This window comes from Streptomyces sp. NBC_00316 (assembly GCF_036158715.1).
Classification (GTDB): domain Bacteria; phylum Actinomycetota; class Actinomycetes; order Streptomycetales; family Streptomycetaceae; genus Streptomyces.
The window spans coordinates 173,015-230,096 of the sequence record NZ_CP108023.1; the positions used below are offsets into that span (position 1 = coordinate 173,015).

At 67.8% G+C, this 57,082-nt stretch carries 48 protein-coding genes and 5 pseudogenes (2 of these 53 cut by a window edge); 28 read left to right on the forward strand and 25 right to left on the reverse strand.

The features are described 5' to 3' along the window. From OG878_RS00845 to OG878_RS00860, 4 genes are all read left to right on the forward strand, one after another. On the forward strand, positions 1–412 hold the 3' portion of the coding sequence (locus tag OG878_RS00845) for a VOC family protein (RefSeq protein WP_328884922.1). Its footprint begins 59 nt before the window's first position; 412 of the gene's 471 nt are visible here — the last part of the coding sequence; the start codon falls outside the window, past its left edge; the stop codon is at positions 410–412. Between the two features lie 244 nt (positions 413–656). After that, positions 657–2,096, forward strand: a complete 1,440-nt coding sequence (locus OG878_RS00850) for a dihydrolipoyl dehydrogenase family protein (protein WP_328884923.1) — start codon at positions 657–659, stop codon at positions 2,094–2,096. 831 nt (positions 2,097–2,927) lie between these two features. After that, positions 2,928–5,003, forward strand: coding sequence for a SpoIIE family protein phosphatase (locus tag OG878_RS00855; RefSeq protein ID WP_328884924.1), 2,076 nt, complete (start codon positions 2,928–2,930; stop codon positions 5,001–5,003). Positions 5,004–5,040: 37 nt separating this feature from the next. Next, a complete protein-coding gene (locus OG878_RS00860) occupies positions 5,041–5,457 on the forward strand; it encodes a class I SAM-dependent methyltransferase (RefSeq protein WP_328884925.1) in 417 nt (138 codons plus the stop codon). Positions 5,458–5,909: 452 nt separating this feature from the next. Here OG878_RS00860 and OG878_RS00865 read toward each other — a convergent pair whose 3' ends face one another. The 3 genes from OG878_RS00865 to OG878_RS00875 are packed head-to-tail and all read right to left on the reverse strand — an operon-like array spanning position 5,910 to position 8,339. Beyond that, positions 5,910–6,695 carry an ABC transporter permease gene (locus tag OG878_RS00865; protein ID WP_328884926.1) on the reverse strand — a complete coding sequence of 262 codons (786 nt, stop codon included), beginning with the start codon at positions 6,693–6,695 and terminating at the stop codon, positions 5,910–5,912. Beyond that, entirely contained in the window at positions 6,692–7,648 is a 957-nt protein-coding gene (locus OG878_RS00870; protein ID WP_328884927.1) for an ATP-binding cassette domain-containing protein, read from the reverse strand. The genes OG878_RS00865 and OG878_RS00870 overlap by 4 nt, the downstream gene beginning before the upstream one ends. A 28-nt stretch (positions 7,649–7,676) precedes the next feature. Beyond that, a complete protein-coding gene (locus tag OG878_RS00875; protein WP_328884928.1) occupies positions 7,677–8,339 on the reverse strand; it encodes a DUF4097 family beta strand repeat-containing protein in 663 nt (220 codons plus the stop codon). Between the two features lie 252 nt (positions 8,340–8,591). Here OG878_RS00875 and OG878_RS00880 point away from each other — a divergent pair, with 252 nt between their 5' ends. Together OG878_RS00880 and OG878_RS00885 are read left to right on the forward strand one after the other, a co-directional pair. Then, positions 8,592–9,347 carry a helix-turn-helix domain-containing protein gene (locus OG878_RS00880; protein ID WP_328891089.1) on the forward strand — a complete coding sequence of 252 codons (756 nt, stop codon included), beginning with the start codon at positions 8,592–8,594 and terminating at the stop codon, positions 9,345–9,347. 312 nt (positions 9,348–9,659) lie between these two features. Continuing rightward, complete coding sequence (locus OG878_RS00885) at positions 9,660–10,232, forward strand: GNAT family N-acetyltransferase (RefSeq protein ID WP_328884929.1); 573 nt, start codon at positions 9,660–9,662, stop codon at positions 10,230–10,232. Here OG878_RS00885 and OG878_RS00890 read toward each other — a convergent pair. The 5 genes from OG878_RS00890 to OG878_RS00910 all read right to left on the reverse strand — a co-directional run bounded on the left by OG878_RS00890 (position 10,222) and on the right by OG878_RS00910 (position 15,129). After that, the gene (locus tag OG878_RS00890; protein WP_443049039.1) at positions 10,222–10,404 is read right to left on the reverse strand and encodes a hypothetical protein; all 183 of its coding nucleotides are present in this window, start codon (positions 10,402–10,404) and stop codon (positions 10,222–10,224) included. The genes OG878_RS00885 and OG878_RS00890 overlap by 11 nt on opposite strands. Before the next feature lie 256 nt (positions 10,405–10,660). Next, the gene (locus OG878_RS00895) at positions 10,661–12,118 is read right to left on the reverse strand and encodes an NF041680 family putative transposase (protein WP_328884930.1); all 1,458 of its coding nucleotides are present in this window, start codon (positions 12,116–12,118) and stop codon (positions 10,661–10,663) included. Between the two features lie 203 nt (positions 12,119–12,321). Next, positions 12,322–13,032, reverse strand: coding sequence for an NADPH-dependent F420 reductase (locus OG878_RS00900; protein ID WP_328884931.1), 711 nt, complete (start codon positions 13,030–13,032; stop codon positions 12,322–12,324). Between the two features lie 23 nt (positions 13,033–13,055). Further along, positions 13,056–14,087: an LLM class flavin-dependent oxidoreductase gene (locus OG878_RS00905; protein WP_328884932.1), complete on the reverse strand. Its 1,032-nt coding sequence runs from the start codon at positions 14,085–14,087 to the stop codon at positions 13,056–13,058. Next, entirely contained in the window at positions 14,080–15,129 is a 1,050-nt protein-coding gene (locus tag OG878_RS00910; protein ID WP_328884933.1) for an LLM class flavin-dependent oxidoreductase, read from the reverse strand. Before OG878_RS00910 ends, OG878_RS00905 begins: the two co-directional genes overlap by 8 nt. Positions 15,130–15,748: 619 nt before the next feature. Between OG878_RS00910 and OG878_RS00915 the strand changes: the two genes are divergently transcribed. After that, the gene (locus tag OG878_RS00915; RefSeq protein ID WP_328884934.1) at positions 15,749–16,150 is read left to right on the forward strand and encodes a VOC family protein; all 402 of its coding nucleotides are present in this window, start codon (positions 15,749–15,751) and stop codon (positions 16,148–16,150) included. Positions 16,151–16,202: 52 nt separating this feature from the next. After that, positions 16,203–16,658: a VOC family protein gene (locus tag OG878_RS00920; RefSeq protein WP_328884935.1), complete on the forward strand. Its 456-nt coding sequence runs from the start codon at positions 16,203–16,205 to the stop codon at positions 16,656–16,658. Positions 16,659–16,956: 298 nt separating this feature from the next. Here OG878_RS00920 and OG878_RS00930 read toward each other — a convergent pair whose 3' ends face one another. Both OG878_RS00930 and OG878_RS00935 read right to left on the reverse strand, forming a co-directional pair. Continuing rightward, positions 16,957–17,484, reverse strand: a complete 528-nt coding sequence (locus tag OG878_RS00930) for a SixA phosphatase family protein (RefSeq protein ID WP_328884936.1) — start codon at positions 17,482–17,484, stop codon at positions 16,957–16,959. Then, the gene (locus OG878_RS00935) at positions 17,481–18,287 is read right to left on the reverse strand and encodes a hypothetical protein (RefSeq protein WP_328884937.1); all 807 of its coding nucleotides are present in this window, start codon (positions 18,285–18,287) and stop codon (positions 17,481–17,483) included. The genes OG878_RS00930 and OG878_RS00935 overlap by 4 nt, the downstream gene beginning before the upstream one ends. Positions 18,288–19,046: 759 nt before the next feature. Here OG878_RS00935 and OG878_RS00940 point away from each other — a divergent pair. Continuing rightward, positions 19,047–20,000: a 5'-nucleotidase gene (locus OG878_RS00940; RefSeq protein WP_328884938.1), complete on the forward strand. Its 954-nt coding sequence runs from the start codon at positions 19,047–19,049 to the stop codon at positions 19,998–20,000. 279 nt (positions 20,001–20,279) lie between these two features. Next, entirely contained in the window at positions 20,280–21,008 is a 729-nt protein-coding gene (locus OG878_RS00945) for a type 1 glutamine amidotransferase (protein WP_328884939.1), read from the forward strand. Here OG878_RS00945 and OG878_RS00950 read toward each other — a convergent pair. Next, positions 20,968–22,221, reverse strand: coding sequence for a benzoate/H(+) symporter BenE family transporter (locus OG878_RS00950; RefSeq protein WP_328884940.1), 1,254 nt, complete (start codon positions 22,219–22,221; stop codon positions 20,968–20,970). The genes OG878_RS00945 and OG878_RS00950 overlap by 41 nt on opposite strands. Before the next feature lie 141 nt (positions 22,222–22,362). On the opposite strand from OG878_RS00950, the gene OG878_RS00955 reads away from it, so the two are divergent. Together OG878_RS00955 and OG878_RS00960 are read left to right on the forward strand one after the other, a co-directional pair. Next, the gene (locus OG878_RS00955; protein WP_328884941.1) at positions 22,363–22,932 is read left to right on the forward strand and encodes a helix-turn-helix domain-containing protein; all 570 of its coding nucleotides are present in this window, start codon (positions 22,363–22,365) and stop codon (positions 22,930–22,932) included. A 279-nt stretch (positions 22,933–23,211) separates the two neighbouring features. After that, entirely contained in the window at positions 23,212–23,802 is a 591-nt protein-coding gene (locus OG878_RS00960; RefSeq protein ID WP_328884942.1) for an SAM-dependent methyltransferase, read from the forward strand. Positions 23,803–24,018: 216 nt separating this feature from the next. Here OG878_RS00960 and OG878_RS00965 read toward each other — a convergent pair whose 3' ends face one another. Then, positions 24,019–25,116 carry a MerR family transcriptional regulator gene (locus OG878_RS00965; RefSeq protein ID WP_328891090.1) on the reverse strand — a complete coding sequence of 366 codons (1,098 nt, stop codon included), beginning with the start codon at positions 25,114–25,116 and terminating at the stop codon, positions 24,019–24,021. Positions 25,117–26,103: 987 nt separating this feature from the next. Between OG878_RS00965 and OG878_RS00970 the strand changes: the two genes are divergently transcribed. Both OG878_RS00970 and OG878_RS00975 read left to right on the forward strand, forming a co-directional pair. Next, positions 26,104–26,262 (forward strand): hypothetical protein, encoded by a 159-nt coding sequence (locus OG878_RS00970; RefSeq protein ID WP_328884943.1) that lies wholly within the window; start codon positions 26,104–26,106, stop codon positions 26,260–26,262. An 812-nt stretch (positions 26,263–27,074) separates the two neighbouring features. Then, positions 27,075–27,563 (forward strand): hypothetical protein, encoded by a 489-nt coding sequence (locus OG878_RS00975; RefSeq protein ID WP_328891091.1) that lies wholly within the window; start codon positions 27,075–27,077, stop codon positions 27,561–27,563. Positions 27,564–27,979: 416 nt separating this feature from the next. On the opposite strand, the gene OG878_RS00980 is transcribed toward OG878_RS00975, so the two are convergent. Further along, positions 27,980–28,522, reverse strand: a complete 543-nt coding sequence (locus tag OG878_RS00980; protein WP_328884944.1) for a GNAT family N-acetyltransferase — start codon at positions 28,520–28,522, stop codon at positions 27,980–27,982. A gap of 110 nt (positions 28,523–28,632) precedes the next feature. Here OG878_RS00980 and OG878_RS42115 point away from each other — a divergent pair, with 110 nt between their 5' ends. Beyond that, complete coding sequence (locus OG878_RS42115) at positions 28,633–29,400, forward strand: helix-turn-helix domain-containing protein (protein ID WP_443049040.1); 768 nt, start codon at positions 28,633–28,635, stop codon at positions 29,398–29,400. A gap of 292 nt (positions 29,401–29,692) precedes the next feature. On the opposite strand, the gene OG878_RS00990 is transcribed toward OG878_RS42115, so the two are convergent. The 5 genes and pseudogenes from OG878_RS00990 to OG878_RS01005 all read right to left on the reverse strand — a co-directional run bounded on the left by OG878_RS00990 (position 29,693) and on the right by OG878_RS01005 (position 32,954). Continuing rightward, on the reverse strand, positions 29,693–30,388 hold the full coding sequence (locus OG878_RS00990) for an alpha/beta hydrolase (protein WP_328884945.1): 696 nt from the start codon (positions 30,386–30,388) through the stop codon (positions 29,693–29,695). Between the two features lie 370 nt (positions 30,389–30,758). Further along, positions 30,759–31,238: pseudogene (locus OG878_RS42120) on the reverse strand (IS5 family transposase); the annotation flags it as partial. A 126-nt stretch (positions 31,239–31,364) separates the two neighbouring features. After that, a complete protein-coding gene (locus OG878_RS00995; RefSeq protein WP_328884946.1) occupies positions 31,365–31,802 on the reverse strand; it encodes a nuclear transport factor 2 family protein in 438 nt (145 codons plus the stop codon). Between the two features lie 14 nt (positions 31,803–31,816). Beyond that, a complete protein-coding gene (locus OG878_RS01000) occupies positions 31,817–32,302 on the reverse strand; it encodes a hypothetical protein (RefSeq protein ID WP_328884947.1) in 486 nt (161 codons plus the stop codon). A gap of 73 nt (positions 32,303–32,375) precedes the next feature. After that, positions 32,376–32,954, reverse strand: coding sequence for an NADPH-dependent FMN reductase (locus tag OG878_RS01005; protein WP_328884948.1), 579 nt, complete (start codon positions 32,952–32,954; stop codon positions 32,376–32,378). Positions 32,955–33,177: 223 nt separating this feature from the next. Between OG878_RS01005 and OG878_RS01010 the strand changes: the two are divergent. From OG878_RS01010 to OG878_RS01035, 6 genes and pseudogenes are all read left to right on the forward strand, one after another. After that, a pseudogene (locus tag OG878_RS01010) lies at positions 33,178–33,977 on the forward strand (sigma factor-like helix-turn-helix DNA-binding protein). 118 nt (positions 33,978–34,095) lie between these two features. Beyond that, entirely contained in the window at positions 34,096–34,542 is a 447-nt protein-coding gene (locus OG878_RS01015) for a VOC family protein (RefSeq protein WP_328884949.1), read from the forward strand. A gap of 292 nt (positions 34,543–34,834) precedes the next feature. Further along, positions 34,835–35,116 carry a hypothetical protein gene (locus OG878_RS01020; protein ID WP_328884950.1) on the forward strand — a complete coding sequence of 94 codons (282 nt, stop codon included), beginning with the start codon at positions 34,835–34,837 and terminating at the stop codon, positions 35,114–35,116. A 156-nt stretch (positions 35,117–35,272) separates the two neighbouring features. After that, positions 35,273–35,878 (forward strand): hypothetical protein, encoded by a 606-nt coding sequence (locus OG878_RS01025; protein ID WP_328884951.1) that lies wholly within the window; start codon positions 35,273–35,275, stop codon positions 35,876–35,878. A 192-nt stretch (positions 35,879–36,070) separates the two neighbouring features. After that, positions 36,071–36,277: pseudogene (locus OG878_RS01030) on the forward strand (transposase); the annotation flags it as partial. After that, positions 36,256–36,483 carry a hypothetical protein gene (locus tag OG878_RS01035; RefSeq protein ID WP_328891534.1) on the forward strand — a complete coding sequence of 76 codons (228 nt, stop codon included), beginning with the start codon at positions 36,256–36,258 and terminating at the stop codon, positions 36,481–36,483. The pseudogene OG878_RS01030 and the gene OG878_RS01035, both read left to right, overlap by 22 nt. 448 nt (positions 36,484–36,931) lie before the next feature. Here OG878_RS01035 and OG878_RS01040 read toward each other — a convergent pair whose 3' ends face one another. Beyond that, positions 36,932–40,651 (reverse strand): S8 family serine peptidase, encoded by a 3,720-nt coding sequence (locus OG878_RS01040; RefSeq protein WP_328884952.1) that lies wholly within the window; start codon positions 40,649–40,651, stop codon positions 36,932–36,934. 329 nt (positions 40,652–40,980) lie between these two features. Here OG878_RS01040 and OG878_RS01045 point away from each other — a divergent pair. Continuing rightward, positions 40,981–41,312: pseudogene (locus OG878_RS01045) on the forward strand (transposase); the annotation flags it as partial. 69 nt (positions 41,313–41,381) lie between these two features. Here OG878_RS01045 and OG878_RS01050 read toward each other — a convergent pair. Beyond that, complete coding sequence (locus OG878_RS01050) at positions 41,382–41,816, reverse strand: VOC family protein (protein ID WP_328884953.1); 435 nt, start codon at positions 41,814–41,816, stop codon at positions 41,382–41,384. Between the two features lie 555 nt (positions 41,817–42,371). Beyond that, entirely contained in the window at positions 42,372–43,679 is a 1,308-nt protein-coding gene (locus OG878_RS01055; RefSeq protein ID WP_328884954.1) for a PP2C family protein-serine/threonine phosphatase, read from the reverse strand. 804 nt (positions 43,680–44,483) lie between these two features. Here OG878_RS01055 and OG878_RS01060 point away from each other — a divergent pair. Further along, the gene (locus tag OG878_RS01060; RefSeq protein ID WP_328891092.1) at positions 44,484–45,380 is read left to right on the forward strand and encodes an RNA polymerase sigma-70 factor; all 897 of its coding nucleotides are present in this window, start codon (positions 44,484–44,486) and stop codon (positions 45,378–45,380) included. Between the two features lie 312 nt (positions 45,381–45,692). Beyond that, entirely contained in the window at positions 45,693–46,190 is a 498-nt protein-coding gene (locus tag OG878_RS01065; RefSeq protein WP_328884955.1) for an Ohr family peroxiredoxin, read from the forward strand. A gap of 169 nt (positions 46,191–46,359) precedes the next feature. On the opposite strand, the gene OG878_RS01070 is transcribed toward OG878_RS01065, so the two are convergent. Continuing rightward, positions 46,360–46,773, reverse strand: coding sequence for a GNAT family N-acetyltransferase (locus tag OG878_RS01070; protein ID WP_328884956.1), 414 nt, complete (start codon positions 46,771–46,773; stop codon positions 46,360–46,362). Between the two features lie 587 nt (positions 46,774–47,360). Between OG878_RS01070 and OG878_RS01075 the strand changes: the two genes are divergently transcribed. From OG878_RS01075 to OG878_RS01085, 3 genes and pseudogenes are all read left to right on the forward strand, one after another. Next, entirely contained in the window at positions 47,361–47,747 is a 387-nt protein-coding gene (locus OG878_RS01075) for a hypothetical protein (protein ID WP_328884957.1), read from the forward strand. After that, a pseudogene (locus tag OG878_RS01080) lies at positions 47,737–48,035 on the forward strand (FAD-binding protein); the annotation flags it as partial. The gene OG878_RS01075 and the pseudogene OG878_RS01080, both read left to right, overlap by 11 nt. 351 nt (positions 48,036–48,386) lie before the next feature. Beyond that, positions 48,387–49,133, forward strand: coding sequence for an SDR family oxidoreductase (locus OG878_RS01085; RefSeq protein ID WP_328891093.1), 747 nt, complete (start codon positions 48,387–48,389; stop codon positions 49,131–49,133). A gap of 426 nt (positions 49,134–49,559) precedes the next feature. Here the strand turns inward: OG878_RS01085 and OG878_RS01090 are convergent, their stop codons facing one another. Beyond that, positions 49,560–51,803 carry a M4 family metallopeptidase gene (locus OG878_RS01090; RefSeq protein ID WP_328884958.1) on the reverse strand — a complete coding sequence of 748 codons (2,244 nt, stop codon included), beginning with the start codon at positions 51,801–51,803 and terminating at the stop codon, positions 49,560–49,562. Between the two features lie 1,348 nt (positions 51,804–53,151). Between OG878_RS01090 and OG878_RS01095 the strand changes: the two genes are divergently transcribed. After that, positions 53,152–54,126 carry a pirin family protein gene (locus OG878_RS01095; RefSeq protein ID WP_443049041.1) on the forward strand — a complete coding sequence of 325 codons (975 nt, stop codon included), beginning with the start codon at positions 53,152–53,154 and terminating at the stop codon, positions 54,124–54,126. Positions 54,127–54,741: 615 nt separating this feature from the next. Here OG878_RS01095 and OG878_RS01100 read toward each other — a convergent pair. After that, positions 54,742–55,677, reverse strand: a complete 936-nt coding sequence (locus OG878_RS01100; protein WP_328884959.1) for an RNA polymerase sigma-70 factor — start codon at positions 55,675–55,677, stop codon at positions 54,742–54,744. A gap of 860 nt (positions 55,678–56,537) precedes the next feature. After that, positions 56,538–57,082 carry the final stretch of an N-acetylmuramoyl-L-alanine amidase gene (locus OG878_RS01105; protein WP_328884960.1) on the reverse strand. It continues 1,348 nt past the right edge of the window, so 545 of the gene's 1,893 nt are visible here — the last part of the coding sequence; its start codon lies beyond the right edge, outside the window — the gene reads right to left on this strand; its stop codon occupies positions 56,538–56,540.

Below are 57,082 nucleotides of genomic sequence, written 5' to 3' on the forward strand. Positions count from 1 at the left end.
CTTCTACGAGAAGGTCGGATTCCGCCTGGACGTGGACTACACGGCCAACGAGGACTTCCGGGTCGTGCACTTCACGCCGCCCGGCTCCGAGTGCTCGATCATCCTCGGCGAGGGGCTGACGCCCACCTCGCCCGGCTCGTCCCAGGGCCTGTATCTCATCGTCTCCGACATCGAGGAGGCCCGCGCGGAGCTCGTCGGCCGGGGCATCGAGGTCAGCGAGATCTTCCACGACGCCAACGGCCTCTTCCACGGCCACGAAGGCGGGGACGTCACCCACCGCGGCCCCGGCCAGGAACGACTGGCCGGCCTGCACCCGGAGCGCGCCTCCTACGGCTCCTTCCTCACCTTCAGCGACCCGGACGGCAACGGCTGGGTGCTCCAGGAGATCTCGCAGCGCCTCCCCGGCCGCTGACAACCCCACAGGCCACCGCCCACGGGCTGCAACAGGCCGTGTCCGGGCGGGATGGCAGCCGGTCCGGCCCATCGGTTCTCACGGTCCGGGCCGAGGGCCGGCACCGGACCGCCGGGCGAGCGCAAGGGTGCTCCCCGTCGCCGGGCGGTCCGGCAGCCACGGGGCCGCCGGATTGTCCGACCGAGCCACGCAAGCAATGAGGAACGAAACAGTGAAGAACGAATCAGTGAGGAACGCAGCAGTGATGAATGAGACAACCCGCACCTACGACGTGATCGTCATCGGCGCAGGCCCGGTCGGCGAGAACGTGGCCGAACGCGCCCGCGCCGCAGGACTCAGCACCGTGATCGTGGAGCGCGAACTCCTCGGCGGCGAGTGCTCGTTCTGGGCCTGCGACCCCAGCAAGGCGCTGCTGCGCCCGGTGGTGACACGTGCCGACGCGCGCCGCGTACCCGGGCTCAACCCGGCGGTGGCCGGCCCGCTGGACGTCGAGGCGGTCCTCGCACACCGCGACAAGATGTCCTCGTACTGGAAGGACGAGGACCAGGTCGACTGGCTGAACTCGGTCTCCGTCGACCTCATACGCGGCCACGGCCGCCTCACCGGCCCCAAGCAGGTGGCCGTGCAGACCCCTGAGGGCGACAACATCGCCCTGACCGCCCGGCATGCCGTCGCCGTCTCCACCGGCACCCGCGCCGCCCTTCCCCCCATCCCCGGACTCGACACCGTCCGCCCGTGGACCAGCCGAGAAGCCACCAGCGCCGACAAGGTGCCCGGCCGCCTCGCCGTCGTCGGAGGCGGTGTGGTCGCCGTCGAGATGGCCACCGCCTGGCAGGCCCTCGGCTCCCAGGTGACCATGCTGGTCCTGGAGGACGGGCTGCTGCAGCGGATGGAGCCGTTCGCCGGCGAACTGGTCACCGACGGACTGCGCGAAGCAGGCGTCGACATCCGCTTCAACACCACCGTCACGTCCCTGGCCCGCGCGGGCGGCGAACACGGCGAGGTACGGATCACGCTCTCCGACGGCGGGCCGCTGGCCGCGGACGAGATCCTGCTGGCGACCGGCCGCGCCCCGCAGACCCGCGACGTCGGCCTGGAGACCGTCGGTCTCACCCCCGGCGACTGGCTGACCGTCGACGACACCTTCCGTGTCACCGGCGTCGACGGCGGCTGGCTCTACGCCGTCGGCGACGTCAACCGCCGCGCTCTGATGACACATCAGGGCAAGTACCAGGCCCGGATCGCCGGCGCCGTCATCGGTACCCGCGCCAAGGAAGAGCCCATCGACGACGCCCCCTGGGGCGCTCACGTCGCCACCGCCGACCACGCAGCCGTCCCCCAGGTCGTCTTCACCACCCCCGAGGTCGCCTCCGTCGGCCTGACCAGCCGCGAGGCCGAGCAGAGCGAGCGCCGCATCGAGGTCGTCGACTACGACCTCGCCCGCGTCGCCGGCGCCCACCAGTACGGCGAGGATTACCGCGGCCGGGCCCGCATGCTCATCGACACCGACCGCAACACCGTGGTGGGCGTCACTTTCGCCGGCCCCGGCGTCGGGGAACTGGTGCACTCGGCCACCATCGCGGTCGCCGGCGAGGTGCCCCTCGACCGGCTCTGGCACGCCGTCCCCGCCTTCCCCACCCTCGGCGAAGTCTGGCTGCGGCTGCTGGAGACCTACCGCGGCTGAGCACGCGCCGGCCGGCATGCGAGGCGGTCCTGGCCTCCGCCGGTGACTCGCTCGCCTGCGGGTGAGGAGCCATCCTCCTGTCCCGGTGGCCGGCAGTGGCGTGCCCGCAAACGCGGATCGGACCGAGGGCTCCGGATGACCGCAAGGTGCTGTACGGAACCCTCTTCGCCGGCGTCGGGTGCAACAGTTGCCCACTGAACGGGGCTCCGGCATGGCCTGCTGGTGGCGCTGCGGGGCTGCGAAGCCCCGCAGCCCCGCATCCGGGCCTGAAAGCACTCCACACGTGGGAGCTGTCGATGGCACCAGCCAGGATGCCGGCCGGCGGCAACCGCGTCGGGCGACCCAGGAAAACGATATGACCACAGGCTGCGGGCCTGAACCCGCGCGAGGAAGGGCGATACCTGTCGGACCGTCGCAGCGCGATCAAGTCGCGGTCGTCGGCATCGAGGAAGAAGAACCGCTCCAGCTCGGGACGCGTGGGCGTCTCTCCGAAGGCCCATGGGCCTCGTAGGCAGAGGCTTGCTCATCAGTCAGAAATTCCACCGGCACGGCCGGACCGTAGCCGCGCTCCGTGCCCGCTCAGCGATCTTTCCTGGAAGTTCCCCACCCGGGGAGGCTGCTGCGGTAACCGACCATGATCAATCTCGGCGCTACTTCCTGTGCCGTGACGACTCACACCTGGTGACCACGCATCCTCGCCGGCGCTGTGCGTCGCCGGTCGTCTCAGGAGACTATGGAAGCACCAGAAAGGCACGAAAAACATCCCAGCGCTGCAGCTCCAGGGCTTGCGCTGGGCGCGCGTCGCCCTGGCAGGTGGAAGGAGCACCTGGGATGAGTGAAGCGGGATCTTTCAGTGTCGACAGCGGCTCGTCCGACCTCCGGCTGGAGTTGCCGAGCGGGGTGCTGGATGCGCTCGGTGTGGCGGTGGTGGCGCTGGATACGGCCGGGCGGTTCGTGTTGTGGGGCCCGCAGGCCGAGGAGCTGTTCGGCTACTCCGCGCAGGAAGTGCTGGGCCGGCACGCGGCTCAGCTGTTGGTCCATGACCCGTACGTGGACCTGGTAGCCGGTAAGTGCGAGCAGATGATGGAGACCGGCCAGAGCTGGGCCGGGCTCATTCCCGTCCGGAACAAGAACGGCAGTACGCGGCTGGTGGAATTCCGCTGCAGCCGTCTGCCGGACAAGCAGGGCGACTTCTACGCTCTGGGTATCGCCACCGATGCGTCGACGCTGCGTAAGTTGGAGCAGGACCTGGCGCTGTCCACGCAGCTGATCGCCCAGTCACCGGTCGCACTGGAGGTTCTCGACACCGATCTGCGTTATGTGGCCGTCAATCCGGCGATGGAACGGATACACGGCCTGTCTGCCGAGGACCACCTCGGCCGGGGCTTCCGCGAGGTCCTGCCCTCCGCCAGTGTCGACGCGTCCGAGGCGGCGGTCAGAGAAGTGCTCGAGACCGGACGCCCTCTTGTTGACAAGTACACCATTGGCCGCACCCCGGCCGACCCTGACAACGATCATGCCTGGTCTGTCTCCGTCTACCGCTTGGAGGATCACAACGGTCAGGTTCTCGGTGTCGCCACGTCGGTGGTGGATGTCACCGATCGGCACGGCGCGATCACAGCGGCGGCCCAGGCCCGGCAGCGCCTGGCCCAGATCGCCGAGGGCTCCGCCCGTATCGGTACCACCTTGGACATGAGACAGACCGCCCACGAGCTGGCTGACGTCGCAGTGCCCGAGCTCGCCGACGTCGCGGTCGTAGACGTACTCGACTCCGCCCTGGACGATCGCCGCCCCGCGACACCCGACAGCGGCCCGGCGCTCTTTCGCACCCTCGCTGTGAAGGCCGCTTACCTCGCCGAGGCGACCGGCGCCGCTGGCACGGCCGACCAACTGGTCAGCTATGACGCCGACCGACTGCCCACCCAATGCGTCCGGACCGGCCAGCCGATCATGGTGACTCGCGTGCACGAGTGGGACCTGGCGCGCATCGCCCGTGACGCCGGAGCCGCCGCTGTCCTGGCCAGTGTCGGCATCCACTCCTATCTCGCGATACCGCTGGCCGCTCAGGGCCGGGCACTCGGCGTCCTGGGGCTGATGCGCGGCCGCAATCAACTCCCCTTCACCGCGGACGACGTCACCCTGGCTGGTGAGCTCGCCGGCCGAACCGCAGTGTCCCTCGACAACGCGCGCCTGTACCAAAGCGTCCGCAACACTGCGGTAACGCTCCAGCGCAGCCTGCTGCCGCAGCCGACGTCACCCGAGAGTCTCGAGGTCGCCACCCGCTACCAACCCGCCGGAACCTCCACCGAGGTCGGTGGCGACTGGTTCGACGTCATTCCCCTCGCGGAGGACAAGACCGCGCTCGTGGTGGGCGACGTGATGGGCAGCGGCATCGATGCGGCCGCCACGATGGGCCGCCTGCGCACCGCCACCGCGACCCTGGCCGACCTCGACCTCCCGCCCGCCCAGGTACTGCAACGCCTCGACAAGATCACCGCCGGTCTGGATCCCTACATCGCCACCTGCATCTACGCCGAATACGACCCGCACAGCGACCGGTGCCGAATCGCCGTAGCCGGACACCTGCCCCCCGCGCTGACACCTGCAGGTGGGCCCCCCGAACTGCTCGACCTACCGTCTGGTGCACCCCTCGGGGTCGGCGGCGTCCCCTTCGAAACGACCACCGTACCCTTGCGCCCCGGCGATCAACTGGTCCTCTACACCGACGGCTTGGTCGAAACACGCCGCGACGCCATCGACGTACGCCTCGACCTCCTCCTCCGCGTACTCGACGGCCACGACCCTTCCCTGGAAGTAACCTGCGACCGGCTCCTGGAAGCACTGTGTGATCCGGACGACCACGACGATGTGTCCGTACTCATCGCCCGACCCGGACCGCGGCCCTGACGCACTGCAGACGTCGGCCGGCCGGGGACAGTTCTCGGTGCGCTCCCCCGCTCACTTGACGGCGTGCACCGACCGTTGCTCGGGTCGGCACTGGCACCGGTTCCCGATCAACGCCGCAATCCAGCAGGCCGAACAGAAACACCCCGGAATTCCCTTCAAGTGCGCCGACATCAGCGACCTGACCGGCGCGTACGACCTCATCACCGCCCGGCTCGTCCACCCCGTCGTCAAAGACCAGGCCGGACTCCTCGCCGCGGCATCCCGACTGCTGCGACCCGGCGGGCGGCTCGCGATCATCGCACCTCTCGCCGCCGAACTTACGAAACGGCAGCACGTCGGGCTCACCGACGAACACCTGCAACAGCTCGCCAACTGGTCGGACCGAATGGAGCGGTACGAACACGAAGGGCTGCACGCACTCCTCTGCCGCCGCAAACCCGAGGTGGCCCGATGACCGGCCATCCACATGTGTTCAAGCCGGTACAGAACGTCCTCAGCGACGTTTGAGCCCGTGTCCTTGGACCGCTGCCCGGCTGGGTGAGGGCTGGTCGGTCTGCTGTGACGACGAAGGGGACGGAGAGCGGGATGCGACGATCCCTCCGTGTCCGAGGATCTCTGGCGTTGGTATCGGGGTCGCCTGGTGGCCGACGGCCGCGACGCCGTCAGGACGCCTTCGTTTTTCTGCGTCGACTCCATCAGCGTTTCCCCACCCCGCGCCTGACGTGACGTCATGTCTGGGTCTATCGCGACGGATGAGGAGAGGTTATCCGACAGCCGGGCGGTGCAGGGGTGCGCGCCTGGCAGGTGGCTGGGGATGCCGGTGGGCGGCGTACGCCGACGGGGTGTCGGTGTGCGCCGCCCTTGGGTGGGACGGGGTGCGGGGGGTGGCCCGCGTGTTCATGGTGGTTACTTCGGGTCGCGGTTGAACGAGGCTGCCGACCAGCGGTAGCCGAGTGCTGCGAGTACCAGGCACCAGGCGAGGGCGAGCCATCCGTTGTGGCCGATCTCGGTGCCGAGGAGGAGGCCGCGCAGGGTTTCGATGGCGGGGGTGAAGGGCTGGTATTCGGCGATCGGCTGGAACCAGCCGGGCATTGTGTCGATCGGGGTGAAGGTGCTGGAGATGAGCGGCAGGAGGATCAGGGGCATGGCGTTGTTGCTGGCTGCCTCGGCGTTGGGGCTGGCCATGCCCATGCCGACTGCGATCCAGGTGAGTGCCAGGGCGAAGAGTGTGAGCAGTGCGAATGCGGCGAGCCATTCCAGGGCGGTGGCGCCGGTGGAGCGGAAGCCGATGGCGACGGCGACGGCGCCGACGAGGATCACGCTGGCGATCGATTGCAGGACGCTGCCGATGACGTGTCCGATGAGGACGGAGCCGCGGTGGATGGCCATGGTGCGGAAGCGGGCGATGATGCCTTCGGACATGTCGGTGGAGACGGACACGGCGGCTCCGATGACGGTGCTGCCGATGGTCATCAGCACGATGCCCGGGACGATGTAGGCGATGTACGCGGAGCGGTCGGCGCCGCCGATGCCGGCGCTCATGGTGTTGCCGAAGATGTAGACGAAGAGCAGCAGCAGCATGACCGGGGTGAGCAGCAGGTTCAGGGTCAGGGACGGGTAGCGCCGGGCGTGCAGGAGGTTGCGGCGCAGCATTGTGGAGGAGTCGCGCACGGCGAGGGAGAGGGAGCTCATCGGACTGTCTCCTTGGGCTGGTTGGGCACGGTGGTGTTGGCGGTGAGGGCGAAGAACACGTCGTCGAGGTCGGGGGTGTGCACGGTCAGTTCGTCCGCCTCGATGCCGGCCGAGTCCAGCCGGTCGAGGATCGAGCGCAGTTCGCGCTGGCTGCCGTCGCTGGGGATCTGCAGGGTGAGGGCTTCGTCGTCCGGGGAGGCATCGCTCAGGGCCGTGGCGGCGCTCTGGTAGGCGGTCGGGTCGGTGAAGCGGAGCTGGATGTGTCCGCCGGGGATGAGCCGCTTGAGTTCCTCGGCGCTGCCCTCGGCGGCGATCTTGCCGTCATGAAGTACTGCGATGTGGTCGGCGAGTTCGTCGGCCTCGTCGAGGTACTGGGTGGTGAGGAAGACGGTGACACCGCCCGTGACGAGTTCGCGGATGATGCCCCACATGTTGTGGCGGGCGCGTGGGTCGAGTCCGGTGGTGGGCTCGTCGAGGAAGATGATCCGGGGGTTGCCGACCAGGGTCATGGCGATGTCGAGGCGGCGCTTCATGCCGCCGGAGTAGGTGGAGGCGGGCTTCTTCGCCGCGTCGACGAGGTCGAAGCGCTCCAGGAGTTCGGCGGCGACCTGCCGGCCCTCGCGTTTGGACAGGTGGTGCAGGTCCGCCATGAGGAGCATGTTCTCCTCGCCGGTGATCAGCCCGTCGACGGCGGAGAACTGGCCGGTGACACCGATCGCGGTCCGCACGGCCTGCGGGTCGGCGCTCAGGTCGTGGCCCGCGACCTGGGCCTGGCCGCCGTCGGCGGAGATGAGCGTGGACAGGATCTTCACGGCGGTGGTCTTGCCGGCGCCGTTCGGGCCGAGCAGCGCGAACACGGTCCCGGCCGGGACGGCCAGGTCGATGCCGTCGAGCACGGTCTTGTCGCCGTACGACTTACGCAGCCCGTTCGCCGCGATGGCCAAGCTGGTCATGAGGGGTGCTCCTTCTGGAAGCTGCGGGTCAGAGACTGCGGGCGGTGATGTCGCCCTGGGAGGTGGCCGCGTGGATGCTCAGGCCGGCGGTGCCATCGTTCTTGAGGTCGTTACTGATGCGGCCGTACGTGGTGCCGGCGTCCAGGGAGGCCGAGACTCCGGCGGCGGCGGTGACCGAGATATCTCCGGACTGAGTGCGGAGCACGACCTTGCCGTGCACGGCCTCGGCAATCCGGATGTCACCCCTCGCGGTGCTGATCTCCGCAGGACCGTTGAGCCGGCCGACTTCGACGTCGCCGTCGACCGCGGTGAGGCGGATGCTCGCGGCCTCGTCGATCTTGATCTGGTGGTACGCGCCGTCAAAGGCGATGTCGCCGAGGCGGCCGACGGCCCGGAACTCGGCGCTGGCCGCCTTCGCCTCGATGCGGGAACCGGCGGGCAGTTGGATGGTCACCTCGATGGATCCGGAGGGACCGAGGTACTGGTTCGTCGCCGGGACCTCGATCCGCAGGACTCCGTCTGCATATGCGGTCGTGGTCTGCTCTGCTGCCTTCACGTCGCGGCTCTTCGAGGCGTTCGCGGGCCGGACCTCGACCGCAGTGTCGGCCCGGTCGGCGGCGATGATCTGAATGCGCCCCGCGGGGATGTCGAGGACGGCGGAGATCGGGGCGGGGCTGTCGAACTTCTGCATCACGCACTCCTTTGTCTGCAGCGCGCCCTCCGTCGGACCGCTGTTTCCGATGAAGGAAAAGCTACGTTGCGTTCACAGAAGCAGCAATAGCAATATTGCATGCGATCGGCATCATTGCAGGTAACGGGCAAGAATTTGTTGCAATGTCTCTGACGGATAATGCAACAGGCTCACACTTTTCGTTGCAACGTATTGAAGGTGAACGCTATGCTCAGGCGTCAAGGATCACCACGGGCCATGAAGGAGACCGCGATGCCAGGAGGCAGGCTCACCCAGAAGGACCGCCAGCAGATCGCGCTGGGGCTGGCCGACGGGCTCGCTTACGCGGAGATCGCCAGAGCTCTCGAACGGCCGACCTCGACGATCACGCGTGAGGTGATGCGCAACGGCGGCCCCACCGGCTACCGCGCGGACCTGGCTCACCGCGCCACGGAACGGCGAGCCCACCGGCGCAAGCCTGGCTCGTCCCGAGGGGTGGAGCCGCTCCCCCAGCCACACGGACGCGACGCCGAGGCCGTGCGTGAGTACGAGGAGCTGTTCACCACCGTCATGATGCAATCGGGCCTGTCCCAGATGATGTCGCGGGTGATGGTCTGCCTCCTCACCACCGATTCCGGCAGCCTGACGGCATCCGAACTCGTCCAGCGCCTTCAGGTAAGCCCGGCGACCATCTCCAAATCGATCACCTTCCTGGAGAGCCAGTCGCTCGTCCGCAGGGAACGCGATGAAGGTCGTCGCGAGCGCTACGTCATCGACGAAGACCTCTGGTACCAGTCGATGGTCGCCAGTGCCCGCTCCCTCATCCAGCAGGTCGAGATCTCACGGCAGGGCGTCAGCGTCCTCGGCCCCGGCACTCCGGCCGCCGTCCGCTTGGAAAACGTCGCCCGCTTCCTCGACTTCGTCGCCGAGAGCCTCACCCGCGCCGCGGAACAGGCCCGCGAGATCCTCTTCACGAAAGCCGAAACAGCCTCAGCCAGCACGGCCACGCCGAGTCCAGACCGCGGATAGACAGCCTCGGCCGCCACCACCGGGACATCGGCCGCCCTCGGGGAACACCCCAACCGCTGGTACGCCTTCAACCACACCAACAGCGCCGGCAGACCTGCATCGCTGCGGCGAACAACGACCTGCCGAGGCGCCAGGTTCGGGCAGGTCGCTGAGCAGGCGCACCTGAACAGAAGCTCGACACCGGGCTGGGTGGCTAGCTGGCTATGGGCGCATCGCATCATGTACTGCGCGGGATTTGAGTCCGACGAGCCGCCCGGGTTGCCGACGTAAAAGCCGTTGCAGGGGCTCTGTCAACATAGTAAGGATCCCGGGATGAAGAACAGTACGCTCGCCGACTTCGCTCACAAGCCGACTCTCACAGGTGAGAGGGTTGTGTTGCGCCCCTTCACAGAGGACGACGCAGCCGCCATCGCCGACGTCATCGAAGATCCTGAGGTGATCCGCTACACCTTCGAGCCTTCAACGGAGCTCACCTTGCAACGGCTGCGTGCCTGGTACGGATCGCGCAGTGAGCAGGCCGACCGCCTTGACCTCGCAGTAACAGACCGTGCCACGGGAGAAGTTGTTGGCGAGGTTGTCCTCTACGACTGGAATCCGGCCAACCAGAACTGCACCTTCCGGACCCTGGTCGGCCCTCGCGGGCGAGGCAGGGGTCTGGGCACTGAGGCTACTCGTCTCATCGTGGGGTACGGCTTCGAGCGCATTGGACTGCACAGAATCCAACTGGACGTGTACACCGACAACCACAGGGCCCGCCGGGTGTACGAGAAGGTGGGCTTCATTGCTGAGGGCGTGCGGCGGCAGGTCCAGTTGCGTGACGGGGTGTGGCGGGACGAACTGGTGATGTCGGTCCTCTCCCACGAGTGGAAAGCCATCAGGGACTGAGGTCTTCCTTCTCGGATCGGCGGGCGGACCAGATAAAGATGCCGGCGCGGTGGACGGTGGCGGCCTTCTCGTAGCGGCTGGCCAGACCGCGCCGGCTCTTCAAACGGTTGATGCAGCGTTCGACAGTGCTGCGCCGCTTGTACGCCTCACGGTCGAAGGCCTGTGGGGCCACCGTAAGCCGATCTGTTCGTCCGCACCGCCGTGGACCCGACAGTGTCTGCCCGCAGGGCGATGTCACCTGAGTCGGAGAACCTAAGGGCTGTCCCGTAATCCCTGGTGGATCAGCGCGCGGCGTCAGATGCGGTGCATCGCAAGGCGGAGGGGCGTCCTCATACTCGGTGTATTCGGGTGTTCCGGCAACGCGGCGAGGTGCCGTAGCTGTCGTCGTGCGCCCGCCAGGGATTACGGGACAGTCCTTAGCTTGATCTTTAACCTGTGCGGCGTGGACGTGGGGTCGTTGGCTTCTTCGTTCGTCGTTTTGCTGGGTCCGTTTTGCCAACTGTGTGCACGTCGTGGCGTGGGGTCGGCCGGGTGTTTTTGCGACCGGGCGGCCGTCCGGGGCCGGGGCGGGAGAATTTTGGTGCTCCGGCTGGACAGGCGGCCTTCGGGCGGAGGTGCCGGAAATCGCGGCGGACGCGGGCGGGGGTGAGTCTGTCGGGCGGGGTTGGTTTCTCCCACGGCCGTCGGAGGTCGGCTGCCAGTGGGCGGGCCAGACGTAGTTGGGTGAAGACTGCGAGGATCAGCCAGGTCCAGCGGTCGGCCGCTTCAGGGGTGCGGATCTTCGGGCAGGTCCAGCCCAGGGTCTGCTTGAACAGCCGGAAGGTGTGTTCGATGTCGAAGCGCCGCAGAAACGCCTGCCACAAACGATCGGCGTCGGCTGGGGTGGCGTCGGTGCCCGACCACCACAGCCAGACCGGCTTGGGTGTCGCGCCGCTGGGCAGGTGCTCGACCTGCAGGCGGATCACGGTGCCCTCGATCACCGGCAGGGTGCCGAGCTGGGCGGTCCAGGCGGAGCGGTGGGTCAGCCTTGGATGGAGGCGGTTCCAGGCCCGGGCGGTGGCGGTGCCATAGAGACGGGTCTGGGTCACCGTCTGCGCGTCGGGTGTGCCCCAGGTGGCCGGGTCACCGAAGACGAACTCGCCGCCGTGGCACGGCGGACGGCCCCGGACACCGGGCTCTCGGGACGGTGCTGTCCGGTGCAGGACGCGGTCCGAGCGCATCCGTCCCAGCACCTGCACCGGCAGGTCCTTCAGCAGGAAGGCCAGACGCGGCACCTCGTAGCCGGCGTCCACCACGATCAGGATGTCCGGGTCGCCGTCCTTCCACTGCCCGGCTGTGATGAGCCGTTCGACCAGTTCACGCATCTGCCCGGCGGTGACGGTGGCGGCATCGTCGCCCGGCTCCAGACGCAGTGCGTCCAGCGGTGCGGTCCAGGAAGTGCGTCCCGTCTCCAGCGCGCAGATCACTGAATAGGGCCAGCCGGGAACGGGAATGTGCTGGTCCTTGCCCCGGCCGTAGGTGTGGCACAGGATCCGCTGCGGTGAGGTGTGGGCGCTGGGCCGCAGCCAGCAGGTCAGATCGGCGGCCAGGACCAGCCGGCCGTCCGCCGCCCGGGGCAGCGGCACCGTGGCCAGGGCTCGTCTCAGCCGGGCGACATCGACCCGGCCCGCGGCCAGGGCGTCGTAGAGCCCGCCGTGCCCGCGCCGGTGTTCGCCGACCAGCGACAATTCGACCAGCGACCGGACCGGACCGTCTGCACACAGCACCGCGTCCGCGAGTTCGAACAATGCGTCCGCACGTCTGGTCAGACAGGAGCAGAACTCACCCCGGAAGTGTGACAGTTCCGCAAACGGATCCTGCCGGACGACGTGATGCAGCAGACTCATCCCCACGGCCTTCGTGCTGGGCGTTGTGTGTTCCTTGGTCGGATCACATGCTCAGCCGAAGGCCGCCTGCATGTACGGCAGTTACCACTCCGAGTGATCAAGTACGAGGAGTCGTTCGACCCTCGAGGTTAAAGATCAAGTTAGGTGACATGTCAACCGTGTGAGCGGTCGGAGGCGCCGGCGGCCGAGCACAGGGTCGACGGTCAGGCTGCTTGATCGTTCGGGGCCGAGGCGGCGGTTCTTGCGCTGATCACGGCCCGTCCGCGCTGCGACTCCGGGAAACGGATGAGCATCGCGCGCAACTCCTCGGCGCTGACGTCGGCACCGAAAGGCTCGGTGCCCGGTTCGAGCCGGACTCCTTCAGCGAGGGGACCTGCCATGACGGGGTCGAAGCCGAAAGCGGTGACGAGGCGCGCGACGGTGGCGAGGTCGTACGGGTCACCGGCGATCGCGATCGCCTTGCGTCCGGGCGTTCCCGCGGGCTGAGCTTCGTCCTCGAGATCGTGGTAGCCCATATGGTTGAACGCCTTGACCACCCGCGCTCCGGAAAGATACGCCTGCACGATCTCACTCGAGGAAGTGAGTGGGTCGGTGAGGTCGTCGCGGATGCCGTCGACCTCCCACCAGTAGTTCATGGCGTCGATGACGAGTTTGCCCCGCAGGGCCTCGGCCGGAATCGTGCGGTACTTGCCGAGCGGGAGCGCGAGGATGACGACATCTGCCTCCGCAGCGGCCGCCGCGGTGACCGGGACGGCGCCGGGGGTGAGGACTTCGATGGTGAGTGCGATCTTGGCGGGGTCGCCCGATCCGGCGATGAGCACCCGGTACCCGGCTGCCAGGGCCAGGCGCGCCAGCACGGTGCCGACCTTCCCGGCACCCAGGATGCCGACCGTGCGCACGGTGGTGGTGTGCATTTCTGCTCCGTTCATGGCGGGCGTCAGCCTGCGAGGATGTCGCGGACCATCGGGAGCACCTTGCTGCCGTACAGCTCGACTGCGCGCAGGCGGGCGCTGATCGGCTGTGCCCCCGCGGTGTAGATGAGGTCGAAGCGGCCGACTCCGAGCGCCTTGATGGCGTGGGCCATCTTGCGGGCGACCGTCTCGGGCGAGCCGATGTACAACGAGCCGTGCTTGATCTCGGCCTCGTACTCCTCCTTGCGGAGCGGCGGCCAGCCCCGCAGCGCGCCGATGCGGTCACGGATGACCTTGTAGTGCGGCCAGTGCAGCTCCCGGGCCTCCTCGTCCGTGTCGGCGATGAAGCCGGGCGAGTGCATTCCGACCGGGTGAGCGGTCGTGCCGAACGTGCCGGTGGCTCGCTGGTAGAGGTCGATGTAGGGCGCGAAGCGCTCCGGGCTGCCGCCGATGATGGCGATCATGAGAGGGAACCCGTACTGCGCGGTGCGGATGACCGACTGGGGTGAACCGCCGACACCGACCCAGGTGCTCAGGTGCCCGGACTCGGTCTTGGGGAAGACGTCAGCGCCTTCCAGCGGAGCCCGCTTGCTGCCGCTCCAGGTGACGGGCTTCTCCTCCAACAGCTTGGCGAAGAGCTCGATCTTCTCCTCGAACAGCGCGTCGTAGTCGGCGAGGTCGTATCCGAAGAGCGGGAACGACTCGGTGAAGGAGCCGCGCCCGAGGATGACCTCGGCCCGGCCGTTCGAGAGCGCGTCGACGGTCGAGAACCGCTGGAACACGCGGACCGGATCATCCGAGCTCAGCACCGTCACGCCGGACGAGAGGCGGATACGACTGGTACGTGTGGCAATGCCCGCGAGCACGGTCTCCGGAGTGGAGATCGCGAACTCCGGACGGTGGTGTTCACCGAGTGCGAGGACGTCGACGCCGGTCTGCTCCGCGAGGACGGCCTCATCGAGGACCTGCCGGATGGCTCGCGCGTCGGAGACCGGGGTGCCCAAGTCGTCCTCCGGTACATCGCCGAACGTGTCCAGACCGAAGGTGAGATCAGACATGGCTGGGCTCCTTCGCGAGCAGTTCCCTCACCCGGGGGGCGACTTCGCGGCCCAGCAGCTCGATCGTGCGGGCCCGGGCTTCGCGGGGGAGGTGCATGACGTCGTATTTGAGATCGAAACGGCTGAGGTGCAGATCGCGGGCCGTCGTGGCGATCTTGCGTGCGACGGTCTCTGGGGAGCCGACGAAGAGCGCGCCCGAGCCCATTTCCGACAGGTAGCGCTCGCGGGTCGGCTTGTAGAACCCGCGCACCTCCGCGAGGGCGGCGACGACCGGTTGCCAGTACTGCCACCAGGTCTCGACCGCCTCTTCGTCGCTGTCGGCGATGAGCCCCAGCGAGTGCTGGGCGACGGGTTGCCTGGTGTGCCCGAACTGTTCGAGCGTCCGATGGTAAAGCTCGACGTGGCCGGCGAAGCGCTGAGGGCGTCCACCGATCACGGCCAGCATGAGCGGCAGGCCGTAGCGGGCCGCGCGGACCACGGAGTTCGGGCTGCCGCCCACGCCGATCCAGGTGGGAATGCCACCGGGCGGCATCCGGGGACGCAGTTGCTGCTCGACGAGCGGCGGCCGGAACCGGCCCGACCAGGTCACCGTCTCCTCACGCTGGAGGCGCATGAACAGGTCGAGCTTCTCCTCGAACAGTTCTTCGTAGTCGGCGAGGTCGAAGCCGAACAGAGGGAACGACTCGGTGGCCGATGCCCGCCCCAGTACGAGCTGGGCTCGGCCGTTCGATGCGGCGTCCAGAGTGGAGAACTCCTGGTAGAGCCGCACGGGGTCGTTGGTGCTCAGTACGGTCACCGAGGTGCCCAGCCGGATGCGCTCGGTCGCGGTGGCGATCGCGGCGAGCAGGACGGGGGTGGCACTGTCGTTGTGGCCTGCGCGGTAGTGCTCGCCGACACTGAACGCGTCGATCCCCACGGCTTCGGCGAGCCGGGCCTCCTCGATCAACAGGCGAACGGTCTCGGCATCGCTCAGCGGCCGGTCGCCGTCGGTGGCCACCTCTCCGAACGAGTTCAGCCCCAATTCGAACGTTGTGGCCGTCATGGACTCCTCCTACTGGCACCCGGGACATCCGGTGTCACGCGGCAGCCGATTGATTGACGCGTCAATCATTAAACAATATGCTTGACGCGTCAATCAAAGTGGCAGGCCTCAGCGGGAGGGCGCGCGGGGTGTTCCCCACCGCAGATGATCCGCGGCTCCGGCCCTGGCACCCAGACATGCCGGGCCACGCCGTCCTCGACCCGGCACTCATCGTTCTCGGCGGCGGCCTGGCCGGCCACCCCGACCTCCTACCACCGCTGCGCAAGGCCCTCGCCGCCCTCGGCCCGCACGTTCCGGCCCTGGCGACCTCCACCCTGGGTACGGACGCGGTGCTGCGCGGCGCAGAGGCAGTGGCGGCGGGACGGGTGCGAGAGGAACTCTTCCGACGAATCACGGGGCCTGATACCCCAGCCATAGTTCGTGATCTTGTTGATCGGGGCTGGCCCGGGAACGGGTGCGGCCACCGGTGTCCACCCTGATTTTGGGCAGCGGGTGGTCACCTGCGAGCCGCAGCTTCCTTCCTGCGGTGCGTTCGCCAGTAGTCAGGAAGATCCCGGACTTGTCGGACGGGTGGCACGAGCCAATACCCTTAGCCCCGTCCGCACTATCTGAGAGAGGCATGACAAGTAGGTTCACTGAGTTGGCCGTTGACTGCCACGATCCGGAGAGCCTTGCGGCCTTCTGGCGCGAGGTCCTGGACTTCAAAGTGATCGACCGGAATGAGGTCAAGGTCGAGATCGGCTCCTGGGTACCGACCGTCGAGGATGTTCGGGCCCGCCAGATGTCGCCCACCCTGCTGTTCATCCGGGTGCCCGAGGCCAGGACCGTGAAGAACCGGCTTCACCTCGGCGTCAGCCCGATCGACGGCAGCACCGACGACGAGGTGACCAGACTGCTCGGCCTCGGCGCCACCAAGACTGATGCGGGTCAAGACCCAGACCGAAGCTGGGTGGTCATGGCCGACCCCGAGGGCAACGAGTTCTGCGTCCTGCGTACCCTGGCACCGCAGAGCACGCTTTAAGGCCTGTTGCGAAAGTGGATCGTCTGTCAGACCTCCCTGGGATGCTCCGAGCATGGAGATGACAGTGCAGCTGACGATCGACTGCTCCGATCCGCAGAGAATGGTGAGTTTCTGGGCCGAGGCCCTGAGCTACGTGCCTGAGCCTCCGCCGGGCGGGCACGCCACGTGGCGTGCTTACTGGGCAGCTGTGGGGGTGCCCGAGGAAGAATTGCCGGCCGGTGCCGGGGATGTTCCGGAGTCGATCATCGATCCCGCAGGACGTGGACCGAGAGTGTGGTTCCAGCAGGTTCCGGAGCCGAAGGTCGCCAAGAACCGGTGGCACTTCGACCTGAACATCGGTGGGGGCCGTGACGTTCCACTGGACGTCCGCACGCAGCGGGTCAAGGCTACGGTGGAACGGCTGGTCAAAGCTGGTGCCACCGTGCTGCGGATCAAGGATGAGCCGGGCACGGGGCTCTACGCTGCCGCCATGCAGGACCCCGAGGGCAACGAATTCGACGTCGTCTGAGGGCCGTTGCGACGGTGCTGGTCACAGCCACTCGTTCACGACTGCGACCAGCACCGTCGCCTCGTAGCGGACGGAGAGCTTGTCGTAGCCCGTGGCCACTGCCCTGTGCCTTTTAAGTCGGTTGATCCCGCACTCAACCGCATGGCGCTCGCGGTAATCCACCGCGTCGAAATGCGGCGGTCGGCCGCCACGGGAGCCGAGCTTCCTGCGGCCGCACCACCGCCACCACCCGGCGGGCCAACCCGGCACGGACCGTGTCCACCGGCCATACGCACCTCTGCACGTCGGCGCCGTGCCGTCATGGCTTCGCGCCGCGGGGCACGATCATCCCGGTCAGCCGGGCAGCACCCGGATCCAGGTCCGGCCACGGACCGGGCAGGCACAGCACGGCGATCGCGGACGTCGGGAACTTCGCACGCGTCCGCTCCAGGGCGGAGCCGTCCGCCTCACCGGCGAGCATCAGGACCAGGTCCTGCACGCCGGGGTTGTGCCCGACCAGCATCAGCGTCCGCACACGCGCCGGGATGTCCCGTACGACGCCGAGCAACTCCCCGGCGCTCGCCTGATAGACACGTGCGTCATGGATCACCGGCGTGATGGCGTCGAGCTCGTCCGAGACGAGGTCCCATGTCTGGCGAGTACGGCTGGCGGTCGAACACACGACGAGGTCGGGAACGCAGTCGGACTCGCGCAGCCAGCGGCCGGCCGCCGGGGCGTCACGACGGCCGCGCGGGGCGAGAGGCCGCTCGTGGTCGGGCACGTCGTCGGGCCAAGCGGATTTGGCATGCCGCAGCACGACGAGGCGTCGGGAGCCGCCCGAGGTCATGGTGTCACCTGGTACTGGTGGCCTACCTCGCGCGCGAGGTCCAACCCGAGGACGCGGTCGAGGTAGGCGAACGTCTCGAACTTCGCGCCGGCCGGCACGCTCGTGTCCCCCTCCACGCTGCGCAACATGTCCAGGAGGGCGGGCAAGTCGAGATTGTCGGCGAGCGCGGCATGAGCCTGTCGCAGTAGGTCGGCGGGGATCGGCCTGGATGGCTCCTGCGCCCAATCGGCCACCGATTGCCGCCAGTGCCGCAGCGTCCGCCGGGCCTCGACGAGCACGGCACCGGTGACCATGACCGGCGTGCGGTAGGCATGGCCGAGCAACAACATCCTGACAGCCAGCGGATCCGGTCCCTCTGGGACGGCCGCGTCCGGGGAGCCTGGGCCGCCCTCTTCCGGGGGTGCCGTGCCGACCTGGCCCACGTCGATCAGTACCCCGCCGACACTGTCCGGCTGCTCGGCACCGTGCGCGATCACGTGCACGTCGGCAGCGGCACTCGGTGCCTCACCCGGATCGTGAGCACGGACAGTGGCAGGCGGGTGGATGCCGAGTACAGCCATGACCCGGTCGAGCGCCTGAACCTGCTCCTGCGGCAGGTCCGGCGCGGTGAGCGCTGTGAGGCTCTGCAGGCCGCGCAGCTCGGCGGTGCGCGCCAGTACGTCGCCGAGCAGCAGCACACGCAGGTGCAACGCGCCGATCCCGTTGTCGATGGCCGGTAGATGGACGCAGATGCGCAGGAGGTGGCGGTGCGCGGAGGGAATCTCCACGAGGCGGCCGGTGTGGGCGTCGGCGATACGCAGCATGCTGCGGAGGCTAGTCGTGAAAACCTCCGGTACGCAGGAAGCCGGCAGATGAAGCCTCGGGACCGTGGAACCCCGGGTTCGGTCGGTGCGGCCTCATCGCAGCCGTTTGCGGCCGGACCTGGGGCGTCCGACGTCGAAAGGGGCGAGCCGGCCGGTACCGAGGAGCCGGTTCCGGCCACGTCGGAGAGCCAATGGACGCGCAAGAACGGCTGACGCGGTCCGACGCGTGCGCGGCGCTGCCAACCCGGCCGACGGCCACGCTCATAGGCTGCATGCCGCGTAGCCCGTTACGAGGACGGCCAGAGGCCACCCTGCGGGCGCACCCGTACCCGGACGCGGCGGTCGCCCGGTCGCCGTGACGGCCGGCCACGCCCACACAGCAGATCTGCTGCTCCCCGTCATCGACTTCGGCCAGCAGGAAGCGTTCACACCCACCCGCGTACACCCATGGTCAACCTCCCCTCTGATCACCTCGTGGTAAATCTTCGCCACGACGGCCGCAGCCGGCATCACGAGGAGCGTCAGGCGACAGTGACCGCAGGGCTTCCCGAGGTTCAGTGCAGATACACGACCGCACCGCAATAGCCGGGGCCACAGACGTGGCTATGGGGAAGTGGGTCGCCGCCCGAGGCACAGGCGCGCCCCCGTTCCCCACCGCCGGCCAAACCGACGAAAAACACCGGCGTCACAGCCCGCGAAGATAAAGTGGCCGCCACACTCGAGGGAGGTACTCCCTCCGGGATACGACAGGGAGGGACTGTGGCGCGCTACAGCCTCGAAAACCGGCTGGTCATCGGAATCGCCTCCAGTGCCCTTTTCGACCTGAAGGAATCAGATGCTGTTTTCCGGAAGAAGGGAGAGGAGAGCTACCGCCGTTATCAGCGGGCGAAACTCGACGAGACGTTGCAGCCGGGAGTCGCCTTCCCATTCATCCGCAGGCTCCTGTCGCTGAATGATCTGAACCCCGAAGGCGACCCCCTGGTCGAGGTCATCATTCTCTCCCGCAACGACCCCGATACTGGGCTTCGGGTCATGCGATCCATCAAGTCGCACGACCTGCCCATAACCCGCGCCATTTTCATGCAGGGGCGGTCGCCGTACAAGTTCATGCGCGCGCTGCGCATGTCGCTGTTTCTGTCCGCGGACAACGGCGACGTCCGCGAGGCCACCGACGCGGGGTTGCCGGCAGGCCGCGTCCTTGGCTCTGCCGTCGCCGACGATCCTGATGACAAGGACCTGCGCATCGCCTTCGACTTCGACGGGGTTCTCGCCAGTGATGCGTCGGAGCGCGTGTTCCAACAGGACGGCATAGAAGGCTTCCGCAGTCATGAGACCCTGAACGTTGCCACGCCGCACGACGCAGGTCCGCTACGGGAGTTCCTGCGAAAAGTGAACACGCTCCAGCGTCGAGAGGAAGAACGACGCAAGGAGGATCCGGACTACGCGATCCGCGTCCACGTGTCCATCGTCACGGCCCGCAATGCGCCCACGCACGAGCGGGCGGTCATGAGCCTGAACCAGTGGGGTGTCACGGTCAACGATGCCTTCTTCCTCGGCGGAATCGACAAGAGTTCGATCATGGAAGTGCTCAGGCCGCACATCTTCTTCGACGACCAGGACAGTCACCTTCAAGGCACGTCGCGGACGACGCCGAGTGTCCATATCCCGTTCGGGGTGGTGAACCAGGAGGCTCCGCAAACTGCCGCCGAGTAGCCTTCCCTGCGCGACTGTGTCTGCTGGCCGGGGCGGCGTCACCCCGGCGGCAGTGGGCACCCGGGCCAGGACACCTCCGTGTACGGACGCCTTCGCAGCGGCGCTCAGCGGGGCCGGGCAGCCGGTGAAGCGGGGCGCGGCGGCTGCGAGGTGGGACATGCCTCTCAGCGCAGGGCGGCCAACGGACCGTTGACGTCGCCCGTCGCACCTGATCTGCTGCCTTGATCAACGTAGAGATCAACGCAGCGAACGCAGATGCCGAACAGGGGAGCTGAGACGATGACGCCCTCGCACGCAACGGACCCGCCGACCGCCGTGGTCGTACAGAACACCAGGAGCGGCGGTCCCGGCCGGGTCGGGGCCTGGCTGCGCGAGGCGGGAATCGGCCTCGAAATGCTGCGTCCCTACGAGGGTGAGGCCCTGCCCCAGGCGCTCGACGGCAGGCCACTCCTCGTGCTCGGCGGCGGCTTCCTGCCGGACGACGACGAGCGCGCGCCCTGGCTCCCGGCAACCCGCCGCCTCGTCGCGCAGGCGCTGGACGACGGCACGCCCGTCCTCGGCATCTGCCTCGGTGGCCAGTTGCTCGCACAGGTCGCGGGCGGCAGCGTGCGGGCGCATCACGGGCAGCCCGAGTTCGGCAGCACACAGATCCGGCTGCGCCCCGAAGCCGCCGACGATCCGCTGCTGTACGGGCTCGGCGCGACGGTTCCCGCGATCGAGCGGCACGTCGACGCGATCACCGAACTCCCACCGGGTGCCTCCTGGTTGGCGTCCAGCACGGCCTGCCCCCACCAGGCGTTCCGGGTCGGGGCACGGGCCTGGGGCGTGCAGTTCCACCCGGAGGCCGAGGCCGGGCGGATCGCCGGTTGGGACCGGGAGCGGCTGGCCCGGCAGGGCTTCGACCGGGACCGGCTGCACACCGAGGCCGTGGCCGACGAGGGCGCGGCAGTCGCGGCGTGGTCGGTGTTCACGCGGAGGTTCGCTCAGGTGTGCGCGAGGCTGCCGTGACCGGCTGCGGGGCGGGCGCGGATGCGGCGGTTCGGCGCCGCCGTCCCACCGCCGCGATGACGCTGGTGAGCAGGCCCGCGAGCAGCCCCCAGAACGCGGACCCGATGCCGAGCAGCGTCACACCGGAGGCCGTGGCGAGGAAGGTGACGACGGCCGCCTCCCTGGACGCGGGGTCCGACAAGGCACTGGCCAGGGACGCCTCGATCGTGGCGAGCAGACCGACCCCGGCGACGGCCAGGACGAGCGCGTGAGGCATCGCGGTGAGCAGCGAGGCGACGGTCGCGCCGAGCAGGCCCACGCACAGGTAGAAGAAGCCCGCCCACACGGCCGCCAGGTAGCGCCGCTGCCGGTCGGGGTGGGCCCCGTCGCCGGTGCAGATCGCGGCGGTCATCGCCGCCAGATTGATACCGAACGCCCCGAACGGCGCGAGCACCGCCTGCACGGCACCCGTCCACGTCAGGACGGGCGAGACGGGCACCTCGTAGCCGGACCCGCGCAACACGGCGACCCCCGGCAGATTCTGCGAGGCCATGGTGACGACGAACAGCGGCACGCCGACGCTGATCAGCACCTTCCAGTCGAACTCGGGAGCCGTGAACACCGGCTGCGCGAGCGACAGTCGGACGCGTTCCAGGTGCCAGCCCCCGGTGAGAACGGAGGCGACGACGCCGCCGCCGAGCGCGATGAGGACCGCGTAGCGGGGCAGCAGCCGACGCGCAAGGAGATACAGCACGAACACCGGAAACGCGATCGCGAAACTGCCGCCCATCTGGGAGAAGAGCCCCGTCCCGAACTCGAGCAGCACACCGCCGAGCAGAGCCGATGCCAGCGGTACCGGGATCCGGCCCATGATCCGCGCGAACCATCCCGTCAGACCGCTCACCATGATCAGTGCGGCGCTGGACACGAACGCGCCCACGGCCTTCCCCATGGACACCCCGCTCAGGCTCGTGGCGAGGAGGGCGGCTCCCGGCGTCGACCAGGAGGTGACGATCGGGGCCTTGTACCGCAGCGACAGGCCCGCGCAGGTCACGGCGATCCCGACGCCGAGTGCCAGCATCCATGAAGAGACCTCCCGCGTGTCCGCCCCAGCGGCCCGCGCCGCGGTGAACACGAGGGCAGCGGCACTGGTCACGCCGACGGTGACCGCGATGAGCCCCGCCGCCACGGCCGAGGGCGGTGCTATGGCGCGTATGCGGGCGAGCGGGGACATGGGGGAATCACTTCCGAAAAGGGGTACGGGAGAGCAGGTTCCGAGCGTTCCGAACGGAGCGTTCTGTTTATGGAACACTAAGGACGCAGGTGGCGGCGCGTCAAAGTGCCGGTGGGCGCGGAAACGGACGGAACCGGGCGGATGGGTCTGAACGACGAGGTGGGACGCAGGGTGAAACGGCTGCGGCAGGACGGCGGCTTCTCTCTGTCGGAGCTCTCACGCCGCTCGGGCGTCGGCAAGGGCACGCTCTCGGAACTCGAGACGGGCCGGCGCAACCCCACGCTGGAAACGCTGTACGCCCTGACCACCGCGCTCGGCCGCCCGCTCAGCGCAGTCCTCGACGACCCGCCGCCCGGCGTCGCGGCGGGCGCGGGCGGAGTCTCCGGGAGCGCCGTCACCGCGGTCCTCCTGGAGCGGTACGAGGACGAGGGCGCGGCCACCGACGTCTTCCGCGTCACCATCGCCGAGGGCGCGACCCAGGAGTCAGCCGCGCATGTCCCGCACACCACGGAGAGCCTGATGGTGCTCTCCGGAACGGCGGTCGTCGGCCTGCTGGACGCGCCGCAGACGGCCGGGCCCGGCAGCCACGCCCACTGGCCGGCCGACGCCCCGCACTTCTACAGCGCACCGGACGGCGAGGTCCAGGGTGTCCTCTTCGTCCGGTACCCGAAGGGCGCGTCTTCGAAGGATGCTTCCTCGGAAGGGGCTTAGAGGTCCCGACAAAGGCGTCGGACGTGGCGCAGGGTGGTCAGGCAGACGGCCAGGCCGAGGAAGACACCTCACGCTACGAAGGTGGCAGGCTGCGGCAGCGTCCGGGTGCCGAGGGAAAGCCTCTTCCACCGCCTGGTCGAGGTCGTCCGCGGCGGTGCAGGCGACCTGTAGCCGGACCAACAGGACGAGCATCTGCTTGCCGAACGCGTCCTCCACGAGGGTGGGTTGGTGTGCCAGCCGTCGCGGAAGAACCGACGGAGTCGTTCGGCTTCGGCTTCGATGCCGCGTTGGCGGCCGGCTCGCTTCAGGGCGACTCGGGGCTGCGTGCGGGTCAGCCGCGCCCCTGTCCGAGAATTCCAATTTCCTCTGGGCACAACGCTGACCGAAGAGATAGAACCTTGCCATGCCAAGCTTCGAGGTCACACCGATAGGTACGGTCCGGAACAACCGAACGGACGTCCAGCACACGGACAACTAAGGGCTGTCCGCAGCACGATCACCATCGACGAGCGCTTCGGCGAGACGTGCCTGCAGGGTCTGGAGGGCTTCTCCCACGTGGAGGTTCTCTTCATCTTCGACCAGTTCCCGGAACACGACGACTACCGCGAGCCCCGCCCCTACCGCGGCCGCTCCGACCTCCCGCCCGTTGGTGTCTTCGCCGGCCGCGGCCCCCGCAGGCCGAACCGCATCGGTGTAACGTGCTGCGCCATCGAATCCGTCCACGGCCGCGAACTGACGGTGGTGGGCCTCGACGCGGTCTCGGGCACCCCGGTCATTGACCTGAAGCCGACGATGGCAGAGTTCAGCGCGGTCAATATCAAGCAGCCCGAGTGGGTCAGCCGCCTGATGTCGGAGTATTTCCAGCCGTAAACGGCCTCGTGACGCCTGGGCTACGTCGGTCTGCGAATCAGCCTCGCCGGAGCAGAGGACAAGTTTGCGCGGATCGACCAGCGGAGCTCGCAGGCGATCGACCTGGGTATGCCGGGTCGCGCCGCCGGTCGTGTCCACAGCGCCATGCCCGCTCAGCACCGCACATGACCGGCGGGCCGTCCAGGAGCCGCCATGACGTTGACCCTGCAACGTGGTTCAAGCTACGAGCAGACGGAGGCCGAGATCTGCAGCGTCGAGGTCGGCGAGGTCGCTGTTGCGCTCGGCCCACCGGCCGGAGTCGAGGTCGTCGCTGAGGCTTCGTACCGCCCGCTGCTCGGCCTCCGGTCCGACCCTCGTCCACACCGACATCGCACGGCGCACGTGATCCTCCAGATACGCCCCCGGTCGGCGCCAGTACGCCTCGAACAGGCCGTCAGCGCAGTCCCACGGAATGGGCACCGGCTCAGCGCGGGCGCCGATCGCGTCGGTCATCCCAGCAAGCGAGGGAAACTCTGCGAGGATGCCGGTGAACTCGTGCAGGTAGTCACGGGTAAGCCAGAACCGGTCCTGCCATCCGGGCTCGTCGGTGTCGAACGTGAGCACCACCACGCGGCGGGCCACGCGCCGCATCTCGCGCAGCCCTGCTATCGGGTCCCCCCAGTGGTGAACGGTGGAGACGGCCATCGCGACGTCGAAGGACTGGTCCTCGAACGGCAGGCTCTCCGCGGCGGCGGCCACGCACGGCGCCGAGCCGGCAGGCCGCTGCCCCCGCATGACCGCCGATGGCTCCACTGCGGTCACGTAGCGATCAGCCGGCTCGTAGGAGCCGGTGCCGGCCCCGACGTTCAGCACCGTCCGCGCGTCCCCGAGCGCGCCCCAGATCTGCGCGGCGATCCGCGGATCGGTACGCCGTGTCGCGGTGTAAGCGCCGCCGATCGCGTCGTACAGCCGTGCACCGAGCATCTCCAATTGCTCCTCCGGTGTCACCTTCAGTCCCTTCGCCCGTGCCTCAAGTTCCCTGTCGATGGCCGCCACCATGGCGTCAGCGCGATCACGCCGCTCCAGCAGCAGGCCGCGCAGTCGGCGCAGGTGAGCGACGGCGTCGGAGGTCGGGTCGCCGACCAGTTCCGCAACCTCCCGCAGCCCGAAGCCCAACCGCCGATAGGCCAGCACCTCCCGCAGCCGCTCCACGTCGCCCGGCGAATAGGCCCGGTACCCGGCCGCGGTCCGCGCCGACGGCCGAACAAGCCTGATCTCGTCATAGTGATGCAGCGTGCGGACACTCACGCCGGCCAGCTCGGCCACATGTCCCACGGTCCAGTGATCCTCCACGGCACCGACTATGCAGCCTGACGCCACGTGAGGGTCAAGAGCCTCACTCACGGCAACAAGAGACGAACGCGAAGCAGCGGTCCGAGGCGGCTCCTGCGAGCCAGAGCGATGGCCTGGTTCAGAGAAGCAGGCATATTCACCGACAAGGGGTGCCACAGGGGCGTCCGCCAGAACCGAACTCGACCTTGCGGCGGCGGAAGTGCTCCTCGACTCGGTCCAGTCCTGCGTGGCGGCGTCCCGGTATTCGTCCGACTCACTGACCGGGCAGGTCACCCGCCACGCGCGAGCGCCCACGGCTACGAGCTCGGGCGGACGGCAGAATTGTCCGCCCGAGCAGCTTTGAACTCACCGCCGGATCACCCCCTGTCCTCAGCTCCGGGGCTTGCCAATACTTCATCGATGGTCATGTGTCGACACACCCCAGTGGCGAGGTCCACAAGGACCGGCAGGTTCCCCAGGAGCCACTCGTTTTCGGGCCCTCGTCCAAGAAGGCCCGGGAGTTGTAGGGAACGACTGCGTGGCCGTCCTCGACGTAGGCATGCTCCTGCACGAGCCCCATCTTCTCGGAGTCCCCCTTCGCCCTCCCGCACCAAGGACGTAGCGGCGGCGTCCAGTGCTTCCGTCATTGACAGCACGTCAGTCCGTCCTCATGAGGTAGTACTCTCCCCAAAGATCGGCAAGTGCCGTGGTGCTCTTGTCGAGGCCGAACGAGCCCACGTCCTGCTGTCCGCCGCTCCCGGTGATGAGGTCGAGTTCTGGGCCCTGACCTGTGGCCCGCCTGCGGCCTGCGAGTACTCCCGCACAACCAAGGTCCATGAGACCCAGGACGATCACGGGCCGCAGCCGAGCAGTGCGCCCTCGCCGCCACCGCCGCCCAGCCGGAACCTATGCCCGGATCGTCGCTCTCGACCTGGTCGCAGGCGCCGAGATGCACCTCAAGCGCGGCAGCATGGAGCAGGCGTGCGCCACATGGCACGGGCGATTGACCACGTGCCCGGCGTCCGTTCCATGCGCACCCGCAAGGCGGTCAGCCGCATGAAGGGCGACCTCGCCCGCTTCCGGGCCCGCGGCCTGCGGTGCGCTGCCGAACTCGACGAACGCGCCCGCGGCTTCCTCGCCGGCAACTGATTCAGGCGTCGTCTCGAAGCGGCGCCCGCGTGTACCGGCTTACGACCGGCTCCAGGAAGACATCGAGCCGTCGCCACCCGATACCACAAGCGCGGCTACGTCTACCTCGGAACCGCAACCGCCGCAGCCCTCATTATCCGGCTCCGCGCATGATCGACCCGGCAGCGGCTACTCGGCGGAGTGCGGGCCCGTCTTGCCCGTGAACGGGAAGAGTGGATAGCCCTCCACACACTGGCCCCCGGGTGGGTGGTACGGCCAACCCATCCCAAACCGATACAGCAAAGTCAGTGCGACGACAACCGCGAGCGGTGCGAGCCACATGGCTGCCCGCCCGCCCCGAAGAGGCCACCTCCGCAGTGCGAGTTGGAGCAGAAGCAGCAGCAGAGTCATGCAGAGCCACACGACAGGCAGCATCATCTGCAGCCCAATGTTGTTGCTGGCGTCGTTCCCGAGTGGGCAACTCGCCCACGACCGAATGGTCCACACTGTGCCGCCATACACACCGAAGGCGGAGAGGGCGGGAGCCAGCAAGTACCAGCCGCACCCCGGCGCAGAAGCGGGCGCCCCACCTTCCATCCTCGGGACGTGCATCCCTGTGCCCCCCCTGAAGACCGCGCCGCAGAGTGACCGAGCAAGCGGACTGACCGACATCCCCCGAGGCGACCGAGCTACTTCACCCACACTGACCAAAGAAGGATCAATTCGGTTCCCACTTGAGCCGCCTTACCGTGATCGGCCGGACAGATCCTGGTTGGCCGGGTGCGGAGCGAGGAACGGGCTGAGGCGTACGGCAGAATCACGCTGTGACGTTCATGGGGGTCCTGGCCGAGCTGGAAGCCGGCATGGCAGAGCTGTCCACGCCAATGCGGGTGTATGTGGCAGCCGGGCGGTTCACCGAGCCGGAACCCGGCCTGCCAGAGCTGGCAGTCCGGATCCGCACGCTGTTGGCCGCGATCGCGGCGGACGATGCCTGGCGGCGCTTCCTGCCCGGGTACGCCCCACCGTCCGTCGCGGAGATCTGCGCCGCTCTGGAAGCGGTGGAGACGCACGGAGCCGCATCCTTCCTGGCCCGGGTCGCGGCCGTCGATCTGGTCTGGCCGAGCTACCGGCACCTGCCCGTCGAGACTGCCGAGCGCGCGGCGACCCGGGTGGTGTCCCTGCTCGGACCGGCGGCCAGATGGTGGACCAACCACGACGCCGGATGCGGCGCAGTGAATGGACTCACCCCACTGTTCGACAGTCTGCTCGCAGGGACGGATGGTGAGCACTTCACGCTGGCCCTGCAGATCGCCGACGACTGAGCGCCCCGCCTCACAGGAGTGATCATCAGGATCTCTGCGTGTGGGCGCATGGCGTCTCCGCAAACGATGCCCGCATTCCTGCTCATCGACGCTGCGGCGCACTCCAGCCCCGCTCGTCGCGCTCTGCTTGCCGCCACCATCACCGCTGCCGACTCGTGAGAGCCGTGCGGCTAGCCCCCGATGCCCACCCGCCCTTCAGGGCCTGCTCAGCGCCTACTTGGCCAGACGGGCCAACTACGGCGCTCCTCACCTTGTCGGCGGGTTGATTCCGGTCCTTCGCACAATCGGAAGACCCAGGCACTGGCGGAGGCAGCAGTCGCTGCGGCGCAGGCCCAGCACACCGCTGCCGTCGGGGAGACCACGGAGGGGCATCAAACTCGCGGTCCGCTACGAGGCGACCGTCCTCGTTGCCGCCATCAACGAGTGGTTGTGACGTGCTGGTCCGACGACAACTCGAACACCCGTACTCGCCGACGGCCGGTGGGATTGACGGTCTCACGGACCGGATGCATCCCCAGCTTGGTCATGATCCGTTCGGAGGCGTCGTTGCCCACTTGAGTGATGCTGACGATCCGCTCCAGCCCTCGCTCTTGGAACCCGAACCGTACAGCGGCCGCAGCGGCCTCGGTGGCCAGGCCCTGCCCCCAGTGGGGACGTCCCAGCCGCCAGCCGACCTCAACCGCCGGCAGTACCTCCGGCAAGAAGTCGGGCACCGAAAGGCCGGTGAATCCGGCCAGTTCGCCAGTGGACCGGATCTCCACGGCGAACAGGCCGAAGCCCCGTGAATCCCACTCGCTCTCCCATGCTTGGATCCGGCCGCGAGTCTGCTGTTCGTCAAGGACGCTGCCGTCACGGATCCACCGCATGACCTCGGGGTCGGCATTGACGGCAGCCATGGGTGCAACGTCTTCCTCGCGCCAGCGACGCAGGATCAAACGGGGAGTCTCGAGCGTGACCATCCAAGCATTCTGGATCACAAATGGGCTCTCCGTCATCTTCACCAGTCACTTTCAATACACGCCCCAGTCTTCTGAGTCAGGAATATTGTTCAGATGTATAGGCTTGCGCTATGGCGCGGACCGGGCGGCCGAAGGCCGAGTTAAGACTGTCGGACGAGGAGCGGGCTGCACTTGAGGGGTGGGTGCGGCGTCGTTCCACGCCGCAGGCGTGGGCACTTCGGTGCCGGATCATCCTGGCCTGTGCTGAGGGGGCCTCGAACAAGGATGTGGCGGCCCAACTCGGTTCCACACCTCATGCGGTGGGCCGTTGGCGGTCCCGGTTCGTGCAGTACCGGATGGCCGGCCTGGGTGACATGCCGCGTCCGGGTGGGCCCAGGACGGTGACGGACGAGCAGGTCGCCGCGGTGGTCGCCAAGACGCTGGAGTCGACACCGAAGAACGCAACACACTGGTCGACACGGTCGATGGCCAAGGAGATGGGCCTGTCACAGTCGTCGGTGTCTCGGATCTGGCGAGCGTTCGGCCTGCAGCCGCACCGGTCGGAGACCTTCAAGCTGTCGACCGATCCGTACTTCATCGACAAGGTCCACGATGTGGTAGGGCTCGGCGGGGCGCAGCAACGTCACCGCGCAACTGCGGGCCCTGAAGAGCCGGGACCAGGCTCGATCACCCCGGTGTTCGGAAGATGGGCCGACCAGGGCTTTGGCGGCCGCCTGCCGCCGGTAGCGGACCGCCTCCCGCAGCGCCTTTGTCAGCCCCTTGCGCGGACCCGGCCCGGTCGGCTCGACATGCAGGTCGAACCCCGGAGTGGCCCAAGGTCTCCCCGTAGAAATGGACTACACTCCTGGGCCGCTCCGCTTCTAAGGTCGGAGACATGACGATGAGCGAATAGCAGTACGGTCGGCGCCGCACACCGCACACACGAAAACGAACAAATGTCCTCCGCTTGGGAAACAGGGGCGTCGTCGCAGTTCGTCGGCGGTCGGCCAACGTGTTTGTCGTCCGCTGCGGGGCCCGAGCGCCGCCACGGCGTGAGGCATCGGCTCCTCGTCGCGCCCGCCGGTGCGCAGCCCGCTCCAGTGCGGAGTACTGGTCGAGAGGCCGGAAGCAGCTGCGGGGTGACGCCCGCCCCACCCGAATTTGAGTCTTGAGGCGCGTATCGGAAGTAGATCAAGTCATAGTGCCGAATTCGACGAGGTGCCGTGCAGTGCCAGCAGGATCGATGATCTGATGGAGGTGTGCGCCGGGCAGGTGTGCCACACGCCAGCCACGTTCGCGCGCCTCGTTGGCAAAGTCGCCATACGGAGGGCCGAACAGCAAGTAGGAGCAGGGATGGTCGTCCCAGCCGTCGGGGACCGGGATGTGCTGTTCGTAGTAGGACAGCGGCAGGGTGGGCTGCTCCTCAATGACTGTCTGCCGCACCATCGGATCAGAGAACATGGGTGCGACGTCTGCTTCGTCCCACCAATCGGTCCAGCGTGGCAGCCAGCCGTTCACTGCCAGCGGGCCGAGGAACTCCAACAACTCGGGTGGCGCGACAGGCGTCGGTCCGATCCGGGCTGGTAGCACGGCATCGACGAAAATCGAGCTGGTCACCGGATGGTCGATACCTGCGCGAATCGCCGGCAGGAACAAGCCCGCGTTGCTGTGCGCCACCAACGTGACGGGACTGTCGGCCGCGACCTGTCGGAGGTCGTCGCGGACGGCGTTGACGATGCAGGGCCAAAAGGGCGGAGCACCTGCGCCGATGTGCAGCAGGGACGGCACCCGTACCTGGTACCCCGCCGCCTTGAGGTGTTCCGCTACAGGGTGCCAGGTCGAGGGACCTACGGACGGACTGTGCACGAGAACAAAGATCGGCTGCATGTGACCATCCTGTCGCCCATGCCTTCGAAGGCGCGACAGTCTTGGCTGACAGCAGAATGGCTGCGTAGCCTCGGACGTTATGTCGCCCATCCTTGGCTTGTCGGGAGTCAGCGGTGGCGCCAGAGCTCTCGTAGGCGGAGGACCTCCGTCGCCCGATGAGCCTCAAGTTCCGCGTCGGGCAGGCGTCCGAGGCTGAAGCAGACGTGTCGGTAGAGCCAGTGCAGTGAGGTGTCGGCGCTGCGACCAGCGTGGACAGCAGCGGTTCGTCGGCGGGAGTTCCCTGGTCCACGGCGACGAGCAGTTCGCCTCGGTCGTCGGGGGCAAGGTGGGGCAGCGCACCACCCACGCGGTGGCGGAGTTGGGAAACACGCAAGCGGGCCATCACGTGCGCGAAGACGGGCGCGTCACCAGCCTGTCCGGCGGTGAGAACAAGGGCGGGGGGACGGCAGTGGGCGTCGGCCACAAGATGAATCTTCGTGGTCAGGCCGCCGCGGGACCGGCCGACGGCATGGTCATCCAGCTCGCCGGCCGGGCCCCTCTTTGGGGGCCCGGCCGCATGCTGGTGGGCACGAACGATCGTGGAGTCCACCGAGACCGCCCAGTTCAGGTCCTCGTCGCTGTCAGCCTGGGTCATGAGTGTGGTGAACACGCGCTCCCAGGTGTCATCGAAGGCCCACATGCGAAGCCGGTTGTAGACGCCTCTCCAGTTGCCGTACTTCTCGGGCAGGTGGAGCCACCGCGATCCGGTCCGGAACTTCCCGGCAATCGCGGCGATCACTTCACGGTGCTCCCGGCACCGACCACCCTGCTTCGGCGTCCGTCCGGAAGTGACGGCTCGATCCGGGCCCACTGCGCGTGGGTCAACGGCACACCCGGACCAACGGTCAGATGATCCGAACGCGAAGGTCCAGAGCGGTCGTTCAGATCACCGTACGGATCGGGGGCAGGCGCCCGCGATGCGCAGCACTGAGCAGCATCACCTGACGGGGCCTCCAGCGAGTGGTGTCGTGTCCACATAGCGAATCTCATACACGCGCTCAGTGAAGCGCCAGCCGTCTGGAGTGCGCTGGTAGCGGTCGTGGTAGATCGCGTAGTTGAGGTGTGATGCGCCATCGCTCATCCGGATCAGCTCGGAAAGATAGGCGCGGCCGGTCGCAGTGTCCCCGGAGACGGCGACGACCCCGGGATGAGTCGTCTGGACGAAGACCTCGAAGCGTTCCTCACGCTGTTGCGCAAGGGCCAGGATGCTGTCGCGGCCGGCGACCTCGACGCCGGCATCCGGAATCCTCACGGACCCTTCCGGAACGAAGAGAGAAGCCAGTCGGACGTGGTCATTCATCATCGCCGCGTCCGTGAATTCCGCTCGTAGAGCTTCGATTTCGACCCGGTCCCTGAGTCCTTCCCATTCTTTCATCGTGATCTCGCTCCTCAGTTGTAGTGCTGACTGGTTTGTGCCGTGAACGCCGAACTTGGCCGCGTGCACGTGATCGGCCGACGTGTGCAGGGGCGGCGGCTTCTACGGCTGATCGATCTCGCTGCGAGGTGTCCGCCTACGGCGGTGCGGTCTTCGGGTGCGGCGACCATGTCGACGACGATCTCGGCGCGGTGCCTCTCACCGAGCGTCACGGCGACTGCGTCAGTCACTGCCGCGGCGAGCCGGGCGGCCGTCTGCTGACCGCCGGGACGCGTGAGCGCCCTCTCACCCATGGGAAAGGTCACCGTCGGCGCCACATCATCCCTCGCAACTCCGCCGACGGCCCAGCGGCCGACCGGGAACCCGGCGAGCTGCACGACCACAAGGTCGCGCGCCCACTCCCCGTAGACGGAAACGACGGCATCGGTGTGCCCGAGGATGAGTTTGCTCTCGTGACCGGCGAGCTGAGGCTCAAGAGCGTGAACGGTGACATGCGGCATGATCGGTCCCCTCTGGTCGCTGGTCTCCCGTGCTCTGTGGCATGTTGCATTTCGATCATGGAGAAACGTCAGCTCAGGCCATGGACGCCGCACGCCGCCTGCGTACAGGTGCAAGTGCCTCGGTCCACTCCACGACGCGATCGAGCAGCCCGCTCAAGGCGTCTGTACTGAACTCACTCGGCGCGAACACGGAGAAGTTCTCGAAGTCCGAAGCCAGGTGAAGCGAGACCTGTGCCGGGACGTCGGCGAGTCCGAGCAGGCCGCACATCTGCCGCAACTGGGCTGCCGAACCCGCGCCCCCGGCGACGCCGTAGGAGACGATCCCGGCAGCCTTGTCGGCCCACTCGGCGAAGACGAAGTCGATGGCGGTTTTGAGCACGCCCGGCATCTGGTGGTTGTACTCGGGCGTGACGAAGACGAATCCGTCGAAGCCGTCGATCGCCCGCACCCACGCCTGCGCCTCGGGCCCACCCTCCCCACCCCTGGCCGGAGGAACCGCCTGGTCGAAGTGAGGAAGGCGGAAGTCCGCGAGGTCCACCAGTTCGAAGTCGGCGTCGCCGCGCCGCCCCGCGATGTCGTGGACCCACCCGGCGACCTGTGCTCCGAGCCGACCTGGGCGCGTGCTGCCGAGAATGATGCCGATCCTGTTCACTGTGCCGTCTCCTGTCGCGAAAGGTGTGGCGACCCGTGAAGTGCCATGGAGCACTCAGTCACCGCCGAGGTGTTCGGCATTCCGCCGTCACCGCAGACCGACGGGGCAGCGCCCGCGATTGTCAGGACGATGGCCGGCCCGTGTCGACGGCTGACATCCATGGGCGCTGTTTCGTCGAATGAACGAGGTGGCACGTACTCGGTGAGTGAAGGGGACTGGACCGATGAAGATCACAGGCGGACGCGACGAACCCACGGCGCGGCCGGACGACCATCTGCTCGAGCCCGAACGCCGCGCCCTGTCCAATGTCGCCTACCGCCTCCTCGGCTCGCTGACCGAGGCGGAGGACGCGGTCCAGGAGGCCTCGGCGAATGGATTCCCGAGCCGCTGCCGGTGCGTGCGGAGTGGAGCGAGCTCTCGCTCGGATCGACGGCGAGAGATCCGGCCGACCACATCACCTTGGACGAGTCCGTCGAGATGGCGTTCTTGGTCGTCCTCGACTCGATGACGCCGGCAGAGCGCGTCGCCTTCATGTTGCACGACGTGTTCCGGGTGCCGTTCAGCGAGGTGGCCGAGATCGTCGGCCGTACCCCCGGGGCCTGCCGCGAACTGGCCTCCGCGGGGCGCCGCCGAGTGGCTGCTGCCCGTAACCGCGGTGCGGCGGCGCCGCGACGTGCCGCGATCGTCCGTGACTTCCGGCAGGCTTGGCAGGCCAAGGACGTGGATGCGCTCGTCAGAGTGCTCGACCCGTCGGTCGTCGCGGTCGCGGACGGTGGTGGTCGCGCAATGGCGTCGCCGGTTCCGGTCCAGGGCCGGGAGGCGGTCGCGGAGTTCCTGGTGCGCCTGGCGGTTCTCGCCGATCGGCTCGACCTTCACGAACGGACCGTCAACGGCCAGCCGGGCCTCGTCGCAATGAAGGACCGCGACGTACTGACCGTCTATGCCTTCGACATCGACGACGACCGCATCCAACGGATCTGGGCGATCCGCAACCCCGACAAGCTGCGGCCCTGGGCCGGCTGACCCACCCGGCCCGATGGACGCTGACAACTCGCCCTGCTACGCCGTCGATTCGGCAGGCCGGTTGCGCGCCGGTGCGGTGCCTGACCCGGCCTGATCCAGATCTCTGAAAGGGACCAACATGGCGTTCACTGCCTACACCTTGCATCTCACCGCTCGCGGCACGGACGAGGCATCCGGCTGGTATCAGAAGGCGTTCGGAGCCGAGGAGCTCACCAGGCTGGTGGTGCCCGGCGGCCGGCTGATCCACGTCCAGCTCCGCATCGGGACACTCACCCTGATGCTGGCCGACGAGTTCCCTGAACTGGAGTCCTTCGGTCCGCAGCACTTCGGCGGTACCTACGGTGCCGTCTACCTGCATGTCGACGATGTCGACGCTGCCTGGCAGCAGGCCCTCCATGCCGGTGCCACCGTGATCCGTCCGGTGAACGACACCTTCTGGGGCGAGCGCGAGGGGCAGCTGCTCGACCCGTTCGGTCATCGCTGGGGGCTGACGCAGCACCTCCGCGACGTCCCGCTCGCTGATCTCCAGGAGCTCACCACCGAAGCGTTTTCAGGGCTCAGTTGACGGTGGGCCTCGGCCTGGCCGGGGCCGGTTGCCCCGGTCAGGGTCTGCGGAACGCCGCAACAACCCCCCACGGACGCGCCGCTCTTGGTAACCAGGATGGACTCGTGGACGGCACCGTGCGCCTGCTCCTGCAGGCGAAAGCAACCCATGGCCCGGGCGCTCCCGTGCAACATAGGGGCTGCCACGCCGAGCTTCGAGGGGCTCTGACCTGGTAGAGGAGGTCGTTGCGGAGACACGGCGCGATGCGGGCGGCCAGACGGTCCCTCTGTATGTGGCCGCCTGCGGCGAGGGCATGGTGCCGCTGTTTTCGGGACTGCAAGTCGGTGAAGCAGACCGGGAGGCAGGCATGGGTCTCTTCGTGGAGTCCGTATGCGACAGTCGCCGCGAGTACGCCGCTGATCTGTGGGTTTCTCATATCGTCCCGCTCGGGTGCGCGAACCAGGTGGTCGCGGTGACAGGCACCGGGGCGCAGAGCGGCGCCGATGCCGTGCCGCTGGCGGTGGCGGTGGCCCACGGTCTGGCTCACCGAGTGGCCCACATGGATCAGATGAGGCTCGCGAACGGGTGTGATTGACGGTGCCGTCCGCCTTCGCACGAAAATGCAGCGGGGCCTGGTCTATCTCTGAAGGCCCACGGGCCGACGGTGGGCACGGCGTCCCGCCCTCCCGATCGGGGTAGCCGTACGGGCAGCCGCCGTCCGCCGATGCCTTACCGGACAAGGAGCACGCCCATGCGCCTCTACGCCCAGACTCCGTCACGTCGGACCCGCCAGATCCTCGCAGATCTGATCGCGGCGGCTCTGATCTACGCTGCGGTGAAGCTGGCCCTGGCCGTGCACGACGCGATCGGGCGACTGGCCGGACCGGGCCGCAAGGCGGAAAGCGCCGGCAACAGCCTCTCCGACGGACTCATCGACGCGGGCGACGCCGCTGCGAAGGTACCGTTCGTCGGGGGCCAGTTGAAGAAGCCGCTCAGGTCCGCCGCCGAGGCCGGCACCGGGCTGGCCGACGCAGGTCGTTCGCTCCAGGACACGGTGGGCCACGTGGCGACGCTGACCGCAGTCGCCCTGATCGTCATCCCGGTGGTGTTCGTGCTGCTGCTGTGGCTGCCCCCGCGCCTGCGCTGGATCCGCCGAAGCGCCGTCACCCGGCGACTCGCCGCCGGTCCGGGCGGCGCCGACATCCTCGCGCTACGCGTCCTCACCGGCTCGGAGCGCGAACTCGCTGCGCTGCCTACGCCACCCGGCGGCTTCGCAGAGGCGTGGCGGCGCGGCGACCAACAGGTCATCGCCGACCTGGCGGCGATCGGCCTGCGGCGAGCGGGTCTACGCGCCTGACGGGTGAGCAGCGGGCGGGATCCCGCCAGGCCGTCCCCCTCCGAGGACATGCATGCCCGTGGGCAACGGTGGCGTTTCCTTCGGTGTCGGATGGGGCGCTGCAGTTGCCCCGTCCGGCCAGATCCGGCTCGTGGGGGTGGGCCATTCGAACCAGACGACGGGGCCTCGTCTGACGTCTGGGCCCACCCTGCCGATCCGCAGCGCTCGGCGGCGCGGCAGGCCCTCGGCCGGTCCCGCGGCGGGCGGACGACGAAGGTGCACCTGGCGGTGGACGGCCGTGGTCTACCCCTGTCGTTCGTCGTGACGGCCGGGAACGTGAACGACTCCGCGATGTTCGAGGCGCTTCTGGACGCCATCAAGGTGCCAGTGCTTCGCACGTGCAGGGCGCGTCACACGCCGGGGCGATCCGCACGGTGTCGGTGGAGGTGTCGTACGACGACGGGGCCACCTGGCACAGGACAGCGCTGCGCTCGTCGGACAACGACTGGAAGGCGCAGCTCGACGCGCCCTCCCGGGCCCGCTACGCGAGCCTGCACACGACGGCGCGGGACACCAAAGGCAACAGCGTGAGCCAGACACTGATCCGCGCCTTCGGCCTCAAGTAGCCACGGGAGGCCGGTGACGCGGGGCAGCCACGGAAGGCCGGTCGACCCGCAGGGTCCGTGTCCTCGACGTTCACGCGGACACGGACCCTCTGCTGCGCGCAGGCGCCGAACCGGTTGCTGAGCGGCTTCGATCACATCGGCTGCCGCCCCCAACCCTGATCCGCGTGCCGCTGCCCGACCGGGCGACCGGGCAGGCGAGCGCGCCCGCTACCCGCCCCGATACGGGCTCCCGTCCCTTTGGGGCGCGTGGCCGTCCGGCGCACCGGGCAGACTCGATGTCCGCCTGTGCTGGAGGACGGACGCACGGAACGTCTCGGCCTCACGCGAGTCCGGCGGTCCGCTACTGCGAGAGGTTCGGCGGGTGGTATGCCGGTCACGGTCAAGGGCACAGCGTGCCGGAGGGGGGTACGTCCCGGTGCAGGACGTACCCCCCTCCGACGCACGCCGGTCAGCGCAGGCCGGCCGCCCTGATGACGGTCTGGGTCACCGTGTCGCCCCGGGAGTCTGAGGCGTGGACCCGCACGGACAGGAAAGCGGCGCGGCGCGGTGCGTCCAGTTTCGCCCGGGCGGAGCCGTCACCGGCGTCGCTGAGCGTGGCGCGCTGCCAGGTACGGCCGTCGTCGTAGGACAGCTCCACTTCGTCGGTCCGGGTCTTCGCGGTCGGCACACCCTTCAGCTGCGAGGCAGTCACGACGAGTTCGGCGTCGCGCCGTGCCGCGCCGTCGGCTGAGGTCGCCAGCGCGTAGTCCAGTTGCACCAGAGGAAGTACCTGCTGCTCGCCCTGAGGCCGTGCGGTGGAGGAGAAGCTCCACTCGGTGCGGGTGGCCACGGAGTAGGGGTGTCCCCCGGTGCGTTCGGTGGTGGTCACCAGCCGGTAGCGGCTGGTGACGGCGGGCAGTTCGGCGTCCAGCCAGGCGCCTTCGGCGCTGCTGAGCAGTGTGCCGCCCCGGTGGAGTTCGACGGTCTGCGTGGTGGTTCCCGGGCCGGAGGTCGCGGCGTGGTCGCGTCCTCCGTCACCGAAGCCGGCGAGGAGCCCGGAGACCGAGTTGCCTGTGCGGCGGGGTGGTTGCTGGGACTCGTTGAGCCGCGGATGTTCGATGGGGCCGAACCATGTCACGTCGGTGGTGCGACCCGCCGGGTAGCTGACCTGACCGGAGTACTGGGAGGTGACGGTCTCTTCGTAAGCCTCCTCCGTCCACGTGGCGTCGGGGGACGCAGTCACCCAGTCGGTGCGTCGTGCTCCCGCGGTGGACAGCCGCTGGCTGTTGAAACGGAAGGGCAGGTAGGACTGGACGTCGAAGCGGTTCTCCATGACGTCGTGGGCGGGGCTGTTGCGGAACTCGACGTCGACCTTGGCGAGTTCGTGCGGCCGAGGCGCGTAGCGTGCCGTCTCCGGGATGCCGCCGCGCCAGGTGTGGACCAGGTCGTAGAGGTAGCCTGTCTCGGCGTGGCCGACGGTCCGCATGGGCACCGAGTGTGAACTGCTGTCCTGGATGCGGTCGATCAGCGACTCGCCCTCGGTCCGGGAGATGCCCGCTGTGACGAGGCTCGTACGGTTCCCCGCCTCGAACAGCCGCCCGTCCACGTCGTTGACCAGGACCAGCATGGCGACGCCCGCCTTCTCGGCGGCCGCGGCCTGGTCCTCGCCGGCGTAGCGGACGACGGCGATCTTGCCCCGGGCGCCGGCGGCCTCGTACGCGTTCGCGGTACCCGCACCGGCGAACACCGCCGGCAGGGTCCGGGCGCGTTCGGTGGGGCGGGCCGACCAGGGCTGCAGCCATAGGTCGTCGAACTTCTGCGGGCCCGAGGACAGGCTCAGCAGCGGCTGCTCCATCCGCGAGCGGACGGTGTACAGCAGGTCGCCTCCGGTGGGCTTGGCGGTCGGTAGTGTCCACATGCTGTCGAACGCCAGACCGACGCTCTCGCTGTCGGTGATGGCGGGGGAGCCGTCCTTGAAGGACTGACTGAGGTCGGTGCGGATGTCGACGGCCGTGGCCTCCTGCGGAGTGATGAACTCGGTCTCGCGCAGCCGGGTGCCGTCGAGGGTCACCGCCTTGTCGGTGCCGCTGATCTGGATGCCGGTCTTGACCAGCAGTGCCCGGCCCAGGGAGGACGCCCCGTGGGTGCCTCGGACGGTGCCCCACATCCACACCGTGTACGTGCCGTCGGGCACCACCATGTCGATGTCGCCGTCCACGTCGCTCGCGCCCAGCGCGGGGTAGACATCGCCCTTGCGCTGGAACCTGACGATGTCGGAGAGCGGTTCTCCGTCGCGGCCCTGGACGTGCACCCGCAGGTGGTGCATCTCCTCGCGGGTGCTGACGGCGAGCAGAGTCCGGGTGACCTCGTGGCCGTCGACGAGAGCGGTGACGTGTCCGGTGAACCGGGAGCCGGCCGGGGCGCGGTCCAGGTCGGTGGTGACGGTCGTGGCGGCACTGCCGTGGGCGGGGACGGTGACCTGGTGGTCGGCGACGGTGAAGAGGCCCGCGGGCGCGTCGGGCGCGTCGGTCCGGACCGTGACGGTGATCGCCTGGTTGCCGCTGTTGAGCCACTCGATCCCGCGGGTCACCGTCTCCCCTGGCTTGCCGCCGAGGGAGTGGATGCCGCTGTCGGCGACACCGGTGGAGACCAGGTTGGCCGCGGCGGCCGCTGCGACGTCCACGCGGCCGTTGCCGCCCGTGTCAGCGGGGGTACCGGGGGTGGGGTGGGCGGTGCTGACGAGGGCGTCCTTGATGCGCTGTCCGGTCCAGTCCGGGTGGCGGGCGGCCACCAGGGCGGCGGCACCGGCGACATGCGGGGTGGCCATCGACGTGCCGTTCAGCAAGGCATAGGAGCCGCTGCCGAAGGTGGCGTACTGCGAGCGGGCGGCGAGGATGCCGACGCCGGGCGCGGTGATCTCGGGCTTGAGGGCGTCGTCACGGAAACGCGGGCCGCGGCCGGAGAAGGAAGCCATGGCGTCCGAGGAGTCGACCGCGCCGACGGTCAGGGCGGCGTCGGCCGCGCCAGGGGCGGAGACGGTGGACTCGTCGGGGCCGGCGTTGCCGGCGGCGACGGTGAACAGGGCACCGCTCTCGGCGCTGAGGGTGTTGACGGCCTGACTCAGCGGATCGGTGCCGTCGGAGGGGCTGTAGCCGCCCAGGCTCATGCTGATCACCCGGGCGTGGGCGTCGCGTGCGGCCCATTCCATGCCTTCGATGATCCAGGAGGTGGAGCCGGAACCGTTGTTGCCGAGGACCTTGCCGACGTGGAGGCGGGCTCCGGGTGCGACGCCCTTCTCCGCTCCGTCGGAGGCGGCGCCGTTGCCGGCGATGGTGGAGGCGACGTGGGTGCCGTGGCCGTTGCGGTCGACGACCTCCTCGTCGGGCACGAAGCTGCGGGAGGAGGCGACGACGCCGTCCAGGTCGGGGTGGCCGGTGTCATAGCCGGTGTCCAGGACGGCGACGTCGACGCCGCTGCCGGTGTTGCCTCGCGCCCACTCCTTCGGGGCGCCGATCTGCGCGACGCTGTCGGCGAGGTCGGCGCTGACCTTGCTGTCCAGCCACACCTTGGTGACCCCGCCGTTCAGCTCCGGCAGCGCTGCCGCGGCGCGGGACTTGGCCGCGGGCCGGGTGAGGTCGGCCCAGAAGTCGGCGGCCTCGTCCCGGTTCTCGGTCACCGCGGTGCCGTTGACGCTGGTCAGCGCTCGCGCACCGGTGGCTCCGTCCGGCAGCGAGGGAAGGTCCTTCCTGCGCAGTGAGTCCGAGGCGTAGCTGAGGATGACCGGGAGCCCGCGTGAGCGGGAGTCGTCGTAGCCGTCGGCGACGAGGCGGGTGACATCGAACAGCGCCTCGTCGAGTTGCCCGGCGGCGATGTGCCGTTCGACTGCCGCGGGGAAGACGTAGACGTCGCCGTCCCGGGTCGTGACACGGGCGTTTGCCCGGCCTCCGTCCGGGCCGGCCACGGCGACCGTGACGGGACCGGATCCGCCGGGGGTGACTGTGACACGGTCACCCGTGATCAGGGTCACGGTGCGCACGGCGGCATCGGCAGAACCGGCGCCGGGGACCACCACCACGCCGGGCGCGGCGGGGCCGCCGTCATCGGCGGCCGCCGACGGAATGACCGTCAGCAGGGCCGTGACCGCGGCGAGGAGAGGCAGGCCCTTGCGGGCAGCTATATGGGGTCTCACTTGAGTCCTAGGTCGGTCAACAAGTTGGTGGCATCACATGGTGAAGAAGAATGCCGACGCCATCTACCCATGTTTCACTCGCTTCTGACCAGGCCTGCACACCATGTGGTCAGGATTGTTTCCGGCATCCCCACCCAAAGGGGATGTCGACAAGTGCGGGAGCATCACGATGACGCCGCCGTGTGACACCGTGTGGTCGGAGCCGGCCTTGCACCACGGTGAACACGCTCCGGTCCCCGGGGCGTTCACGTCGCGCATGGCGCCTGTCTCTCCGGGACAGCCGGTGCGGGTGAGAACGTGCGGGGGGCGGTCCCCGGCGCGCGGCAACCGGCCGACCGGTCACGGGCAACCGCAACGATTGCAAGGCGTGGGAACTTTCTGGTGCGAGACTGCCGTCGGCCGGGCCACGGTCATCGCGGACGGCGGCTATCGGGGCACCGGCCTACTCATCCCGCACCGCCATGAACGCGGCCAGACCGAACTGCCGGCCTGGAAAGAGGAGCACAACACCTCCCACCGCAAGGTCCGGGCCCGCGTCGAGCACGCCTTCGCGCGGATGAAGGCATGGAAGATCCCTCGTGACTGCCGTCTGAAAGGCGACGGCGTTCACACCGCCATGCTCGGCATCGCCCGGCTGCACAACCTCGCCCTCACGGGGTAACTCCCGCTCCATACGAGACCAGAGGGGCCCAGGGGAGGCGGCTCTCCGCCTCCCCGGCTCGGAGAGTGCTCAGTCGATACAGAATTCGTTGCCCTCGATGTCCAGCATCGGGATGCACGACTCGTTTTCCTCATCGGCATACAGCGTTTGCACGTGGGTGGCGCCGAGCGCGACCAGTCGTGCGCACTCGGCTTCGAGCGTGGCAAGGCGCTCGTCCCCCACGAGCCCGGTGCCGACCCGCACGTCGAGATGCACCCGATTCTTGACGACCTTGCCCTCGGGAACGCGCTGAAAGAACAGGCGCGGGCCCACACCTGAGGGATCACTGCAGGCGAACCATGAACCCCGATCCTCAGGCGGCCGCGAGCTCTCGAAATCGTCCCAAGTGCCGAACCCCTTCGGTGGCGGCGATACGACGTACCCCAACACCTCGCACCAAAAACGAGCGACGCGCTCAGGCTCTGCGCAGTCGAAGGTGACTTGGAACTGCTTGATCGATGACATCGGCGCACCATAGCAGGGGGACTCTGTTGCTCATCTCCCGGTAGCCATATGCACGTTGCGGGGGGATGGTCCTTGAGAGCCGCTGTTGTGTCGTGCGGTCGCAGGTGGTGACGTCACAGCTGCCGGCGCTGCTCCTACTGAAGACCTCATCCGCCCAGGTGGGAGCCGATGCGCGAAATGGGCGGGGTCGGGATGCGGGCCGCTCGCATTGGCTGGTCTCACCGTACCGGGCGCGATGGCCGCATGCTGTTGACTCGGCAGCAGACCGCCGGAACCCGAGGCCGAACGACTGCGGCACCCGCTACAGGAGAAAGCGGTCGACGGTGCCATCGCGGCACCGCTCCGGCCGCACCAACAGTGGCGCCCCTGCGCAGCGCCTCCCTCGGCAGCCGATGCAACTACGCCGCCAAGAACGACGCAATCGACCAGGTCGAACCGCCCTCTTCCGTTGCCCAGCGCGCCGCCACGCCGCGGGCTCTCAACCCAAGCGCTCGGGAAGGCCGCGGACCGTGCACTCCATCCGGGTCCTGGTGTTGCGGCTCACCCAGGAGGGAATCACGCTTCACGCGGAGCATTCGGCGGATTCCAGCCCACTTGGAGGACGGCCACGTCGTCTGCCAGCCCCCCGAAGGGAGCAGCCATGGACGCAGTATCCGCAACCAATGCATCAATGAATTCCTGAGGCGGCAAGTGCGAGTACTGGGTCGCCAGTCGCAGGAGGCCTTCCTCGCCGAGCCGTGCGGAGGAGTCGGTCTTTCCTTCGAACAACCCATCGGTGAAGAGAACCACACTGTCCCGGGGAGAGAGTTCTATACAGGTCTCCGCCCAGTCCATGCATCCTGGAAAGAAGCCCAGTGCTATACCCGTCCGCGGCTCCACCCAGTGGATTTCCCCCGACCTTCGAAGGAGGAGACCGGCATGCCCCGCACTCACCACCCTCACAGAGATTCCTTCAGGGGGAAACACCAACGAAACGACCGTGGCGTACGTGTCGTCGTCCGTCCTTTCGTCGATCAGGATCCTTTCAAGAATGCACAACTGCTCGAGTTGAGTCTTGCCGCAGTGAACGGATGTCCGCCAGGCCATACGCAACTGAACTGCCAGAGCGGCCTCGGCCGCTCCATGTCCGGAAACGTCCCCCAAGATGACGTGGACGGTCGCATCTTCAGTCTGCACCACATCATAGAAGTCGCCGCTCAGAATTGCATGGGAACGCCTCGGCTCGTAACGTGATACCGCCGTGAAGTCGTCTCCACGCAGTGCCGGAGCAGGAAACAGACCACGCTCCAATGAAAAATTCTCGCGAGCGATCAGTGCGTTGGCTTCTACCGTGGCCATGACCGTATTCACATGCTTCCCCTGCAGGGCAAGCCAAATAGCACGGCCAAGTTCCTCTGGGCTGGTTCTTTCCCGGAACACGTAGCCCTGCACCATGTCATCAGGAAGCCCGACTCCCTCGAATGATGCCGCGTCAGTGATGACGACAACAGCTGCATGCGGCGCTCGATCACGTATCCGGCTGACAACTTCTGTGGGCTTGAGACCGGAAGCGGGGCGCCCGACGAGGACGCACACCTGCCCTCTGCGCAGTCCGAGCAGAGCTCCCGCGTCACTGACTGTCCTACGCCACACCAGCATGTGGGTGAGCCCGCTCGGCGAGAGCACGTGCCGAACAGTGGAAGCCTCTCGCTCGTCGTCCGATATCAAAAGCAGAGTGAATTCATGGCAAGGAGAGATTCCCTCGATGCCCACACCCCTGTCGAAGCCAGTTCTGTGCAGATGACGATCACGCGCACCTGACTGTGGGAACATGCTGGTCATATCAAAGCTTTCGTACAGAAAATAGGCACTGTCCGGCACCACTCAGAAACGACCCAAGCCGGCCCTTGGCGGATCCCGAGAAAGAGTCTGAATCACTTCACGGCTGCGATCGTGGCGAACAAATCTCTCCGGCGCCTGCCGCACGGCTGTGCACGGAAAGTTAAATCTACTGGGCGTTGGACTGGAAAGGTGGAACCGCACTCGAAATCAGGTGACTCTTGCACCGGAACAACCGATACACGGACGGAACGGATAAGAAACCTGAACCGATTGCCAAGGCTGCGCTGCCGGCACAGATCTCATTTGCACGAAAAGGAATTCCGTTCCCGCCCGTGAAGCACTCTGCCGCGGAAGGTGCGTCCACGTGCGTCACCGGTCGCGAGTGAGCTTCACCGCTCTCGCTCGGTGCCATTCGCCGTCCTCAATCCCATTTCTCGCCCTTCGTCGTTCGTACATCAGACAGGACAGACACCGGATGTGTGACACGAGGGAAGAATGGGGCGCCTGCGACGGCAGGATCTCTGCAGACTCTCCGTGCTGTCTCAACCCCGGAGCTTCTGCCGCTGTCCTCGGACGTCCCAGGTCAAGATCGGCCCCGAGGGCTGGCGGACGGTGGCATCGAAAGCGCTGTGCCTCGGGCAGCGCATACGCCTACTGCGCCACGCCCGGCCGTTCGGCCTCGTCCTCCCCTGACTGGACCGTGCTCGGACACCATGCCGATCGGCAGGTCCGGTCCCGGCCGTCGAATGGGACCCCGGAGGCCGGCACGCACCACGCGAGCGCGTGCCCACGAGCACACATTGAGCAGCGGCTTATAGCATGGTGACCTCGGCGGAAGGGACGACCATGCACACTGGGGATGACGCCGACTCCCTTGACCAGGCGACGAGGGAGTTCCTCTCAGCGCGCCCGCAGCTCTTCGGTATCGCGTACCGCATGCTCGGCAGCACTGTGGAAGCCGAGGACATCGTTCAGGAAGCGTGGCTGCGGTGGCAGACCGCCGACCGCACGAGCGTTCTCGAGCCGACAGCCTTCCTGTCCACCGTCACCGCACGTCTGGCAATCAACTTTGCCCAGTCCGCCAGAGTGCGGCGGGAGTCGTACATCGGGCCGTGGCTTCCCGAGCCCGTTGATACCAGCCTGGACCCGCATATGGGGGCGGAACGGGCTGAGGCACTCGAAATGGCTGTTCTCTTCCTCCTCGAGAAGCTGAACCCGGTGGAACGGGCCGCCTATGTCCTGAGGGAAGCATTCGACTACCCCTACAAGCAGGTCGCAGACATCCTGGAAACGAGTGAGGCCAACACGCGCCAGTTGGTGAGCCGTGCGCGCAAGCACCTGGCCGACGAACGCAGGAAGCGCGTCAGCCCTGCTGATCACCGGCGTCTGCTGGAAGTGTTCCTCACCGCAGCACAGACGGGCAATCTCACGGTGCTGGAGGATGTTCTCGCTGCGGACGTCGTCAGTTACTCCGACGGCGGAGGGGTGCGTGGCGCAACAAAGATTCCCGTCATCGGACGTCCGCATGTCTCCAAGTACCTTGCTGCCTTCGCGCCGCGCTTCTGGCCCCAGTCGGACGTTCGGTGGGTCGAGGCCAACGGCCGGCCGGCGGTTCTTGTCTCATCCGGCGGGCACGCGGTGGCCCTGCTGTCCATCGATGTGTCTGCGGAAGGGATCGACCGGATCATGTGGGTGATGAACCCGGCCAAGCTGTCACCGTATGTGGCGTCACTGAGCAGCTGAATACCTCTGGAGAACGGTTTGCTCGACCGGACTCACAATGCCCTGGCCCGGAGTGAGGCCCTGCACGTGTCACAACAGGAGTGACTTGTCGGTCAACCGGTCGTCGGAACCCGGGTTTTCCAAGACGTGAAGGACAGACGACGTGACGATTGTCATGAGCGGCACACTGAGCCGTGCCGGCGAACGGGTGTGTCGCCTTACCGGCCGAGCAAAGGTTCCTGCATGGGCAGGCCTCGTGCCTTCCACCGTCTTGCCCGCTCCATGCGTGCAGTCGGGCCGGGGCGCGTACGGCAACAACGTCGGAGTCACGCTGTGACCGATCAGATCCAGCCGCCCGATCTGTCCACCGACAGGGACTTCGACGGGGCGTCCTTCTCCGCCATCTACACGACGGCCGTGACCGTCAGCGGCGGCGTAGCCGGCCACGGGCGGGCTTCGGGGAGGGCACGGTCGGCCGACGGGGTCCTGGACGTCAGCCTGCGCATGCCTGCCGAGCTCGGTGGAGACGGCCGGGGTACCAACCCGGAGCAGTTGTTCGCCGCCGGACTCGCAGCCTGCTTCCACGGAGCACTGAGCCTCGTGGCGCGACGAGCGGCGCTCGATCCCGCCGGGATCGCCGTAGAGGCGACTGTGACGTTCGGGCGGGACCCGGGACACGGCGGCTATGGGCTGCGGGTCGGTCTGGTGGTCACGTGGCCGGGCGTCGCTCCGGAGATCGCCGCTCCCCTTCTGGAGAAGGCCGACTCACTGTGCCCCTACACGAGGATGGCTGGGCAGGGGACGCCGACACCCATCACCTTGGCTCCCTGACCAGGGCGGCTTCCCCGGTGAGCTGACATGCACCGCGGTCGTCTGCTCCGGGAGCCTGGATGCAGTGGCGCTGCAACGGCCCGGTCAGGTCGCAGCGTGCGGGGGTGTCCGCCCGATTGCACAGCCGCCGTGTGCCGCCGCACGGCGGCACACGGAACTCCCCCGGCACTCACCAGTCGCGCGCCGAGCTACGGCAACCGGTTCTTCGTCGCCAAGGGGGTACCGCGATCGCGATATCACTGGTTTCGGCCCAGGCAGTCGTCGCACCGTCCTCCCGGAGAAAGTGAACCGGAACGGCAGCGTGACGCAGGACGGCCGAGATGCGCTCGTCGCCGGGCAGGATGAGGCCGTACATCTCTTTCCAGCCTCCCCTGATGGCATGGTGTCCAAGGTGGCGGAGGAGCCGAGTACCGAGCCCATTGTTCTGCCATGCATCCTCGACGAGGAGTGCCGCCTCTGCCTTCTCGTTGTCCGGCATCAGATGCCCCACAGCGACAATCCTGTCAGAGCTGTCCTGCACAGCCAGATGCACCGAACCCGGGCGATCCAGCAGTGCACGCAAGTAGGAATGAGGATCGCCCATCCCCCTGTGGTATCGACTCCAGAGTGTGTGAGTGGAACACCTGCGGTGCATGGCCGTGGCACGTTCGATGTCTTCAGAACTTATCCGGACAATCTTGCTTTTATGACACATGGTCTCTCTTCCGCAACCGTGCGCGGTGGGAGAAATCATCATGCGCATGCGGTCTGACTGGTCGGTGAAGTGTCGGGCCGTGACATAAGACCGTGCACCACAGCACAGTGTGACAGCGCACTCGAATCCTTCCGGTCGGAAGCCGGTGATGGTGACGTCTTGAGTGCACAACAGGAGAAGAGACTGTCACACGAACATGAGCAGCACTGTCTTACTGGTAACTGGCGAGACACTGGATCCGGGTGGAACTCGCCGTCCCGTTCGATGATCACCGGCCACGAGCGGTGCATTCCCTCCCGAAGAGAGGCACACTGATGCCGAGACGCCCCGTGTCAGTTCGTGAGGGCAGGCGTCTCGCCCGCTCCGTCACGATCGGACCCCACATCCTGACAGCGGACGAGCCGGAGCCCCTCAGTACGGACACGGGGCCCACACCTGGAGAACTTCTCCTGGCCGCCCTCGGGACGTGTACCTCCATGACGGTCCGCGCCTATGCGGACCGGCACGGGTGGCAGCTCCACCAAGTGGATGTGGACCTGCAGTTCGATCCGCGGGGACAGATCGTCAAGAACATCAGGATCGTCGGCGACCTGGAGCCCGCCGAGGCTGCTGGCGGTGGCCGACCGCTGTCCGGTGCATCGCCTCATCACGGAAGACGTTGCGGTGGTCACCGTGCCCACGATTGTGGCACCGTCCCGCCGGCCTCAGGCCCACACGCCGCCGAGCTGACCTCACACCGGCGGCCAGTGGCCCTGCGAACAGCAGAGGTGGACGAAGGAGGACGCCCCCCTGGTCGGGACGGGAACGACGTCGGCAGCCGCTTCCTCACGGTTGGCGAACACGCCGATGTCGACGCTCCTTGACCTGCAGATGCTGGACATCACCCGCGAGCCGATCGAGGTCACACTCACGGCGCACTGCTCGATGGGCGGGGTCCGGGTCCGGCCCGAGGACCACAGCACCGGCGTCCACGGCCTCCACGCCCTCGGTGAGGCGTCCAGCGGCCTGCACTGCTTCAACCGGCTCGGCGGCACAGCCTCATCGAGCTGCTGGTCCACGACCTGCTCGCCGCCGACGGGCCGGAGCGCGTGCGCGCACTGCTACGCGCCATGCGCACCACCATGACCGAGCACGGCGGCGTCGTACGCGAGAACATTTCCCCGTCCCGGAGGACATCTCCTCACCGATGGAGCGTGTCCTGGCCGACGGCAAGCTCGCCGCATGCCCTGCTGGGAGTACCTTCCAGCACGGCACGCCGACAGGCACATCTCTTGAACACGCGCATGCGCGTAATGTCGCATGGACGAGCACGGTGCTCCTCTGTGGCGTCGTCCCGGTGTTCGGCCGCCCGGTTGAGAAAAGTCTCCGAAGTCCACGCGGGCGCCCTGTCACAAATACAGTCACCGTCCTGTCTTTGCTACTGCAGACAACATGGACCGGTGCAGTCGGGCAACGTCTCATGGCGCCCGCTGCACGGCAAGAACCTCGAGAGGATTCCCATCATGAAGGTTGTAGTGATCGGCGGAACTGGCCTCATCGGCTCGAAGCTGGTGGGCAAGCTCAACGAACACGGCCACGAGGCGGTGCCGGCCGCGCCCAGCACGGGCGTCAACACACTGACGGGTGAGGGCCTGGCTGAGGTTCTGCAGGGTGCATCGGCCGTGGTCGACGTGTCGAACTCCCCGTCGTACGAGGACGATGCCGTCATGGAGTTCTTCCGTACCTCGACCGCCAACCTCCTCAGGGCGGAGGCGGACGCCGGTGTGACCCACCATGTCGCCCTCTCCATCGTCGGAACCGAGCGGCTCCCGGAGAACGGCTACTTCCGCGCCAAGCTCGCGCAGGAGGAGCTCATCAAGGCATCCGGGATCCCGTACTCCATCGTCCACGCCACGCAGTTCTTCGAGTTCGTGAAGGGCATCGCGGACTCGGCGACCGAGGGCGACACCGTGCGTGTTCCCGCCGCAGGGATCCAGCCCATCTACTCCGATGATGTGGCCGCCGCACTGGGCCGCACGACCGTCGGCACGCCCGTCAACGGCGCGGTGGAGGTTGCCGGTCCCGAGGTGTTCCGGTTCGACGAGTTCATCCGCAAGGGCCTCGCCCCCGACAACGATCCTCGTACGGTCGTCGTGGACCCCCACGCCCGGTACTACGGTGCCGAGCTCGAGGAGACCAGCCTCCTTCCCGGCCCCGACGCGAACATCGCTGAGACCCGCTTCACCGACTGGCTCGCGCAGCAGCAGTAAGACGGTGATGTGGCTCCTGCCCGCCGCACTCAGCGCCGTTGGGCTGCGTCAGGCCGCCAGGTCCTCGCTCCGCTCACCGGGCTCGTGCCCGAGCCCTCCTGCGTCGAGAGCGTCGCGCTGACGCTCCGACTGGTGGCACGAGGCGCAGGGAGGCCGAGTACACCGCCTTGCAGTGGATGGGGAGCGCGTGGAGGTCGCCGAGCCGCCGGCGAGATGTCCGGCGGCCCGGGCCGGCGGATCTCCGTCGAGTAGGCCGCATGACCCTCGACGGGGAGGTCGTGGCTTTCACGGCGTTCGGCCGCACCCTACGGCGGCTGCCGTAGGGTGCGGCCGAGACCTGTGCCATGGCCGTCCCTGGCGGGGCCGTCGGTGATGTCCGGACCGGTCATCGGGCCATGGGGTCGGCGGTGGTGCCCGGGGGCCGGATCAGAAGCTGATGCTCCAGGTATCGAGGTAGCCGGGGAGCACGTGGAAGTTGCCGGGGGTGTTGTCCCTGACCCTCAGGTTCCAGGTGCCGTCGGCCGGGATCGCGGAGGCGTCGACGGTGAACGTCTCGTGCAGTTCCGGAATCGCAACGGGACCCTGCGACCAGCCCTTCACCGGGATCACCCGGCCGTCCTCGCTGACCAGGTCGATCACGTAGAAGCCGACGTGGACGGCGTAGAGGTCGATGGTCACCTTGAGGTCGGCCGGGGCGTTGCCCTTGCGGCCGCTGACGGTGACCGGGCTCTCGATCACCGCCCAGTTGGGGATGTCGTACCGGTTCGGGTTGACGAAGACGTCGCCACCGGAGGCCAGCACGGTCCACTGGTACCGGACCGTCCGGGAGTCGCCCGCCGCGTCCTTGACGGTGATGGAGGGCCGGAACTCGCCGCCCTTCGCCGGGACCCCGGCGACCAGGCCGGTCCTCGCGTCGAGGGACATGCCGCGCGGGAGGCCCTTGGCGGAGTACCTGAGGGCGCCCGGACGGGAGCTCTGCGCCTGGATCTGCCAGGTCACCGACTGACCGGTCGCCGTCCGCCGCGGGTTCGTGCTGTCGACCGCGATGTGGTGGACGTAGCGGTACCCGACCTGCACCGCGGCCCAGGCGTTGCCGACCGCCTCGTACTTCTTGCTGCCCATCCCGTAGAGGTCGGCCGCAGCCTGGAGCGTGGCGGTGCGCGCACCGGCGAAGTCCGTCGTGCTGGTCATGTAGACGGTCAGCGCGCGGTACCAGATGTCCGTGGCCGACTCACGGCCGATACCGGCGACCTTCCTGCCGTCGGAGGTCGGGCTGTCGTAGCGGATGCCGTTGATCGTCTTCTTTCCGCTGCCCTCGGAGAGCAGGTAGAAGAAGTGGTTCGCCGGGCCCGAGCTCTGGTGCGGGTCCAGGTACTTGGTGCCGGTGGTCCAGTAGTCCTGCGACCCGCCGAAGCCCACGTCGTCCTTGGACGGCTGGTCCATGTAGCGCAGCGGCACGCCGGTGCCGTAGACGTCGACCTTCTCCGCGATCAGGTAGTCCGGGACGTCCTTGGGGCTGTTGGTGAAGAACTCCACCGCGGTGCCCATGATGTCGCTGGTGGCCTCGTTCAGGCCGCCGGACTCGCCGCTGTAGAGCAGGTCCGCGGTGGCCGAGGTGATGCCGTGCGTCATTTCGTGGCCGGCGATGTCCAGGGCCGTCAGCGGGCGCGCGTTGTCCTCGCCGTCGCCGTAGTTCATGCAGAAGCACGCGTCGTCCCAGTACGCGTTGACGTACCCGTCGCCGACGTGGACGTAGGAGCGCACTCCGACGCCGTTGCCGGCGATGCCGTCGCGGCCGTAGCGGGAGTGGAAGAAGTCCCAGGTCTGCTGGGCGCCGTAGGCCGCGTCCACGGCGGCCGTCTGACGGTTGGACGGCGTGCCGTCGCCCCAGACGTCGTCGTCGTCCGTCATGACCTGCCGCGTGTCGTAGTCGTACGTCCCGTGGTTGCCTCGGTCGGCGTCCACCAGTTCGAAGACGTCGCCGTTGCGGACCGAGCCGATCCGCACGGTGCCGTTGTTCTGGCCGGTGCCCGTACCCGAGTGGACCTGCTCGACGCTCGCGAGCTGCTTGCCCGTCTTCGCGTCGGTGACCACCTGCAGGCGGCTGGGGGTGCCGTCCTTCTGGACCCCCGTGACGCTGGACTCCCAGGCCAGGGACGGCTTGCCGGTTGCCATCCAGACCACCAGGCGCGGCGCGCCGTTCACTGCTGCCTTGCGGGTCTTCTCCCGCTCGGCAATGTCCAGGGCCGACGTCCTTGCCTTCGTACCAGTGACGGTGGGCCTGGTCGTCGGCAGTGTGAGCGCCGCCCGGGACGCCTTCGTGACGGTCCGGTCGCCGGCCCGCTCGTGCACGACCAGGTCGCCGCCGAGTACGGGGAGGCCGGCGAAAGTGCGCTCATAACGTGTGTGAACGGTGCCGTCGGTGTCGCTGATGACGTCCCTCGGTATCAGCTTCTCCTCGTCCCCCAGCTTCAGGGACTCGGCCGTGTCGGCGCTCGTGTCGGCCGCGGCTTTCAGCAGGTGATTGCGCTGTGCGGAGGAGAGTTCGACCGCCCGTGCACCGGATGCGGAGGTCGTCACGGTTGCTTGCGGGTTCTCCTGCGCGTCCGCAGCGGCGAGGGGCAGAAGGGATGCCAGAAGCGTGGCCATGGCGACGGTCGCGGTCGCCATGGCGCGCCCGCGCCCGAAGGCTCCCGGCCAGGGCGGGTGGGATGAGGATGACGCGGATCTGGTGGGACGGAACGTGCTCGTCACTCCTGAGACTCCTTACGAGTGTTCGCGATGTGACGACGAGTGGCGCTGTGACTGCCTCAGGAGCCGCCTCCTCCCCCGGAGAGGGCCCGAACACCCGTCGAACGATGCCCAGATAGTGTCAGCGGTCATTCACACTGTCACCATTGTGGAGATCATTGTCCGAAAGTCGGTCTCCTGTGAGCGCGCTGCCCGGCTCCCGACCACCGTCCTGTGCAGGGGGCCTGGTGTCCGGTAAGTGACGGTCGGTCAGCTCCGCCTGTTCGCCGGCCGATCGCCCGGAGTGGCGGTGATCGGTCCCGCCTCGGGAGGCCGCTTCCGACGGGGCGAGGATGTGCTCGACTGAGGGCGCCGGCCGGTGGGTCGACTTGCGTTGTCCCTGCTCAGACGCGTGAGGCCGGACCTGACGGCGCCTTGGTGGGGCGGCGAGCAGCGGCGGACGGAACGCCTGGGCGGCGACGTGTGATGGCGCGACGGTCGGTGACGACGACGAGCCTCGGAAGCCGGCGACTCACCTGACAGCGGCGGGGGCCGCCTGCGGGGCGGGCAAGGGCTTCTGGGCAAGGGCGGCGCGGGAGTGCCGCGCGAATTCCAGCCATGTCCTGTTCGGTCGACGGCAAGCGCATGGAGGGAGACAGACACGTTGTGACTGGGGGTCGGGCAGGAGCCGGTCCGGACCGCGGGGAGCAACCACAGCTCGCGGACGAGGCAGAAAGCGTTGCCGTCACCCATCGTCCCGGCTTGGGTCGAATGTGGCTCGGTGGATCAACTGTCCTCCACCATGTCCGGGTTGGCAGGGTGACGATTTCAGATGGCTGTGTCTCCAGGGAGGCGGAGGTGGCCCGATGCACCGGGGTTCATGCGGTCACGGCTCACCGGACACACCACGGGCAGCCGACCTGCCGGGGGGACACCATCAATCGTGGTATGTCACACCTTCCCCGGGTGGCTGGTCATAAGGGAGAGAGCGATTCACGAACCCCGGCCCGAGGAGTACAGCCGTGACCAAGCCAATACTTCGGTCTGCCCTCCCAAGGTTCCGTGAGTGCTTCGGCCACAGTGCCGTCCTCGGATCTGATGCCCTCTGCCGCTCCCCCTGACGGTGAGCACGTCATGGGCGGAACGGTCCCGACCGTGACGGTGCGGCCTGGAGAGCCGCAGCTGAAAGCGTCGCGCGGGATCGGGATCGTGCATCGTTCGGCCGTCCATCCGGACCACTGTCAGCAAACCATTTTGATCGAAACGTCGTGAGAAGAGATTGCATCCTGTGAGCAACATGGAGCCACACCCCGCCGAGCAGGCGTACGCAAGCGCGGACCTTTCTGAGCGGGGTATCGAGATCCTCACGGCACGCGACGTACCACTCGGGGGCCCTCGCGCCATGACGGTGCGACGCACGTTGCCTCAGCGAGCGCGCACGCTCATCGGTGCCTGGTGCTTCGCTGATCACTATGGCCCGGACGATGTCGCTCTGACCGGCGGCATGAGGGTGGCGCCCCACCCACACACCGGATTGCAGACGGTGAGCTGGCTGTTCAGCGGCGAGATCGAGCATCGCGACAGCCTCGGCAACCATGCATTCGCCAGGCCCGGTGAACTGAACCTCATGACGGGTGGCTTCGGCATCAGCCACTCCGAGGTGTCAACGCAGCGGACCACGCTGTTGCACGGCCTGCAGCTGTGGGTTGCGCTCCCCCATGCGCACCGCCATACAGCGCGGAACTTCCAGCACTACGTACCCGACCTCGTGCGCCTGAACGGCGGCGAGGCACGAGTGTTTCTTGGCTCTCTCGCCGGTCACACGTCCCCCGTTCCCACCTTCACTCCCCTGCTCGGTGCGGAACTCTCGATCGAGCCGCACACCACGGTGCATCTCGCTGTCAGCGAAGAGTTCGAGCACGGTGTCATCGTTGACAGCGGCGAGGTGGACATGAACGGCACATCTCTCAGGGCGACCGAACTCGGCTACGCCCCGTCCGGCCTTACGTTGCTCGCTCTGACCAATACATCCCCGCAGCGGGCGCGGGTGGTATTGCTGGGGGGACCGCCGTTCCAGGAAGAAATCGTCATGTGGTGGAACTTCATCGGCCGCACGCACGAGGACATCGTCCAGGCCCGGGAAGCGTGGCAGAGAGGATCTGACAGATTCGGCCGGGTCGACGGGTACGTCGGCGATCGTCTCCCCGCCCCGGCGCTGCCCAATGCCACCATTACACCGCGAAGGAACCCGGCCTCTTCTTGAGCTCTGCGTCGTTGCCACCATGGCTCGGACGACCTGAGCCTGCGAGAGTGAGTTCACCCAAGGCCCTCTCGGTCGCAGCCTCCTTGGGGTACGGCTCGGGTTCTTCCCGATCTGGTGAGCCTGATGGACGTCATCCGGTTCGCCTCAGGCCTGCGGCACCGACGACCGGCCAGCACCACCACCGTACGCACCCCGTCGGGCACCGATGGAGAACTCGGGTGCATGGTCGTGCTCGCACCGGATGCGTTCCCTGGTCCGCCTTGTGGCGGCTGCACTTCGCTCGGAGAACACCGCTCCCCGTGTCACCCTGATCACAGGCCCGGTGTGGGACTACGGCCACTGCGCAGTCGTCGCGTCCGCGGCTGCCGTCGCTGCCATCGCTGCCGGCCTCGGCCTTGCCGTCGACCCCGGCTCCCTCACTGACCGTCAAGCGGCAACTCCGTACGCGGCGCCCGTCGCCCTCTTCATCGCCGTATACGGCAGTGGGCCGCGTGCTGCAGCATCACCGCAAGGTTTCCGCAGCGAGCGGGCCGTGTTCCTGGCATGTCAGGTCCGGCAGGTGCTGGCAGGGCAGGAGCTGAAGCACTCATCCATATCGTGCCTACGGCACATCCCTCAGAGCGCCGCGTGGCGAGTACCGAGTGCCGACGTGGAACGAAGGCGCGAGTCCAAGAATGTGGCGATCTTGCTCGGGTTGAACACCCACATCACTTTGTGAATACCCTCGTGCGAGGCCGCTATCGTCAGGAAGGTCGTGGGCCGGCCATCCTGGTGAATCATCACTCCGGTCCGCCCATTGGCCTGGACGTGCTCGACGTCCACCCCGCGCCAGAACCGTGGATAGGCCATCGCCAGGTTCGCCACGCGTGCGCGGCCCAGAACGGGGATGCGAGCGACGCCTCGCATGCCGTTGCCGTCGGACAGACTGACGGCATCCGGCGTGAGGAGAGCCTCCAGCAAGGCGACATTCCCCGTTTGCGCCGCCGAGACGAAGGTTTCAAGGAGCCGTCTGTGCTCCGCCGTGTCCACGGGCTCCCGTCGCTCGGCCGAGAGACGCTTGCGCGCCCGGCTCACGATCTGCCGTACGTTGACAAGGCTGAGTTGAAGAATCTCGGCGATCTCGGCATAGGCGTAGTCGAACGCCTCTCGCAGGACGTATGCGGCCCTCTCTGTGGGATTCAGCTTCTCCAGAACGAGGAGCAGCGCCAGTTCCAGAGCCTCTGCCCGCTCAGCGCCCACCTCCGGGTCGGTGCCCGTGTCAATGGGCTCGGGCAGCCACGGACCGATGTAGGTTTCGCGGCGTACGCGGGCAGACTGAGCCACGTTGATGGCCAGCCGGGTCGTGGTACTCGACAGAAATGCGATGGGGCTGACCACTACCGAACGATCGGTCTTCTGCCAACGCATCCACGCTTCCTGAACCACATCTTCAGCCTCCACCGCACTGCCGAGCACGCGGTATGCGATGCCGAAAAGACGTGGGCGGAGCTCCACGAAAACAGCCACTGCCTGGTCCAGGCTACTTTCCGTGGGAGATGTCTCGTGATGCATGATCCTGCTGTGTCCGTTCCTCCGGGTCCCGGTGCTCTTGGGCGGTGTGGTCATGTGACCACCGCGTGATGGCCCGCTGGGTCAGCCGGCTCATGCAAAAGCGTGTTCCCGCCGTCATGTTCCCCAGGGTTGGCTGCCCGGCCACCGCAAGCGCTGAGGTCACTGGACGTCACAGCTGCTCCAGTTGCGTCCGTTCGACAGCCCGGGATCATTCGCCGTTCTGTGACAGATGTGCCGTGCCGAGTCGTTCCCGGCGTCCGGAGCAAAGTCGCCGCAGGGCCTGCAGGGTGGCGTGCCGGGCTCACTTCCCCTCTTCAAAGGGTGTGAAATGGGCATTGGAGTCCTCTCTCTTCACTCACATGGTGTCAACTGATGGTTCTTCTCTGCGACGTCTGCACAAAACAGTGGTGTCTCGCCGCTCGCTCGCTGCCAGGAAGATTCACGGCAGCGGCCCTTGGTCCCGTGACAGCGTCCATGGGCCGGCCTCACGGCGCGGAGCCTTATCTCGACGGAAAGAGGCTCGCGGCCTGCGGCAACGCATGGAGACATTCGACGTGCCGGCATCCGCGGCCGGCTCCCGTTGGCTCATGACCGCTCGGAAGCCGGCCGAAGGGGGACCACGGTGCGGCCACCGCCGCCTCTCCATGAAGGGGCGGAGGTCTCTTCGCTGCATTCATTCCGGTGGGCCGGGAGTGCAGCGCCCGCACGCCCTGCCCTGGTGTGGTGGCCGGGCCGGCCGGCCACCACACCAGGTCTCAGCATTCCTTGGCCTTCGGCTCCCGGCAGGGTGTTCTCTCCGCCACAGGAAGGACGCCTGCGGGGCGGCAGCCGGAAGAAGGCGGATAGCGGCTATCCGACCGTCACCGTGCAGCCATGTCGGTCTCGTACACCAGGCCTGTCCGGTGGTTGTACTGGATGGTGTACATCTTCTTGCCGCCGGTCACGACACGGCCGCTGGACGGGAAATAGTCGTCGGTGACCGCAGCCGCGCCGGTGGCGACGTAGGCCTGGCCGACGGGCACCGTGTAGAAGCTGAGCGGGGCCTGGGTGGAGGGTGAGAGCCCGGCGGGGTACTCGTCCGCGTCCGGGTAACTGGATCCGTACACCGCTGCCGGCGAGGTGCCGGCGGCCCTGACCACTGTCACGTCATGAGCAGGTGTGGTGTTGCGGCCGTGCGGGTTGTAGAACCAGACCTCGGTGCCGCTGTACCAGATGGCCGTCCAGTCGCCCTTGCGGTCTGCGACGACGAACTGCTGCCCGGCCTGCGCGGTGCTGCCCCAGTCGTTGATCCGGTTGGTACCGATGCCGTCCGAGTGGATGGCCTGGTCACCGAAGAGGGGGGCGGTGTGGCTGGGCGCGGTCCGCAGGTAGACGAAGTTCGACGGCTGGCGCCTCTCAGCGCATT

Excerpts from the sequence above, each read along its gene's own strand:
- OG878_RS00850 (WP_328884923.1), top strand. The coding sequence starts at position 657 with ATGAATGAGACAACCCGCACCTACGACGTGATCGTCATCGGCGCAGGC.
- OG878_RS01025 (WP_328884951.1), top strand. The coding sequence starts at position 35,273 with ATGCGCCTCTACGCCCAGACTCCGTCACGTCGGACCCGCCAGATCCTC.
- OG878_RS01050 (WP_328884953.1), bottom strand. The coding sequence starts at position 41,816 with ATGTCATCGATCAAGCAGTTCCAAGTCACCTTCGACTGCGCAGAGCCT.
- OG878_RS00915 (WP_328884934.1), top strand. The coding sequence starts at position 15,749 with ATGACAAGTAGGTTCACTGAGTTGGCCGTTGACTGCCACGATCCGGAG.
- OG878_RS01020 (WP_328884950.1), top strand. The coding sequence starts at position 34,835 with ATGGTGCCGCTGTTTTCGGGACTGCAAGTCGGTGAAGCAGACCGGGAG.
- OG878_RS00865 (WP_328884926.1), bottom strand. The coding sequence starts at position 6,695 with ATGAGCTCCCTCTCCCTCGCCGTGCGCGACTCCTCCACAATGCTGCGC.
- OG878_RS00930 (WP_328884936.1), bottom strand. The coding sequence starts at position 17,484 with ATGACCTCGGGCGGCTCCCGACGCCTCGTCGTGCTGCGGCATGCCAAA.
- OG878_RS00935 (WP_328884937.1), bottom strand. The coding sequence starts at position 18,287 with ATGCTGCGTATCGCCGACGCCCACACCGGCCGCCTCGTGGAGATTCCC.
- OG878_RS00960 (WP_328884942.1), top strand. The coding sequence starts at position 23,212 with ATGCCGCGTTGGCGGCCGGCTCGCTTCAGGGCGACTCGGGGCTGCGTG.
- OG878_RS01070 (WP_328884956.1), bottom strand. The coding sequence starts at position 46,773 with ATGGGCGATCCTCATTCCTACTTGCGTGCACTGCTGGATCGCCCGGGT.
- OG878_RS00895 (WP_328884930.1), bottom strand. The coding sequence starts at position 12,118 with ATGAGTCTGCTGCATCACGTCGTCCGGCAGGATCCGTTTGCGGAACTG.
- OG878_RS00880 (WP_328891089.1), top strand. The coding sequence starts at position 8,592 with ATGCCAGGAGGCAGGCTCACCCAGAAGGACCGCCAGCAGATCGCGCTG.
- OG878_RS00995 (WP_328884946.1), bottom strand. The coding sequence starts at position 31,802 with ATGAAAGAATGGGAAGGACTCAGGGACCGGGTCGAAATCGAAGCTCTA.
- OG878_RS00905 (WP_328884932.1), bottom strand. The coding sequence starts at position 14,087 with ATGTCTGATCTCACCTTCGGTCTGGACACGTTCGGCGATGTACCGGAG.
- OG878_RS00900 (WP_328884931.1), bottom strand. The coding sequence starts at position 13,032 with ATGCACACCACCACCGTGCGCACGGTCGGCATCCTGGGTGCCGGGAAG.
- OG878_RS00955 (WP_328884941.1), top strand. The coding sequence starts at position 22,363 with ATGGGTCTGAACGACGAGGTGGGACGCAGGGTGAAACGGCTGCGGCAG.
- OG878_RS00910 (WP_328884933.1), bottom strand. The coding sequence starts at position 15,129 with ATGACGGCCACAACGTTCGAATTGGGGCTGAACTCGTTCGGAGAGGTG.
- OG878_RS01090 (WP_328884958.1), bottom strand. The coding sequence starts at position 51,803 with ATGGCGACCGCGACCGTCGCCATGGCCACGCTTCTGGCATCCCTTCTG.
- OG878_RS01075 (WP_328884957.1), top strand. The coding sequence starts at position 47,361 with ATGACGGTCCGCGCCTATGCGGACCGGCACGGGTGGCAGCTCCACCAA.
- OG878_RS01100 (WP_328884959.1), bottom strand. The coding sequence starts at position 55,677 with ATGCATCACGAGACATCTCCCACGGAAAGTAGCCTGGACCAGGCAGTG.
- OG878_RS01085 (WP_328891093.1), top strand. The coding sequence starts at position 48,387 with ATGAAGGTTGTAGTGATCGGCGGAACTGGCCTCATCGGCTCGAAGCTG.
- OG878_RS00870 (WP_328884927.1), bottom strand. The coding sequence starts at position 7,648 with ATGACCAGCTTGGCCATCGCGGCGAACGGGCTGCGTAAGTCGTACGGC.
- OG878_RS00855 (WP_328884924.1), top strand. The coding sequence starts at position 2,928 with ATGAGTGAAGCGGGATCTTTCAGTGTCGACAGCGGCTCGTCCGACCTC.
- OG878_RS01060 (WP_328891092.1), top strand. The coding sequence starts at position 44,484 with ATGCACACTGGGGATGACGCCGACTCCCTTGACCAGGCGACGAGGGAG.
- OG878_RS00990 (WP_328884945.1), bottom strand. The coding sequence starts at position 30,388 with ATGCAGCCGATCTTTGTTCTCGTGCACAGTCCGTCCGTAGGTCCCTCG.
- OG878_RS00945 (WP_328884939.1), top strand. The coding sequence starts at position 20,280 with ATGACGCCCTCGCACGCAACGGACCCGCCGACCGCCGTGGTCGTACAG.
- OG878_RS00970 (WP_328884943.1), top strand. The coding sequence starts at position 26,104 with ATGGCACGGGCGATTGACCACGTGCCCGGCGTCCGTTCCATGCGCACC.
- OG878_RS00875 (WP_328884928.1), bottom strand. The coding sequence starts at position 8,339 with ATGCAGAAGTTCGACAGCCCCGCCCCGATCTCCGCCGTCCTCGACATC.
- OG878_RS00885 (WP_328884929.1), top strand. The coding sequence starts at position 9,660 with ATGAAGAACAGTACGCTCGCCGACTTCGCTCACAAGCCGACTCTCACA.
- OG878_RS42115 (WP_443049040.1), top strand. The coding sequence starts at position 28,633 with ATGGCGCGGACCGGGCGGCCGAAGGCCGAGTTAAGACTGTCGGACGAG.
- OG878_RS00975 (WP_328891091.1), top strand. The coding sequence starts at position 27,075 with ATGGGGGTCCTGGCCGAGCTGGAAGCCGGCATGGCAGAGCTGTCCACG.
- OG878_RS00920 (WP_328884935.1), top strand. The coding sequence starts at position 16,203 with ATGGAGATGACAGTGCAGCTGACGATCGACTGCTCCGATCCGCAGAGA.
- OG878_RS00980 (WP_328884944.1), bottom strand. The coding sequence starts at position 28,522 with ATGGTCACGCTCGAGACTCCCCGTTTGATCCTGCGTCGCTGGCGCGAG.
- OG878_RS00950 (WP_328884940.1), bottom strand. The coding sequence starts at position 22,221 with ATGTCCCCGCTCGCCCGCATACGCGCCATAGCACCGCCCTCGGCCGTG.
- OG878_RS01000 (WP_328884947.1), bottom strand. The coding sequence starts at position 32,302 with ATGCCGCATGTCACCGTTCACGCTCTTGAGCCTCAGCTCGCCGGTCAC.
- OG878_RS01015 (WP_328884949.1), top strand. The coding sequence starts at position 34,096 with ATGGCGTTCACTGCCTACACCTTGCATCTCACCGCTCGCGGCACGGAC.